Origin of the sequence: Kitasatospora sp. NPDC052868 (genome assembly GCF_044547105.1) — a bacterium.
Taxonomy (GTDB): domain Bacteria; phylum Actinomycetota; class Actinomycetes; order Streptomycetales; family Streptomycetaceae; genus Kitasatospora.
The window spans coordinates 1-42,297 of sequence record NZ_JBITZW010000042.1 but is presented as its reverse complement, the minus strand read 5'-3'; the positions used below and the strand labels follow the sequence as shown (position 1 = coordinate 42,297).

The 42,297-nt window shown below is 71.2% G+C and carries 42 protein-coding genes; 24 read left to right on the top strand and 18 right to left on the bottom strand.

Annotation, left to right across the window (positions count from 1 at the left end):
* The first annotated feature begins 589 nt into the window (after nucleotides 1-589).
* Both mobF and ACIGZJ_RS36180 read left to right on the top strand, forming a co-directional pair.
* Nucleotides 590-5,659: a MobF family relaxase gene (gene mobF / locus ACIGZJ_RS36185; RefSeq protein WP_396461276.1), complete on the top strand. Its 5,070-nt coding sequence runs from the start codon at nucleotides 590-592 to the stop codon at nucleotides 5,657-5,659.
* Between the two features lie 33 nt (nucleotides 5,660-5,692).
* Nucleotides 5,693-6,178: a hypothetical protein gene (locus ACIGZJ_RS36180; protein ID WP_396461275.1), complete on the top strand. Its 486-nt coding sequence runs from the start codon at nucleotides 5,693-5,695 to the stop codon at nucleotides 6,176-6,178.
* 57 nt (nucleotides 6,179-6,235) lie between these two features.
* Here ACIGZJ_RS36180 and ACIGZJ_RS36175 read toward each other — a convergent pair whose 3' ends face one another.
* The 5 genes from ACIGZJ_RS36175 to ACIGZJ_RS36155 form a co-directional block, all read right to left on the bottom strand.
* Complete coding sequence (locus ACIGZJ_RS36175) at nucleotides 6,236-6,916, bottom strand: hypothetical protein (protein WP_396461274.1); 681 nt, start codon at nucleotides 6,914-6,916, stop codon at nucleotides 6,236-6,238.
* Nucleotides 6,913-9,045 carry a type IV secretory system conjugative DNA transfer family protein gene (locus ACIGZJ_RS36170; protein WP_396461273.1) on the bottom strand — a complete coding sequence of 711 codons (2,133 nt, stop codon included), beginning with the start codon at nucleotides 9,043-9,045 and terminating at the stop codon, nucleotides 6,913-6,915. The genes ACIGZJ_RS36175 and ACIGZJ_RS36170 overlap by 4 nt, the downstream gene beginning before the upstream one ends.
* A gap of 213 nt (nucleotides 9,046-9,258) precedes the next feature.
* Entirely contained in the window at nucleotides 9,259-11,340 is a 2,082-nt protein-coding gene (locus ACIGZJ_RS36165) for a hypothetical protein (RefSeq protein ID WP_396461272.1), read from the bottom strand.
* A gap of 141 nt (nucleotides 11,341-11,481) precedes the next feature.
* Nucleotides 11,482-11,901 carry a hypothetical protein gene (locus tag ACIGZJ_RS36160; RefSeq protein WP_396461271.1) on the bottom strand — a complete coding sequence of 140 codons (420 nt, stop codon included), beginning with the start codon at nucleotides 11,899-11,901 and terminating at the stop codon, nucleotides 11,482-11,484.
* Complete coding sequence (locus tag ACIGZJ_RS36155) at nucleotides 11,901-12,602, bottom strand: ParA family protein (protein ID WP_396461270.1); 702 nt, start codon at nucleotides 12,600-12,602, stop codon at nucleotides 11,901-11,903. The genes ACIGZJ_RS36160 and ACIGZJ_RS36155 overlap by 1 nt, the downstream gene beginning before the upstream one ends.
* A 325-nt stretch (nucleotides 12,603-12,927) precedes the next feature.
* Between ACIGZJ_RS36155 and ACIGZJ_RS36150 the strand changes: the two genes are divergently transcribed.
* The 10 genes from ACIGZJ_RS36150 (at nucleotide 12,928) to ACIGZJ_RS36105 (ending at nucleotide 17,139) form a co-directional block, all read left to right on the top strand.
* Nucleotides 12,928-13,164, top strand: coding sequence for a hypothetical protein (locus ACIGZJ_RS36150; RefSeq protein ID WP_396461269.1), 237 nt, complete (start codon nucleotides 12,928-12,930; stop codon nucleotides 13,162-13,164).
* Nucleotides 13,161-13,349 carry a hypothetical protein gene (locus ACIGZJ_RS36145; RefSeq protein WP_396461268.1) on the top strand — a complete coding sequence of 63 codons (189 nt, stop codon included), beginning with the start codon at nucleotides 13,161-13,163 and terminating at the stop codon, nucleotides 13,347-13,349. Before ACIGZJ_RS36150 ends, ACIGZJ_RS36145 begins: the two co-directional genes overlap by 4 nt.
* A gap of 65 nt (nucleotides 13,350-13,414) precedes the next feature.
* Nucleotides 13,415-13,732: a hypothetical protein gene (locus ACIGZJ_RS36140; RefSeq protein WP_396461267.1), complete on the top strand. Its 318-nt coding sequence runs from the start codon at nucleotides 13,415-13,417 to the stop codon at nucleotides 13,730-13,732.
* Nucleotides 13,729-14,016: a hypothetical protein gene (locus ACIGZJ_RS36135; RefSeq protein WP_396461266.1), complete on the top strand. Its 288-nt coding sequence runs from the start codon at nucleotides 13,729-13,731 to the stop codon at nucleotides 14,014-14,016. Before ACIGZJ_RS36140 ends, ACIGZJ_RS36135 begins: the two co-directional genes overlap by 4 nt.
* Nucleotides 14,013-14,162, top strand: coding sequence for a hypothetical protein (locus ACIGZJ_RS36130; RefSeq protein WP_396461265.1), 150 nt, complete (start codon nucleotides 14,013-14,015; stop codon nucleotides 14,160-14,162). Before ACIGZJ_RS36135 ends, ACIGZJ_RS36130 begins: the two co-directional genes overlap by 4 nt.
* Nucleotides 14,159-14,674, top strand: a complete 516-nt coding sequence (locus ACIGZJ_RS36125) for a hypothetical protein (protein ID WP_396461264.1) — start codon at nucleotides 14,159-14,161, stop codon at nucleotides 14,672-14,674. The genes ACIGZJ_RS36130 and ACIGZJ_RS36125 overlap by 4 nt, the downstream gene beginning before the upstream one ends.
* Nucleotides 14,671-15,348, top strand: a complete 678-nt coding sequence (locus ACIGZJ_RS36120; protein WP_396461263.1) for a hypothetical protein — start codon at nucleotides 14,671-14,673, stop codon at nucleotides 15,346-15,348. Before ACIGZJ_RS36125 ends, ACIGZJ_RS36120 begins: the two co-directional genes overlap by 4 nt.
* A 20-nt stretch (nucleotides 15,349-15,368) precedes the next feature.
* Nucleotides 15,369-15,851, top strand: coding sequence for a hypothetical protein (locus tag ACIGZJ_RS36115; protein WP_396461262.1), 483 nt, complete (start codon nucleotides 15,369-15,371; stop codon nucleotides 15,849-15,851).
* Nucleotides 15,848-16,675: a hypothetical protein gene (locus ACIGZJ_RS36110; RefSeq protein ID WP_396461261.1), complete on the top strand. Its 828-nt coding sequence runs from the start codon at nucleotides 15,848-15,850 to the stop codon at nucleotides 16,673-16,675. The genes ACIGZJ_RS36115 and ACIGZJ_RS36110 overlap by 4 nt, the downstream gene beginning before the upstream one ends.
* 65 nt (nucleotides 16,676-16,740) lie before the next feature.
* A complete protein-coding gene (locus tag ACIGZJ_RS36105) occupies nucleotides 16,741-17,139 on the top strand; it encodes a hypothetical protein (protein ID WP_396461260.1) in 399 nt (132 codons plus the stop codon).
* Nucleotides 17,140-17,567: 428 nt separating this feature from the next.
* On the opposite strand, the gene ACIGZJ_RS36100 is transcribed toward ACIGZJ_RS36105, so the two are convergent.
* From ACIGZJ_RS36100 to ACIGZJ_RS36080, 5 genes are all read right to left on the bottom strand, one after another.
* Nucleotides 17,568-18,302 carry a nuclease-related domain-containing protein gene (locus tag ACIGZJ_RS36100; protein WP_396461259.1) on the bottom strand — a complete coding sequence of 245 codons (735 nt, stop codon included), beginning with the start codon at nucleotides 18,300-18,302 and terminating at the stop codon, nucleotides 17,568-17,570.
* Nucleotides 18,303-18,357: 55 nt separating this feature from the next.
* A complete protein-coding gene (locus ACIGZJ_RS36095; RefSeq protein ID WP_396461258.1) occupies nucleotides 18,358-18,804 on the bottom strand; it encodes a hypothetical protein in 447 nt (148 codons plus the stop codon).
* Nucleotides 18,805-18,821: 17 nt separating this feature from the next.
* A complete protein-coding gene (locus tag ACIGZJ_RS36090; RefSeq protein ID WP_396461257.1) occupies nucleotides 18,822-20,192 on the bottom strand; it encodes an exonuclease domain-containing protein in 1,371 nt (456 codons plus the stop codon).
* 170 nt (nucleotides 20,193-20,362) lie between these two features.
* Nucleotides 20,363-20,923 (bottom strand): hypothetical protein, encoded by a 561-nt coding sequence (locus ACIGZJ_RS36085; RefSeq protein ID WP_396461256.1) that lies wholly within the window; start codon nucleotides 20,921-20,923, stop codon nucleotides 20,363-20,365.
* Nucleotides 20,924-20,945: 22 nt separating this feature from the next.
* Entirely contained in the window at nucleotides 20,946-21,353 is a 408-nt protein-coding gene (locus ACIGZJ_RS36080) for a hypothetical protein (protein WP_396461255.1), read from the bottom strand.
* Between the two features lie 564 nt (nucleotides 21,354-21,917).
* On the opposite strand from ACIGZJ_RS36080, the gene ACIGZJ_RS36075 reads away from it, so the two are divergent.
* From ACIGZJ_RS36075 to ACIGZJ_RS36065, 3 genes are read left to right on the top strand one after another with little or no spacing between them, the layout of a single operon-like run.
* A complete protein-coding gene (locus ACIGZJ_RS36075) occupies nucleotides 21,918-23,087 on the top strand; it encodes a hypothetical protein (protein ID WP_396461254.1) in 1,170 nt (389 codons plus the stop codon).
* Complete coding sequence (locus ACIGZJ_RS36070; RefSeq protein WP_396461253.1) at nucleotides 23,087-23,713, top strand: hypothetical protein; 627 nt, start codon at nucleotides 23,087-23,089, stop codon at nucleotides 23,711-23,713. Before ACIGZJ_RS36075 ends, ACIGZJ_RS36070 begins: the two co-directional genes overlap by 1 nt.
* Complete coding sequence (locus tag ACIGZJ_RS36065; protein ID WP_396461252.1) at nucleotides 23,710-24,270, top strand: hypothetical protein; 561 nt, start codon at nucleotides 23,710-23,712, stop codon at nucleotides 24,268-24,270. The genes ACIGZJ_RS36070 and ACIGZJ_RS36065 overlap by 4 nt, the downstream gene beginning before the upstream one ends.
* Nucleotides 24,271-25,612: 1,342 nt before the next feature.
* Here ACIGZJ_RS36065 and ACIGZJ_RS36060 read toward each other — a convergent pair.
* From ACIGZJ_RS36060 to ACIGZJ_RS36035, 6 genes are read right to left on the bottom strand one after another with little or no spacing between them, the layout of a single operon-like run.
* Nucleotides 25,613-27,169, bottom strand: a complete 1,557-nt coding sequence (locus tag ACIGZJ_RS36060; RefSeq protein WP_396461251.1) for a type VI secretion protein — start codon at nucleotides 27,167-27,169, stop codon at nucleotides 25,613-25,615.
* A complete protein-coding gene (locus tag ACIGZJ_RS36055) occupies nucleotides 27,166-28,707 on the bottom strand; it encodes an SCO6880 family protein (protein ID WP_396461250.1) in 1,542 nt (513 codons plus the stop codon). The genes ACIGZJ_RS36060 and ACIGZJ_RS36055 overlap by 4 nt, the downstream gene beginning before the upstream one ends.
* Before the next feature lies 1 nt (nucleotide 28,708).
* Nucleotides 28,709-30,781: a hypothetical protein gene (locus tag ACIGZJ_RS36050; RefSeq protein ID WP_396461249.1), complete on the bottom strand. Its 2,073-nt coding sequence runs from the start codon at nucleotides 30,779-30,781 to the stop codon at nucleotides 28,709-28,711.
* The gene (locus ACIGZJ_RS36045) at nucleotides 30,771-31,535 is read right to left on the bottom strand and encodes a hypothetical protein (RefSeq protein WP_396461248.1); all 765 of its coding nucleotides are present in this window, start codon (nucleotides 31,533-31,535) and stop codon (nucleotides 30,771-30,773) included. Before ACIGZJ_RS36045 ends, ACIGZJ_RS36050 begins: the two co-directional genes overlap by 11 nt.
* Complete coding sequence (locus tag ACIGZJ_RS36040; RefSeq protein WP_396461247.1) at nucleotides 31,535-31,894, bottom strand: hypothetical protein; 360 nt, start codon at nucleotides 31,892-31,894, stop codon at nucleotides 31,535-31,537. Before ACIGZJ_RS36040 ends, ACIGZJ_RS36045 begins: the two co-directional genes overlap by 1 nt.
* A gap of 11 nt (nucleotides 31,895-31,905) precedes the next feature.
* On the bottom strand, nucleotides 31,906-32,733 hold the full coding sequence (locus ACIGZJ_RS36035; protein ID WP_396461246.1) for a hypothetical protein: 828 nt from the start codon (nucleotides 32,731-32,733) through the stop codon (nucleotides 31,906-31,908).
* A 387-nt stretch (nucleotides 32,734-33,120) separates the two neighbouring features.
* Here ACIGZJ_RS36035 and ACIGZJ_RS36030 point away from each other — a divergent pair, with 387 nt between their 5' ends.
* Together ACIGZJ_RS36030 and ACIGZJ_RS36025 are read left to right on the top strand one after the other, a co-directional pair.
* On the top strand, nucleotides 33,121-34,152 hold the full coding sequence (locus ACIGZJ_RS36030) for an NlpC/P60 family protein (protein ID WP_396461245.1): 1,032 nt from the start codon (nucleotides 33,121-33,123) through the stop codon (nucleotides 34,150-34,152).
* A gap of 15 nt (nucleotides 34,153-34,167) precedes the next feature.
* A complete protein-coding gene (locus ACIGZJ_RS36025) occupies nucleotides 34,168-34,719 on the top strand; it encodes a hypothetical protein (RefSeq protein ID WP_396461244.1) in 552 nt (183 codons plus the stop codon).
* On the opposite strand, the gene ACIGZJ_RS36020 is transcribed toward ACIGZJ_RS36025, so the two are convergent.
* Nucleotides 34,716-34,907, bottom strand: coding sequence for a hypothetical protein (locus ACIGZJ_RS36020; protein WP_396461243.1), 192 nt, complete (start codon nucleotides 34,905-34,907; stop codon nucleotides 34,716-34,718). The two genes, ACIGZJ_RS36025 and ACIGZJ_RS36020, sit on opposite strands and share 4 nt — an antisense overlap.
* 797 nt (nucleotides 34,908-35,704) lie before the next feature.
* Here ACIGZJ_RS36020 and ACIGZJ_RS36015 point away from each other — a divergent pair.
* On the top strand, nucleotides 35,705-37,033 hold the full coding sequence (locus ACIGZJ_RS36015) for a hypothetical protein (protein ID WP_396461242.1): 1,329 nt from the start codon (nucleotides 35,705-35,707) through the stop codon (nucleotides 37,031-37,033).
* Between the two features lie 49 nt (nucleotides 37,034-37,082).
* Here the strand turns inward: ACIGZJ_RS36015 and ACIGZJ_RS36010 are convergent, their stop codons facing one another.
* The gene (locus tag ACIGZJ_RS36010) at nucleotides 37,083-37,778 is read right to left on the bottom strand and encodes a hypothetical protein (RefSeq protein WP_396461241.1); all 696 of its coding nucleotides are present in this window, start codon (nucleotides 37,776-37,778) and stop codon (nucleotides 37,083-37,085) included.
* A 197-nt stretch (nucleotides 37,779-37,975) separates the two neighbouring features.
* Between ACIGZJ_RS36010 and ACIGZJ_RS36005 the strand changes: the two genes are divergently transcribed.
* The 6 genes from ACIGZJ_RS36005 to ACIGZJ_RS35980 all read left to right on the top strand — a co-directional run bounded on the left by ACIGZJ_RS36005 (nucleotide 37,976) and on the right by ACIGZJ_RS35980 (nucleotide 41,766).
* On the top strand, nucleotides 37,976-38,563 hold the full coding sequence (locus tag ACIGZJ_RS36005; protein WP_396461240.1) for a hypothetical protein: 588 nt from the start codon (nucleotides 37,976-37,978) through the stop codon (nucleotides 38,561-38,563).
* The gene (locus tag ACIGZJ_RS36000) at nucleotides 38,560-39,186 is read left to right on the top strand and encodes a hypothetical protein (RefSeq protein WP_396461239.1); all 627 of its coding nucleotides are present in this window, start codon (nucleotides 38,560-38,562) and stop codon (nucleotides 39,184-39,186) included. Before ACIGZJ_RS36005 ends, ACIGZJ_RS36000 begins: the two co-directional genes overlap by 4 nt.
* A gap of 58 nt (nucleotides 39,187-39,244) precedes the next feature.
* The gene (locus tag ACIGZJ_RS35995) at nucleotides 39,245-39,754 is read left to right on the top strand and encodes a Pycsar system effector family protein (RefSeq protein WP_396461238.1); all 510 of its coding nucleotides are present in this window, start codon (nucleotides 39,245-39,247) and stop codon (nucleotides 39,752-39,754) included.
* 2 nt (nucleotides 39,755-39,756) lie between these two features.
* Entirely contained in the window at nucleotides 39,757-40,281 is a 525-nt protein-coding gene (locus tag ACIGZJ_RS35990; protein WP_396461237.1) for a hypothetical protein, read from the top strand.
* Between the two features lie 41 nt (nucleotides 40,282-40,322).
* A complete protein-coding gene (locus ACIGZJ_RS35985) occupies nucleotides 40,323-40,853 on the top strand; it encodes an ATPase (protein WP_396461236.1) in 531 nt (176 codons plus the stop codon).
* Nucleotides 40,854-41,001: 148 nt separating this feature from the next.
* Nucleotides 41,002-41,766 (top strand): hypothetical protein, encoded by a 765-nt coding sequence (locus tag ACIGZJ_RS35980; RefSeq protein ID WP_396461235.1) that lies wholly within the window; start codon nucleotides 41,002-41,004, stop codon nucleotides 41,764-41,766.
* Nucleotides 41,767-42,297 lie beyond the last annotated feature (531 nt).

Here is a 42,297-nt window from a genome sequence, read left to right as displayed (position 1 = left end):
CCGGGCGGTGGGTTCTGGCGGTGGGTGGCCAGGGTCGGCGGGGGCGGGCGTTCATGGCGGGTGCACGCTAGACCAGGCCGGGCGCCGGCGCGGGTGGGTGGTGGCGGGGTGTCGCGGTGGGTGATCGCCGCCGCGCGGCGCGGCCGCGCTCGGCGGGGGTGGTCGAGGTCCGGGCGGTGGGTTCTGGCGGTGGGTGGCCAGGGTCGGCGGGGGCGGGCGTTCATGGCGGGTGCACGCTAGACCAGGCCGGGCGCCGGCGCGGGTGGGTGGTCACGTCAGGTAACAGTCGCGCGCTTCCCGTTCGGGTGGGTTCCGGTGTGCAGGTTGCTGTGGGGGTCCTGCCGGGCCGGGGTTCTGCCGATGAGGCCGTTTCTGTTCGTGGTCCGCCAGGCGTTGCTGATGTTCGGTCTGCTGTTCGTCTGTGGTCGTCGCTGCCACGGTTGCCTCTTCTGCTATGGCTTGCTACCGCTCTGACTCTGCCTCTCCTTACTCCACGTCTGCTGTGCTTCTGTTTTGCTGTGCTGTGCCCGTCCTTTTTTGACCCACACACCCTTGCCTCATGAGCCGATGGCCCCGTATCCTGCCGATCATGACTGCCACAGTGAGCCGAGGCGCGAGCCCGGACTACCTGCTGTCGGCGGTCGCGAGCGGCGGCGAAAACTACTACTTGAAGGCCATCGAGCAGGGCGGCGAACCGGCCGGGGTCTGGATGGGAAGCGCCTCCGCCGGCCTTGGTCTGGTGGGTGAAGTCGACCCCACCCTGATGCGAGAGATGTACACACATCTTTCAGACCCGCGCCGGATCGATGAGCTACACGACGTGATGAAGGCCCAGTGGGCTGCCTACCGGGGCAACCACCCCGAGCTGAAGGTGGGCACCGCCGCGTACCGAGCCGCCAAGGCGAAGGTGCACGCGGAGGCGCGGGCCGAGTACCGGGTGGGCCAGAAGCTGCGCGACTACTCGAAGTCACGAGAGAAGAAGATCGAGGAGGCCCAGGCGGCGCTCGGTCCGAACGCGACTCCCGAGCAACTGCGCGAGGCGGAGATGAAGGTCCGCCGCACCAGCGACCAGGCCCGGACCTACTACGACATCACCTTCTCCGCGCCGAAGAGCTGGAGCCTGCTCCACGCCGGTCTGCAGGTCCAGGCGATCAAGGCGAGGGAGGCCGGGAACGCCGAGCTGGCCGACCACTACACGTGGCAGGCCGACCAGGTGTGGGCCGCATGGATGGAGGGCGTGCAGGCCGGGCTTGACCACCTGCAGCAGCACGCCGGGTACGCGCGCGAGGGCCGCAACGCGGGCAAGAAGGGCGAGGAGTCGACCACCCGCCGGGTGGACGCGCACGAGTGGACCGCCGCCGCGTTCAGGCAGCACACCTCCCGCGACAACGACCCGCAGCTGCACGTCCACGTCGCCGTGTGGAACCGGGTGCAGTACACGAGCACCGACCCGGTGACCGGCAAGGAGCGCACCAAGTGGGGCGCCATCGACGCGAAGCTGCTGTACCGCGAGGCGAAGGCCGCCGGACACGTGTCCGAGCGAGTCGCCGAGGAGGCTGCGGTCCGTCGTCTCGGTATCCGCTTCCAGACCCGCCCGGACGGAGTCGCCCGCGAGGTGCTGGGGATCAGCGCCGCCCAGCGCGAGCAGTTCAGCAGCCGCCGGCGCACCGTCACCCGCGGTGTGGCCGAGCTGGCGAAGGCCTACGAGGAGCGGTACGGGCACCCGCCGAAGGCCCACGAGCTGGCGAAGATGGCCGACCACGTGGCCACCGATCCCAAGCTGCGGCCCCGCAAGGGCGAGGCGATCCCCCGGGAGGAGCTGCTGCAGCGCTGGGAGGACGCCGCCGTGGCGAGCACCCGGGAGGCACTGTCGGACGTGCCGGCCGCCGTCGCGGACGCCGCCGCCCGGTACGGCACCGAAGCCAAGGAGTTCGACCCGACCGCGCTGGTCAAGCGCGCGGTTGACGCGGTGCAGGCGGAGAAGAGCGCATTCACCCGGGCCGCCCTGGTGGTCGAAGTGTCCAGGCTGCTGCCGGACTGCCTCGGAGGGCTGGAGGCCCACCAGGTGCGCGCGGTGGTCGAGGAGCTGGCCGACGCCGCTCTGACCGGCCGGGACGTCGACGTGGTGATGCTGTCGGCGCCCGAGCTGATCCCCGTCCCGCCGAGCCTGCAGCTGGCGGACGGCACGTCGATCTACGGCACCCCCGGCGGTGAGCGCTACGGCACCCAGCGCCAGCTCGACCGCGAGGAGCGGCTGGTGACGTCGCTCGCCCTGGACGGCGCCCCGGTGTTCAGCGCGGGCGCGATCGAGGCCGCAGTGGAGGGCCGGGGGCTGAACGAGGGCCAGGAGCGCGCCCTGCGCGGGATCCTCGGGTCCGGCCGCCAGGCCGAGGTGCTGGTGGGCCCCGCAGGGTCCGGAAAGAGCCGGCTGAACGGCGCCCTGCACGACGCGTGGACGAAGTCCGGCCGCCGGGTGATCGGTCTGACCACGTCCGAGCGGGCCGCCCGCGTGCTGGCCGACGAAGGCGTGTCCGTCGTCGGCAACCTCGCGATGTTCATCAACGCGAACAAGGCACTGGCCGAAGGCCGGTCGACCCCGGAGCTGGAGCAGTACCGCCTGCACCGCGGGCAGCTGGTCATCGTGGACGAGGCCGGCATGTCGGAGACCGCCGCGCTGGACAAGGTCCGGCGTCTGGCGGCCGCGGCCGGTGCGAAGGTCGTGTACTCCGGCGACCACCACCAGCTGACCGCCGTCGGCGCCGGCGGCGCGTTCCAGGAGATGGTGACCACCGTCGGCGCGTACGAGCTGGAGGAGGTCGTCCGGTTCACCAACGAGTGGGAGCGCGAGGCGAGCTTGAGGCTGCGCGAGGGCGACGCCGCAGTGCTGGACCTCTACGAGGACCACGGGCGGCTGTTCGGCGGTACCCGCGAGGAGATGATGGCCGCGGCCTACCAGGGGTGGCTCGCCGACACGCTCGCCGGATACGACTCCCTGCTGATCACCGCGACCCAGGAGCAGGCCGACCAGCTGGCCGCCATGGCGCGCGCCGACCTTGTCCGTCTCGGGCAGGTCGAGGCCGGGGGCGTCCAGCTGACCGGACGGGGCATCACCATCGGCGTGGGCGACCGTGTCCAGCTGCGCGAGATCGACCGCCGGGTCCGCTCGGAGGACGGCGAGCGCCACGCGGTGAACCGCGACGTGGTCGATGTCGTCGCCCGTGACCAGGAGACCGGCGAGCTGACCGTGCGCTACGACGACGGCACCCTGATGACCCTGCCGTCCGACTACGTGCAGAAGCACGTCGATCTGGCCTACGCCGGGACCGTGTACTCCGCGCAGGGCCGCACGGTGGAGCGGTGCCGCTCGGTGCGTGACGGCGCCGGCACCCGCGAGAGCCTGTACGTGGAGATGACCCGCGGCCGCGGCGCGAACTACGTCTACCAGGTCACCGAGCTGGACCGCCGAGAGCAGACCGCCGACGTCGAGACTCCCGATCACATCGCGCTGCTGACCGAGACGCTGGAGACGGTCGGCGCGGAGAAGGCTGCAACCGCCGTCATTCGGGAGTCGCAGGCCTACGCCGAGAGCCTGACCAGGTGGTCGTTCATCGTGGATGACCTGCAGCGCGAGCAGGCCGAAGCGGACTTCGGGCGGGTGATCCGGGACGCACTCGGCGAAGAGGTCTACGAGGGACTGAGCGAGACCGACTCCTACGGCCCGCTGATCAGGCTTGCGCGGCATGCCCGCGCGGAGGGCTTCGACGCCGAGGCCCTGCTGGCCAGCGCGCTGGAACGCGACTTCGACGGGGTCCGGGACGTGTGCAGCGTCGTGCACTGGCGGCTCGGCATCCGGATCGACATGGCGGAGCGCGAGCGCGTCCGGGCGGACGAGGCCGACGTGCGGGTGCACGTCGAGGTCCAGCGGGCCGTCGCGCCGGCGGTCGCCGCCGAGGCCCAGGCCGTGCCGACCAGCGTTCCCGCGCGGCCCGAGCTGATGATGGCCTACGACGAGAGCACCGGCGGGTGGCGCCCGCTCCCGAGCGTGTCCGCCGAGGAGACCGCCCCGGCCGAGGAGCCGGCGGCCGCCGAGGAGCCGCAGCCGTCCCAGGTGGTGGTCTGGGACGACACCGCCGAGGCGTGGGTGCCCCAGCAGACCGCGGACGACGTGGAGCCGGAGGCGTGGGTGATCGCCCCGCCCGCGCCGCACGCCGCCGCCGAGCAGCCGGAGCCCAGCCCGTTCGGGCAGAGCTACAGCATGACCACGTGGGACTCCGCCCAGGGGTGGGTCGACGTCGAGGTGACGTCGACCGGCCCGGCCGGGTGGGACGCGGCGGAGGCTGCGTGGATGGACCAGGTCCTGCAGACCAACCTTGCGGTGGACGTCCTGCACTCCGGCCAGGAGGAACAGCGCCGGAGCGAGCTGGCCGAGCAGCGTGCCGCCGAGGCCGAGGAGCGTGCCCGGTGGCAGACCCGGGTGGCCGACATCGAGGGCGAGAAGGGCGAGTACGCCCGGGCCGCCGCCGAGTTCATGGAGGAACGGCGCCTGCAGCTGGGCCAGGAGCTGGCCGAGGCCGAGGAACTGCCGCAGTGGGCCGTCAGCTTGGGCGAGGCCCCCGGAGCCGACCGGCCCGAGCAGCGTGCCGCGTGGGTCGAGCGCGCCGGCACCGTGGCCGCGTTCCGGGAGGCGCACGGCTACGACGCCGAGGTCGACCCGATCGGTCCGAGGCCGCGCCGCGGTGCCGTCGACTTCCGGCTGGACTGGGACCGGGCGTTCCGTGCGCTCGGCCAGCCCGAGGACCGGATGGACCTGGTCGGCGCGAGCGACGCCCAGCTGGAGGAGCTGGTCCAGCGTTACCAGCGGGAGGAGGCGTGGGCGCCCGCTCACGTCGCCGAGCAGATGCGGGAGACCTACGAGCGCATTGACCAGCTGCACCGGGAGACCGGCCAGCGGCAGGTCGAGCTGGCGAGCGCCGACGAGGCGACCCGTCAGCGGCTGGAGGAGGCCCAGGCCGCCGCGGACGCGGAGACCGCGCTGCTGAGCGAGCAGGCGGCGAAGCTCGAAGTGGTCCACGCCGTGCGCCAGGACTGGCACGAGCACACCGCGGAGACGAGGGAACGCGCCCAGGAGGCCGCCCGCCAGCTCGAACTGCGCAGGCCGGCCGAGGAAGCAGAGGCCGCCCCGGACTTCCCGCCGGTCGTCCACGCGGAGCCCTCCGACGATCTCGACTGGGGCATGGAGGAGCCGGAGCCCGAGTGGGAGCTGGCCGAGCCGGAGCCGGAGTGGGACATCCCCGCCCCGCAGCCCGAGGTCTTCGTGCCGGAGCAGGCCCCCGCGCCCGTCACCGAGCAGGCCCTGGTCGCCGAGCCGGTCGCCGGCCGTCAGGTCGAGGCCAAGGCGGAGGCCGTCGAGGACGACGCCGCCGCCCCGGGCAAGCGCCGTCGTCAGCCGAAGTTGGAGGGCGAAGGGCTCGACCAGGCGGTGGACGCCGCCCGCTCGGCCCGGGACGTGCTCGACTCCCGCGCGACGAAGGTGGACGATCGGGTGGCCCAGGCCCGCGTCGAGATAAGGGAGATCGAGGAGGCCCGCTCCGCGGCCGCCGACGCGCGCAACGCGCAGGTGGTGGACCAGCTGGAGCGGGGAACCGGTATCAGCATGTGATCAGCACGCGATCCGACCTAGGGAGAGTTGCCCGTGAACGTGCCGACACCGCCGCCGCGGCCGGCCTACACCCTGCCCCCCGGTGCACCGCCGCCGCCCGCTGTTCCGCCCGCCGTGCCCGCGCCCGCCGTCGGCGTGCCTGAGAGCGTGATCCACAGCCGTGAGGAGCTGCAGCAGCTGCAGGGCGACGCCGAGCAGCTGCTGGGGGCTGAGGGGCCGCACTTCGAACTGGCGTGGTGCGACCCCCGGCACGCGGGGGCCTGCCTGCAGGGCATTGTCGACACCGTCCGGTGGCTGCTGGGGGAGCGCCCGATCTCGCCGATCAGCGAGGAGCCCCGGGAGGAGCCGGCGTTGCCGACCGTCCGGGAGGTGGGCCGGGAGACCATCCGGGCCGAGGACGCGGTGAACGGGCTTGCGTGGCGCCACCTGCCGGAGTGGTACTCCGCAGGGGTCCTGAGGACGCTGGAGTGGGCCACCAAGCGCCGGCCGCCCCGCCCCCGCCCGGTCGCGGCGCTCTGACGGCCCGCCAGCACGACGAAGCGGCCCCCGGCTATCCGGGGGCCGCTTCGCGTCGTTTCAGGCCGTCTGCTGGGCTGCTGCGGCCCTTTGCGCGTCACGCTGCTGGAGCTGCTGCAGCCGGGTGCTGAGGTAGGCGCTCAGCTCGGCGTCGTACTTGGTCGGGTGGTCGACGTACTGCCAGGGGTCCCGGTGGTTGTCCTGCGTGCAGTTGTGCATCGAGCAGGCCTCCGAGTCGATCCGGCCCACCAGCGAGGGGCGCCAGCGGTCCAGCCATTCCGAGACCCGGGTGGGGGTGCCGTCTTCGTCTTCGTAGGCCCAGCGCCAGGACAGGTACAGGCCGCTCAGCAGCTCGACCACGTCGTGGTGCTGGAACCAGCACGGTTTGAGGGCCTTGCTGTAGTCGGCCGGCCATCGGACGTAGAGGACGTTCCGCAGCCAGGCGACCAGCAGGGACCAGGCGGCGCCCTCTTCTTCGGCGCTCATCGCGGACCAGTTCCAGACCGGCACCTCCGCCTTGTCCCGGCGGACCAGGCCGTCGAGGATGCCGGACATCTCCACGATGCGCTCGGCCAGCCGCAGGTTCTCGATCGCGTCGACCCGCTCGACCTGCCGCTTGAGCTGGTGCCCGAGTTCGCCGAAGTTGGTTCGCAGGCCCGCAATCTGGGACGTGAACTTCGTGTCCAGGGCCTTCAGCTGCTGCAGGCCCACCGGGATGTCGAACGGCTTGGGGGAGGTCATGCGCTTGCCTCTCGGGTGGTGTCGTGCTCAGTCTGCCCCGGCACCTGCCACGGCGCGGCGCTCGGGTCGTGGACCCACGGCACCGCGTTCGGGTCAGCGGCCGGGACATGCGCGGAGGGCTTGGCCGAGGGCATCGGCGGAGCCTGCACCGGCATGTCGTTGACCAGCACAAACCCCTTCTTCGCCCACTTCGCGGCCGCCTTGGCCTTCTTCTCCCGGGCCTTCGCCAGCTCCTTGACGTCGTCGCGCTCCCAGACCGGGGTGAAGGCGACCATGACCGCGGTGGTCGCGCGGTGGAAGAAGATGAACGTGCCCGGGTCAAGGGTGCGGACCTTGTCCGCGGAGATGATCCGTTCGCGCTGCATCGAGGTGTGCCGACCGGTCTTCCCGTCGCTCTCGCTGGTCGAGGCCACCTCCACCTCCCGGTCGCCGACCATGGCGGAGACCATTTCCTGGTCCTCCAGGATGCTCAGGCCGGGCAGGACGGCCTTGTTGAGGTTCTGCCAGAGCTCTTGCCCGCCCCAGTGCCCCCACCGCTTGAAGAGCTGTGCACGGCTCTGGACGCTCATCAGCATCTGAATGCCGAACCCGCCGGCGTCGGACGACCAGCGGTCCAGCGGCAGCGGGCAGATCACCGCCGCTTCGTCCAGCACCATCCGGAAGAACGGGTCGAGGCGGCCGCCGGGGCTGGTCTTGGCCAGGGCACGGGCCACGGTGAAGATCTCGCCGGTCAGGCAGCTGAACAGCGGCGCGACCGACCCATAGGCCTTGTCCTCACCCAGCATGTAGAGGGTGTGCTGGCCGCGCAGGAACGTCTCCGGGTCGAACGGCCGGTCCCCGGGCCGGGGCTGGACGATGTCGGCGACCTGCGGCAGCGACAGGAACTCGAAGGTGGTCGCGAGGGTGAGGTAGATCGAATCGCGGGTGCGGTCCGGCGCGTTGACCGCCTGCTGCAGGTCTCCGGCCCACCCGGCCGGCACCCGGTCGGCCTTCGCCCGCAGGATCTGCAGCGGCTGCGGGTCGGTGGGGTTGGAGACCCAACGGCGCACGTCCAGCAGCGTCAGGCCGTCCAGGGCCGCCGCCATCATGTAGGTGCGCAAGACCTTGAAGCTGTTCGAGACCCAGAAGGACCCGTTCTCCATGTCGCTGCCGGTCGCGCTGGCGGACAGCAGGTAACCGGCCCGGCGCACGGCCACGTTGGGATCATCACACCCCGTCACCGGGGACCACCTCAGGGTGTTGGGAATCCCGCTCACGTCGCCGTTGAACACCCACACGTCGCCGTTGCGGGCGCGCAGTTCGGCCGTGGTGTCGTAGAGGTCCCCGCGGGTGGTGGTCGCGATCACCGCGCCGGGGGCGTCGATCACCGCGTTGCCAAGCAGCGCAGTTTTGCCCGCACGTGGCGGAGCAAAGATCAACACGCCGTCTTCGCACGCGATGTAGAGGCCCAGCTGGTGGATCAGGTCCCTGCCCAGCCGCAGACCGACGCTGTCCGGGACGATGCGCCGGCGCGGGGTGTCCGCGAGGGAGGGCTGGAGCGTCGAGGCCCGGCGGACCAGCGCCTTGCGGGACAGGTTCTTCGCCAGATCCCTCTCCGTCGCCCACCCCTTGGCGTTCAGCTTCGCCGTCTTCACCACCCCGTTGGCCGGCTTGGCGACCTTGAGGTACAGGACCCAGGCGCCGAAACCGGCCGCGGTCAGGCCGAGGCCTCCGAGGTGCCCGCCGGGCAGCGCGCCGAGCACGCCCCAGACCAGGCCGCCGGCGGAGCTGAAGACCTCCCCGACGGCCGGGCCGGCGGCGCCGTGCTGCTGAGCGTCGGCGGCAAGCGGCAGGCCCGGCACAGCCGCGGCGGCGAACGGCGACAACTTCGCCGGCGCCGACGTCAGACCAATGCGCTTGGTCCGGCAGCAGTCCTCCGGGGAGGTGTGGTCGGTCTCGATAGGGTGCTGTTCACGGGACATCATGGAGGGCTTCTCTCCTAGTCTCGGGCCCCGGTCCGGCGAGGCCACGCCGGACCGGGGGCGTGTGCACAGGCACCAGTGACCGGATCGATCACCGTACGCCCCTGCAGTGACAACGGGCAGCGGTTTTGCCCACCCAAGCCTAACTCTCGGAGTCTTGAACTTCAAGACTCCGAGAGTTTTGTGCTCGGCGAGTTCCAGAGGTGCGCTCGGCCGGTTGCCTCCGGCGCTCGGCATGCAGCAGGGGCGGGGCGTCCGGCGCTCGGCGGGTCGCCTCCGGCGCTCGGCCGGGCCGAGGGGGCGCACTCCGCCCGCTCGGCACACGACGGGGGCCCGGCACCCGGCGCTCGGCCGGGCACCGGGCCCCCGTCGAAAGGACCGTCAGCGCGCGGTCTGGTGGGCCGCGAACACCCCCGGGTCGACCAGCGGCGCGGGCGCCGGAATCGCGGCCGCTCGGCTGCCCTCAGCCCCGCGCTCGGCATCCTCAGCCCCGCGCTCGGCACCGTCCGGCGTGCGCTCGGCAGCCTCTGCAGCGATCATCCGGAGACGACGACTCCGGAAGTGCACTCGCCACTCACGGGCCCTACCGACAGTGACGGAGTACCGCTCGGAGAGCGCCTTGGCGTCGAGGGTAGGCAGTCCGTTGGTGACCTGAGACAAGTACTCCTCCCACGCCTCTTGCTTCGCCGCGCTGCCCGGGAACGCGATCCCGTCGAGGTCCAGGCCCTCCAGTTCCTCCTCCGGCAGTTCGGCCCGGATGGTCTGCCGCAGATCGTCCAGGGCCAGCTCCGCCTCCCGCACCTGGAGGGCCAGCACCTCCGCCCGCGCGGCCGCGTTCTTCGCCGCCCGGTCCGCCTCCGCCGTCGCAGCAGCCTGCAGCTCAGCGGTCGCCCGCTCGTTCTCCGACCGCTCCTGCAGTTCCTTCAGCTCCCCCTCCAGCCGCTCGGCAGCGTCGCCGGCCTCCCGGGCCTTCCGCGCGGCTTCCCCGTGCTGCTCGGTCAGCGCCGCCACCGCGCGCTGCAGCTTCTCCAGCTGCTCGGCCGCAGTCTGGATCTCCCCGTCCAGCTTCTCCTTCTGCCCGGCCGCGGTCAGGCCGGCGGACTCCATCTCCTTCCGCTTCTGCGCGGCCTTGGCCACCAGGTCCGAGGCGTCGGACACCTGCTGACGGAGCGTGTCCAACTTCGTGGACAAGTCGGCCATTTCGGACTCGGCGTCCTGCCGAGCGCGGTCGGCGTTCTGCCGAGCGGTCTTGGCGTCCTCCCGAGCACGGTTGACGTCGACGCCCAGCGCCCGCAATTCCTCCGCTTTCTTCTCGGCCAGCTCCACCGCCTTGGCCGCCTCGGTCTTCGCCCGCTCCAGATCCTTTTTCGCCTGCTCGGCTTCCTGCCGAGCGCGCTCGGCGTCCTGCCGAGCGGACTCGGCCGCGGCCGCGTGCCCGGCAGCTTCGATCTTGCGGGCGGAGGGCATGATGGCTACCTCCTCCATCAGCGTCTCCACCTTCTCCGCGTCCCCGGTGTCGACCATCGCGATGTCGTCCTGCCGCGTCCAGCCGGCGAGCCCCCGGAGCACTTCGAGCGCCTGCTGGGAGTCCGGACCGAAACGGGCCCGCTCCAGGGCCACCCGGGTCTCCTCCCGCTGTGCCTGCAGCTGCTCCAGCGCCTTCAGAGCCGTGCGGCGCTGAGCGCGTCCCTGCTCGACCTTCCCGGTCATGGCCGCGGCGGACTGGGTCAGCATCTCGCGCAGGACGAACAGCTGGCGGGCCGCGTTGCGTGCGGCAGCCACCTTCACGAGGTGGTCGGAGTCACGGTTGGTGGGGTCGACGCCGAGCCGGGCGTAGGTCTCCGCCCAGCGCCGCCGCCACAGGGCCGCAACCAGCTTGAAGGGGCCCGTGCTGGACTCCTCCACGGCGTCCTTGCCGCCCATCCGGTCCCGCAGCTCCAGCTCCACCACCCAAGCCGCGCCCGCCGGCATCAGGGCCATGAACGGGGCGGAGGCCAGGTTGGGGGCGTGCACGACGTTCGCCCAGGCCGAGAAGACGACCAGACCCCACGCGGTGTAGTGCATGGTCCGCATGCCCCGGGTCCACTTGGGCTTCTCCCCTTCTTCGCCGTCCGGCCCGAGCACGGGCCGGCTCCGCTTGTAGAGCATCCCGAACAGCGATAGCTCCACGATGTCGAACATCGTCACGAAGCCCACCCGGATGGGCACCGGGAGCTGGGCCGTCTCCCGGCCGAACCCCCACAGGCCGTAGAGGGAGACGACGACGCCGGTCAGCGCGATCTTGCCCTGCGGACCCATCTCGTTCAGGAAGGAGAGCAGGCCGTTCGCCCGGCCCTTCGTGCCGAAGAGCGCCCGGCGAGCCGCCCACAGGAAGGCGACGCCGAACACCGCGATGCCGACCCACGCCGCCCAGGTGGGCGCCCCTTCCAGCTTGTGCTGCAGGGTGGACAGCAGGCTGTCCATCTGGCTGGATCCCGCTGCTGACCAGCGGATATCACTGGCCGTACTCTGGTCGTGGTGACGCACGTTGGTTCTCCGAATCTCTGCGTCCGGGCCTCGGCGGTGACCTTCGAAACCCCCGCCGAGGTCCCTTGCTGTCTGGGGCTACTTGCCCTTAGTGGTCTTGGAGTCTTGATCTTCGAGGCTCCGAGCCTCTTCGAGTTCCTGAACCCGGGACTCCAGGCCTTCCAGATGCTCGAGGTACGAGATCACGCTGGCCTTCAGCTGTTCCTCGGTGTTCCCGACGAGGACGCTGCGGCGGGCCAGGATCACGTCGACCGCGACCCGGATCACGGTGTTCGCCGTGATCCGCTCGGCCTTCGACGTCCGGGCGGCCTGCAGTTCACGGGTCAGGGCGTCCAGTTCGATCAGCTGGTCCCCCCTCAACTGCGTGAACTTCGGGGTGGTGGTCTTCTTCGCCGCGCTGACGGCTTGACTCAGCGTCGTGGACCGCTTGCGGGTGTTGCCGGCCGTGTTGTCCCCCATCGAGTCGTTGATGATCTCGCCGAGATCCTTCTTCGCCATCAGTTCTTCGCCTTCTTCTTCGTCGGTCGGGACTTGGGCCGGGGCTTGGGACGGGGGACCCGATCCTGCAGGCCCAGGTCTTCCAGCAGCTCATCCACGAGGTTGCGAGCGTCCTCCGCAGCGGGCTTCCAGGTGAGAAGCGTCCCCTCCGTTACCGGGATGCCGAGCTGGCCGGCGTCCTGGTGGGCCACCAGGGCCCGCATGTGGGTGCGGAAGACCGGGATGCGGACCAGGTCCAGGCTCTGGCTGGTGCGCTGGGCCTTCGCCTTTCGCACCGCCGGCACCTTGTTGATGACGACCCGGTACTTGCACCCCGACGGGATCACGATCTCCCGCAGGCTCGACATGATGGCTCGCGCCTCCAGGTAGTCGAGCGTCAGCGGGACGATCGTGATGTCCCCGTTGCGGCAGCCCTGCTCCAGCCGCTTGCGGTCCCGGTGGGGGCCGTTGTCCACGACCACGAACCGGTAGCCGCGAACCTCCCGGAGCTGGGCCAGCTTCTCCGCGTCGTCCTCCGTCGCGAGGTCCATGACAGGGTCGACGGTCAGCTGGTTGTAGAGCTCACTGCTGCTGCCGTCCTCCTGCCGGGCGTCCGCGTCGATCAGCAGGGTCCGACCGATGTGCCCGAGCAACCAGGCGATCAGGAAGGACAGCGTGCTCTTCCCGATCCCTCCCTTCCCGGCGAAGATCCACACGATCACCGGCGGACCTTCCCAGGGGGGATGCACCACCTTCGGCATTCTCAGCTCCCTTGTCTCTTGTACGTGCAGGCCCCACGAGCTTAGGACTCTGCAGGTCAGCGACTCCCGGACTCGCGAAGGCGAGACCATTTCGAGCTGGTGACTACCGGTCTCTCGGGCTCAGAAACAATCATACCCTTGGAGTCTTGAACTTCAAGACTCCAAGGGTCTACAGTTGTGACCACGACGAGAGGGCCGGGGGTTCCCGCCCCCGGCCCTCTCAGCCTGCAGCCGAGCGTGTCACCGCTCCGCAGGCGTGGACCGATCCCCCGTGGAGGGAACCGTCATGTCCCAGTCTCTCAGGAGCCCCCAGCACCGCCTCACGGTGCTCAACCCCAGGCCGCACCAGGACGGCCGCGGCGTGCTCGTCGTGGGCCGCATCCGGCCCGCCGGCACCTGCCCGAACTGCAACGGCTTCGGCAGGGTCGTGGTCCGCCGCAACGGCGCGCTGGTCAGCGTGGCCTGCCCGGTGTGCAGCCTGTCCGCCGTCGACTCCCCCGAGGCCCAGGTGATGGCCCGATGAGCGAGCAGACCACCACCCTGCAGCAGCAGTGCCTGCAGGACTACCAGCGGCACCAGGCCAGCCAGGCGGACAACCAGAGCCAGGGCGCCGTCAACGGCCAGCTCGGCAACGCGGTGGCCCACGGCAACGCGCAGGCGGGCGCGATGGGCAGCTCCCTCGCCCCCGGCGTCGGCAACCGGTACTGATCCCGTCCGTCACCCAGCCCGCCGGGCGGTGCGGACCGCCCGGCGGGCAGCCTGAGGAGGCTGCAATGCCGCAGACCGAGACCAACCTGATCCCCCTGGACGAGCTGGGGCTGACCGGGGACGCGTTCCGCAGCTGGGCCGCCGCCGCCCTGTTCAGCTCCGACATGACGACGGCCCAGATCAAGGACGAGCCCCGCATGCTGATCCGCCCGCTGGTGCGGGCGATCGTGCGCAGCATCAGCGAGGAGGCCCGGCAGGGCCGGGTGGCGAGCGAGTTCGGCGAGTACCCCGCGGAGGCCTCCGCCCGGATGGCCGCGTGCGCGGCCGCCGTCGCGGACGCCCCGAGCTGGCCCCTGCTGGCGGACTGGCAGGTGGCGAAGTGAGGACGAGCTACGCGGCCCAGGAGCCGCGCGTCCAGGTCACCGCGATGGCCGCGATGCTCGCCGCCGCGCTGGCCCTGGTCGCCGTTCTCACCCACACCGGCCTGCCCGCCGCCGACGCGGGACGGATGGCCGGCACCGCCTACGCGGGGGTGGTCGCCGTCGCCGTGCTGGTCTGGCGCCTGCCCCTGCTCGCCGTTCTGCTGTCTACCCTCCGTATCGCGGCCGCCCTGGTGGCCGCCGCCGCCCGGGCGCCCCGCACGTGGCGGGCGAGGAGGCACTGGTGAGCCGCCGTCGGGTGGAGCCGTTCCGCGGTGACCAGCTGGCGCTGTTCGGCGCCGACGACGTCGAGCAGCCCGAGCCCGTCGACCCGGCGGAGCCCTCCGTCCGTCCCCCGGACGTCCCGCCGGCGCCCCCGGACTCCGAGGCGTGACCCGCCGGGCCGCCCCGGAGACCGGCGGGGCGGAGTGGGTGGAGCCGCGGCTGGTCATCGAGCGCGCCGGTCACCAGGTCGTGGTCGACGGCCAGGGGCTGGCGATCGACGGAGAGCGCGTCTGCCGTACCCCCCTCACCCCCGCCCAGGCGGTGCGGCCCGGCCAACACCCCTCCCAGAACCGCGCCTTTCAAGTCCTGCTGGACGGCGGGGTCGTGTACCGGGGGCGGCTGGTCGCCGAGATCGGCCGGCCCCCGCCGGGCACGGCCAATCCGGGCCCGGTCACCGTTTACGGGCCCCACGGCCCCGAGTGGCACCCGCCCGCCCCCGGAGAGCGGCAGCGCAGCAAGCCCGGCCGGCCTCTGCCGGACCAGCAGCTGCAGGCCGCCGTCGACACCCTGCAGACCTTCGCCGAGCAGCGCGAGCGGCGCCGGCGCGAAGAAGACGAGATCCACGCCCGGGGCCGTGCCCCGGATCCGACTCCCGATCACAGCTTGGAGATCAGCAGATGACCGCCCACCAGCAGCTTCCCGCGTGGCTCAGTCCCACCCCGGCGCCGACTGTTACCCCGCTGGTGCCCGCGCAGCCGCCGCAGATCATGAGTCTGGGCGCCTACGCCGCCAGCCGGTACGGCGGACGGCTCTTCCCCGCGCTCACCACGACGACCGCGCTGATCCTCGCCCGGGTGTGGAACGCGCAGGGTGCCGCCGGGAGCTGGGGCGACGCCGCTCTGATGATCGCTCTGGCTAGCGGTGCCACCCTGTACGGGATCGTCTCGGCGTCGAAGACCCACGGCGACCCGATCCTGACCGCCGCCGCGTTCGGCGCCGGCGGATCGTTCGCCCTGCTCGGCGTCGCTGCCTACACCGAGAGCCCGGCACTCGCGCTGATCATGTGGCTGGTGGCCACCGCGATGGTGTACGCGCTCAGCGCCCGGCACTGGCGGGCCGCCGCCGAGCGCGCCGAACAGCGGTACCACGAGCTGCAGATGGCCCAGGTCCACCGCTTCGCCGACGTTCAGGTGGCCCAGATCCAGGGCAACGCGCAGGCCCAGGCACTCGCGTACGGGCTGATGCTCGCCCAGGCGATCGAGGACCGCCGGGCCGTCGACCCCGCCACCTTCCAGGCCTCCCTGCTGATCGGGGCCGGACTTCCCCAACTTGCCGCCGCCGAGCGCGACCAGTGACGAGGATGGGACGCAGAGCGATGCAGTACGGATGGATCGCCGCCGCCGTCACCGTGGTGGTGGCCATGACCCTGCAGCAGCTGCGGGTCCAGCGGCGCGAGCACCGCGTGGAGGAGGGCACCGTGCACCGGGACGTCTCCGCCGTCGACCCCTACGCCGGCGCGCCCGCGATCGGCGACGAGCTGGCCGAGCTTCTGCAACAGCAGGCCGCCGGCCGTCCGTTCCAGGGCCCCCAGCACCGCGAGCACCTGCTGAGGTGGGCCGCGCTGTGCGACCGGATCGCCCTTGAGGAAGAGCACCACCAGGACCCGGAGCACGACAGCGCCGGCAGTCCCGCGATCCAGGCCGCGAACGCCCTGCAGGCCCACGACCACGTGTGGGACGAGGCTGCCGGCCCACTCGGGCCCCATGCCCCCGAGTGGGCCGAGGCCGGGGGCTGCAGGGCGTATGTCCGATACCAGTACGCCGCGTGGCGTGCCGCTACCAGGAAGGCAACCCAGTGATCACCGATCGGAAAATCGACCAGCCCTATCTCGAAGGCCTCCACCACGGTCGGTTCAGCGAGAACACCACGCTCGCCGAGGCGATCAACGCCGTTGCCCCAGTCTATGAGCTGCCGTACCGCGGTGAGTTGATCCAGGTTGCGCAGACCACGGCCGGATCGTTCGGGCGGACGAGCGTTCTTGGAACCTTCCCGGACGACTGGTTGGTGGAGCAGGAGATCCGGACCTACGGAGTCCTCCGAGAGACCTGGTTCGGCGATCAGGCCAGCCGGTGGGTCGAGTTCCCGAACCCCGCCACCGCCGCGGCGTGGGCCCGAACCACCGTCGTGCACTGGCTGGAGGATCACAGCGGGGACCGGGTCGACCAGCACTTCGCGGTTTGGCGTGGGCAGGGTTGGACCGTCGAGATCGACCGGTACCGCCAGCGGTACACCGTCGCCGTCGGCATGGCCCCGGGTGTGTCGGTCGACGTCTTCGACGCCGCCGCGGACGCCCTGCCTGGCGAACGCCAGGAGGTGACCACAGCACGCGCGTGGGACCGGCTTCTCTCCCTGATGCCTGTCGGCCCCACGGACTGGCCCTGGAGCATGGCTGACGAATACCGGTGGGCCCAGGCCGCCGCCGCCCGTCTGGTCGACCAACGCGAGCGTGAGTTCACCACCGCCGAACTGGCCGACGAGATGGAGCGCGCCGCCGTCGCCGCCGAGCTGGCCGAGGCGAGCGCCGCCCCGGCGCCGGCCGCCGTCGAGCCGAGCACCGCCGGGTGGTGGCCGCGGTTCATCACGTGGCTGACCGCGCTGCTGCGAAACGGCAGCCGGCCGTGAAGCCGCCGCGTACCCTGACCAGTTCGGCACCGCCGGACACCACCACAGACCTAGAGGAGACCGGGATGCCGTACGCCGACGACCAGGAGCAGCAGGACCACGAGGAGTGGTGCACCGACGCGCAGTGCCCGATCTGTCCGCCGGAGCCGACCTACGAGGAATGGGTGTCGCAGCAGATCGGCCCCCGGAAGGTCGGCGGCCGGTACAAGACCAGGAACGGCTACGAGTACGACGTGATCGAGATCGACCGGGGCCCGCGGCCGAGCACCCAGTGGCCGGTCTGGCAGATCACCATCATCGGCACGGAGGACGGCGCCAAGAGGAGCCACTGCACCGCGTGGGACGAGCGCGACCAGATCGTGCAGGAGCCCGGCGAGGTCGTGCTGGAGTGGCCCGCCGCGGCCGCGCGCGCCGCCGGGCTGGCAGCCGCCGAGGCACTGGAGCCCGGCGGCAGGGCCCGCTGAAGCAGCCCAGGCAAGACGGAGGGGCCCCGGGTGACCGGGGCCCCTCCGCCGTTTCCCCTCCGCCGAGCCGCTTCGGTCGGTTCGGGGAGCACCCTGTCAGGTGGCCTCTGACGCAGGTCAGGGCCCGCAGCCGCGCCGACCGCCCGTGCCGAGGGCGTCGCCGCCGTAAGAGAACTACTCGGCGGGGCAAGCGCGGGGGTGAACCGCCGTGACGTAAAGGGGGAGGTGTGGCTGGTCGAGCAGCGGGGGCCGCCGTCCGGCGCAGGGCGCCGGTCGGCTCGGTGCTCTCCGGCACCGGGTGCCGAACGCGCCGGCCGAGGGGGTGACCGTGCGAAGGCTGATGTCAACAAGTCGGCATATCGGATCTATCCCAGGTGGAAACGACGAAGGGCCCCGGCGCCGGCCGGGGCCCTTCCTGCTGACCAGGGTCAGCCGCCGTGCGGAGGAAGGCCCCGCTCGGCGAGCGCGACCAGCTGCTGCACCCGGTAGGGGTCGAATCCCGGCATCGGGGCGAAGTTGCGGACGATGTGCGGCACCCGCTTGGCCGGCACCACGGTGACCCCTTCCAGCATCAGGACGCCGCCCGGCACCGTCGCCCCGTGCACGGCGACGATGGCCCGCACCGGGACGCCGAGCACCCGTGCTGCCTGTTGGGCCTCCCACGCGGCCGTCTGCAGCGTCCTGGTCTGGTCGTACCGGCCGTAGAAGAGCCGGCCCCCGTCGAGCCGCAGCCGGGACTTCGAGCTGGTCCAGAACTTCGAGTCCACCATCACCGCCCCGGCCGGCCCGATCAGCAAGTGGTCGACGTTCGCCTTGCTGCCGGGCACCGCCCGGTCGTGCAGGGCACTCCACCCGTCGCGCTGCAAGGGGATCAGCATCTGCGCGGTGCGTCGCTCGCCCTCCGCTCCCTTCGTCCAGGAGTTACCCGCCGGCCGGTACACCCGGCGGGCAGCCACCGCGACGAGCAGCACCACCAGGACCAGGGCGAGCCAGCCCGACGCACCGACGAGCACCGCGACGACCAGGCCGACGACCGCGGCCGCCGGCAGAGCCCAGCGGGCCCGCGCGTGCTGGCGAGCCCGCACGGCGTCGCGCTGCTGTCGGCCCATCCTCTCCGCCGAGGCCCCCGCCCCGCCGCCGCGCTGCTGCGGAATCCCTACCACGTGTTCCCCTCCCGATAGTTGGCCCGGCGGGGACGCTCCCCGCCGGGCGGTTCGCTTACACCCGTTCCAGGTCGTGCGCGGCCACGTTCAACTCCAGGCCGCCCCGGACGTCGAGAGCCACCCGGTAGGGCAGCGGGGTGACGTACTGGCGGACGAGGACGATCTGGCCGGTCGTGCCGCGCGGCACGTCGTACGGGATCCGGCAGTCCTCCCCTTCGTCCTCCAGCCCCTCATCCACGGACGTCCCGTGCTGGCCGACCGCGAGCCGCACCCGGTCGCCCTCCCGGAAGACCAGCGAGCCCACGTGCCGCTCCCTCCGCAGCCGCAGGGCCGTCGCCAGCTGCTCGTCCCCGGTGGCCGGCCGCAGGTCGAGCACCGCGCGGAAGCCCCCGCTTCGGTGGTTGAGCCGGGTCGGTTCGCCCGCCACCAGCGTCACCGCGTCTTCCAGCACCGGCAGCAGCAGCTCCAGGACCTGCTCGCCGAGCGCTCTGTCATCCGTCATCAGGCGAAGCTGCACCATCAGGCCACCAACTCCCGCCCGGGGCCGGCCGGGGCCGGGACCACCGGGACGTCGCCGTGGCCCCGGGCCATTTCGCAGAGGACATCGAGCACCGCGCGGCAGTCGCCGAGCGCCCGGTGTCCTCCGCCGAGCGGCTGCCACCGGTAGTTGCCGTGGTAGTCCGACCAGTCCCCAACGAACGCGCTGTACGGCATCATCACGTCGGCGAACGTCATGCTGTCCAGCCAGGCCGCCGCACTGGCCTCCGGATCGGCATGCCCCTCCATCCGGTAGTGCAGGGTCAGCGCCCACCGCAGCCGGCCGACGTCGTACGAGGCGTTGTAGATCAGCACCCGACGACCCATCAGTGCCCCGGTGAGCTTCACCAGGATGTCGCTGAAGAGCGGTTGGCCCTCCACCATCTCGTTGGTGATGCCGTGCACGCGGGTCGCGCCGACCGGGATCGGCACCCCAGGGTGGAGCAGGGTGTCCAGCAGCACCTCCCCGTCCGTCGTGATGACCGCGATCTCCACCAGCAGGGAGTCCGAGTCCAGCCCGGTCGTCTCGGTATCCAGGACCACCACGGTCGGGTCAGCCAGCGCTGCCGCCGCCCACGCCTGCAGGCGCGCCACCTCCTCCAGCCGGGCCCGGCGCTCGGCCTCCCGCTCCCGCCGCTCGGCCTCCAGCCGCTCGGCCCGCCGACGGGCCATCTCCTCCGTGCAGGCCGGGCACACCCGCGGCTGCCACCAGCCGGTCGGATTCGCCTTCCGCCACCGCCGGTACTCCGCCTTGCTCGCCACCCGCGCCGAGCACTCGGAGAGCCCCCCGCAGGTCACGGCCTGCAGCAGCAGCCGGGCCTCCCGCTCCCGGCGCTCGGCCGCCACCGCGAGCCGGCACGGCGGACACATCCGGGCCGGGAGGTAGGCCTGCCGACGCACCACCGGGTACGGGCGAGGGCGGGTCGCCCCGCACTTCCCGCAGGTCCGGGCGTGCACCCGCCGTTGCGCGGCCGCCGCCTTGCCCCGGCAGTCCGTGCACTCCCCCCGCACGATGTACGGCCGCAGCACCGAGCACTTCGGACAGGTCCGTCGGGCCTCCATCCGGAGCTTGACCCGCCCCGGCAGCGGCCTCATCCGTTCCGCCCCCGCCGGGTCGTAGAGCGCACGCTGCCCGTACGTCGCACCGGCCCCCGGGATGAAGAACAGCGTGACCACGTACGCCAGCGGCAACTGCCCCTTCCTCACCTTCAACCGTTGCTGCCGCAGCTGCGTCGCCGTGCGCAGGTAGGCCGGCGCTTCACCGGAGCTGAACACCGGGACGCCGTCTTCCAGCCGCAGCGGCTCACCCCGCGCGGCCCGGCCGGGATCGGTCGGAGTTTCGATATCAGTCACGGGGCATCTCCTTTCCTCGGGGACATTCGGAGCGTATCAAGAAATACGCCGAACCGTGCCGGAATGCAAGCATCCGAGAAAACCCGAACCGATATTCGGGGCCGACACTTGAACTCATTACCGAAATGAATTCCAACAATGAAGATCCGTTGTTCTCCCCAACGATCGCATCACTCGTTCGGCTCAACGATGCTGTACCGGTCGAGCGCTTGGCGGACGATGCGGCCGGGGGAGTGCACGAGGTCCGCGAGGCGTTCGCGTTCGGCCTGCAGGTTCCCCGGCAGGTGGCTGACCCGGACCAGGCCGCCGTCGCCGAGGAGCGCGAGGGGTTCGGCGCTCACCCTCCATGAGGCTGTACGAAGGCGCCTCACCAGGTCGGTTGGCACCAGGTAGTTGCGCTGGCACAGCCTGGCCGGCAGCGCGGGACCGGGCCAGCGCCCCGAGAGCGCCATCCCCAGTTCTTCCTCCTCCGTGAGCTCTGGCCACGGGCCGGCCAGGTCCGGCTCGGCCAGGCGCAGGTCGAGAGCCGCGGCCACCACCTCCTCCAGCGGAGGCCACCACTCGGCACGGACCCGTGCCATTTCCAGCCGGGCTTCCCGCTGTGTCAACCCCTCTTTTCTCAGCTCTTCCAGATATTCACTCTGCTCTTTTCTGTACCGCTTCGAGCGGAGCGCCAGACGGCCCGCCTGCTGAACAGTGATGCTGGCCGTGAGTTTCGTTTTGTCGGTCATTTCAGATTACGGAGATCCGTTCTTACTCGGGGTCTTTCATAGCGTGTGCACGCTGAGACAGCCGGTCCATGAGGTCGACCACCTCCGCGTCGACCAGGGCAGGCGGAGTGCAGTCGGAGCGGTGTACCGCGTGCCAGCGGCCCGCGTCGGCGACGTCGACCAGGTCGAGGCCGGAGCGGCCGCAGCGCCGACACGTGACCGTTCCGGTCTCCGCGTTCCAGGCGTACGGCCGGGTGAGCGCGGCGGCCGCCGGGCCGGTGCCAGGCACGGCCAGCGGACGGCGCCCGGCGAGGGGGACCGGGGCACTCGCCGCCGGGACGGACGTCCCTTCCCACGGGTTGGTGCGCGGCCGCCGACCGGCGGGGGGCACCGGTTGCTGGGCCGGTCCGTTGCCGAGGGGACGCCGGGGGTTCTGCTGATCATTCGTCACCCGCACAGTCTGCCCCGCCGCCGAACGGTGCCGTGCCCGCAGGAGCGGCCCCGCCTGCAGGTCACGACGGCCTCCGGCGGGCCACCCAACCAAGAGGACCCGGGCCGATCCGTGCCGGGACTGACCCGCCGTTGGCAGTGGGGTGGGTGCGGGGGCCCGGTGCGGTCCCCTCGGAGGACGGCCCTCCGCACCATGGCACACCCCGGCGGAGACCTAGGGCAACCCGGTCAGGACTTTCCGCCGGCCGCCGCCCGAGGGGCGACGACCACCAGAAACTCCCGCCCGGGCCGGGCGCCCGGCGGCGCCCGGTCCCTAGGCCCCCACCAGGGCGCGCCCCCACCGTGATTGCCGCCCTCCGAGGGGACCACCCCGAGCCGGGGGAGGACTGGCGGCCGCCAGCGGAGAGCTGGGCAGCAGACAGCCGGCCCTTCCCCGGCAATACATTTCATTACATATCAAGCAATGCATTACTTGCAACGCAATGCGATGCAATGCTATGCTATGGGTTAGGCAGGGAGGGCGGACCGGCCGCCCGAGGCCCGCGCGAGCGAGGAAGGCATGCCAGTGAGCGAGCAGGCAGCGAGCGAGACCCCGACCCCGGAGGACAGCGCACCCCGGTGTGCGTTCCCGGGCTGCACCAACCCGCCGGCGCCCAAGACGCCCGGGAAGACCGGCGGCGCGCTGAAGTACTGCAGCGACCCCGACCACAACCCGTTGTCCGCCTTCCGGGAGAAGAAGCGTCTGCTCAAGGCGGAGGCCGCCGGCACCGGTACGACGGCGGAGGCACAGGCCTCCGACCGTCCGGTGCAGGCCGCCGTCGCCCGTCTTGCCGTGCTGAAGGACGACGTGCTGGCCGGGATCAACAAGCTGCTGTCGGAGCTGCCCCAGTACAAGGACTTGCTGGAGACGGCCACCGACCCCGAGGCCGCCGCCGCCGAGATCCAGACCGTGGACGAGGCCGCGAACGTCCGCACCGCCGAGGCCGCGAAGAAGCTCGCCGACGAGCACCAGCGGCGCATCACCGCGGAGAAGGCCGCCGACGCCGCCAAGGACGCCCAGGAGGCCGCCGAGGAGGCCGCCGCCCAGGCCGTCGCCGAGCTGGACGAGGCCACCACCCGGTTCAAGGCCGAGGCCGAGCGGCTGAAGACCGAGCAGCAGCAGGCCATCACCGCCGCCCAGGAGGCCGCCGAGGAGCGCGTGCGCGAGCACCAGGCCGCCGCCGACGCCAAGGTCGAGCAGGCCAAGGCCGACGCGGCCGCCGAGGTCGCTGCCGTCCGCGCGGAGACGGAGCGCTTCAAGGCGGACGTGGCCGAGGCGCGGAAGCAGGAGAAGGCCGCCGCCGAGCAGGTGCTGAAGGACCAGCAGCAGCGGGTCGACGCCGCACAGAAGGAGGCCGCGGAGGCCAAGGCCGCCGCCGAGGAGGCGAAGACCGAGGCCCGCGCCGCCGAGGAACAGACCAAGCTGGTCGCCGAGCGGTGTGCCGCCGAGGTCACCGAGGTCAAGGAACGGGCCGCCGTCGCCACGGCCACGGCGAAGGCCAAGGACGAGACCATCTCCACCTTGAAGACCGCCGCCGAGACCGCCGAGGCCGGCCGCCGGGACGCCGCCGACGCCGCCCGCCGCCAGGAGGACCGGGCCGCGAAACTGCAGGAAGAGGTCGAGAAGCAGGCCGCCCGGATCACCGAGCTGCAGCGCCAGCTGGACGAGGCCCAGAAGCCCGGCAAGGCCGTCTGATGACGAGCTGGAAGGCCGTCACCCGGTACGTGCCGCAGTGCTCCCTCTGCCTGAAGCCGTTCCGCGACGAGCACGGCCAGGAACTGCACCTTCCCGAGGAACGGTTACCGCAGGGCGTCCGGGAGCGGTTCACCGCCGCCGGGTGGCAGGTGACCGACTACACCCACACCGCCCGCCAGAGGCTGGAGTGCGCGGCCTGCAGCACGGCCCAGGCCGCGCGGGTCGAGCGCTACCAGGCCCAGCTCAACCAGCCGCTGGTCAAGACCGTGGACATGTCCGACAAGCTGGGCCCGGGCTGGACGCTCGGCCAGCGCGAGGGCGACGAGGTCACGCAGACGTGGGTGGTTGTCCACGACGGCCAGGTCCGCGGCATGGTCCGCCGCTACAAGCGCAAGGCGAGCGAGGGCTGGTCGCGCGGGTGGGAGGCGTTCTACCTCGGACGTGACGGGGCCGGGATGCTCCGCCAAGAGGCCATCACCGCCGCCAGCTGGTCTGACCGGTCGAACTCCCTCTGGCGAAGCCGGGATCTGGCAGCGTGGGGCGTGGTGACCCAGCCGGTCGGATACTCCGGCACCGTCCCCGGGTGGGCAACCCGGACGACCAAGACGAAGGAGAAGGCCAAGTGAGCGACGACGACCAGCCCTTCAAGTGGCAGCCCTGGGACGACATCGAACTGCCGCCCGTAGCTCCGGCCACCGAGCAGGACCTGGACGACACCGGGCGCCTGTCCCGCGAGTACGACCCCGGTCTGGCTGACGAGGGGTTGAGCTATGAGGACGTCACCCCGCCCGAGGAGATCGAGCGGCGGGAACGGCTGGAACACGAGCAGGCGTACCAAGACCTGGACTGGGGGTACGAGGAAGGGCTGTTCACCGAGGAGGAGTACCGCGCCGAGCTGGAGAAGCTGGACGCGTGGGGCGCCGAGCACGGGTACGACAGCCCCCAGGAGTCCCCGCCGGCCATCGACAGCCCGGCCGCCGAGCCGGAGTCGTGGGACGTCGCCCCGCCCGCCCCGGAGGCGGCCGCGGTGCCCACCGGCATGACGGCCGACCAGCTCGACGTCGCGATGGGCGCTGCCAGGGACGCGGCCGCCACCCTGCAACCGCCGGCCGCCGAGATCGCGGCGCCCCTGCCCGCCATCGAGGGGCCGACGCTCGGACTAGGCATCGAGCCGCCGTTCTGACAAACCCGCAGCACCACATACCCCTTGAGTCTTGAAGTTCAAGACTCAAGGGGTATGATCGTTCTTGAGATCGTGGTGAGGCACCAGGCCGGTTCCGGTGTAGGTGCGTCAGGTGGTGGTGGGTCAACCCCGGTGCGACATATCGGGATGATCTACACACATTCCGAGTGAGTGCGTGTCATCACCAGCGCGGACCGTCCGGGTTGTGAAATGCTGCCCGGTGGCTTAAACCCATCGATCTCGGAGTCGCCTAGACAGGCCCCAGACAGCAGAAAGCGCCCCGCCCGGGACTGCAATCCCGATCCGAGGCGCACGCCACGTCCAACTTCATACCGCTTCAGTTCTCCTTCAGCCCCACCGAGGTCGCCAAACTTCCCGGGGCCGGAGGCCAGGACGACACACCCTTCAGCATGCTCATCCGGGAGACGACTATAGCCGTCCGTCGCTCGGTCTGCACAGCACTGCCCAAAGACACGCCGGGTACGTCACAGACCGCTACCGACCGCCTCCGCCTAGGCGTTGAGGCCCATCACCCGTCACGGGGTCCGCCGGTTCCGCCTGCCCACGTCGCAGAGCGAGACGCGGCACCACCATGGCGGGTGGACGTCGTGAACATGCCCAGGGGAGACCGGACCCCGGAAACCGGCCCGTGGCCCCGTCCTGACGACGGCGGGGAGTCCGGACAGAGTCCCCGGTAGGAGAACGGACCGGGTTACCAAAGAACCGACCCCGGTAGCCCCCGGGAGGTAGAGAAGGCACAGCAGAGGCGGCTCACCCCAACCCCCTGAGCGGAGGGAGAGCGCTGCTGGAGCAACAGGCAAATGGAGCTGACAGCCGTTCGGCCTTGCCTCCGTGGGAAACCCGGGGGCGAACAAGGTGGACCCCAGCCGAGGCCCGGGCAGACCGGGCGGAGACGCGACCTCCCGAGCTGCCAGCACATCCCGGTCCCAGGGCGCGAGTAATCCCCGCAGCCCGGTTGAAGCAATGCGAACCGTGAAAGGGCGTACCGAAGGTGCAACCCCCAACCCGCAGTGCCAAGACCCCCTCTAGTGAGCAGGCAGAGCCCTTGGGACATCTGTCTGTTCACTAGGGGGGTCTCGCTTGCACCCGGCTCTGGGCACCCGAAGGAGGCGGAAACCCTCTCCCCACTACGGAACAGAGCCGGGTGCAAGCTTCAAGAGAACAGCCCCGCAGGGTCCTTATCCGCACTTCGGGGCCCGATCCGGCTATCTCTCGTGGACAAGCTCGGCTTGTTCTCGGGGCCGGATCGGGCCCCGAAGTTTGTGACAGCCCCCGGCGAAGCCGGGGACGATTAGCCCCGAACGAACGTTCAGCTTGCTCTTTAGCTGGCCATCCTCTCGTCCGTCTCGAAGATTTGCCGCTCCAACTGGCTCAGGATCAGTTGCACCGCGTAGGACCCCGACCTGCCGACCTTCCAGAGCGCACGGCCACGCTGGCCGGCGCCCCACGACCCGATCAGGTCCGCCTCCGAGTCCGTCAGCCCGATCGCCTCCCTGGTCATCCGGAGAGGCCGGGTGTCCTGAGCCAGCTGGATCCGCGTCTCGCAGCTGGCGATCAGGTCCCGGGCGATCGCCGAGGCCTCCGAACCCTCAGCCCCCACCGACTCGAAGTCCGACAGCCTGTGAGTCGCGAGGATCTGAATCGTGCCCGTCGCCCGGGACAACCGAAGGTCTTCGTCCACCTTGCGCACCATGGCGGCGCCACCGCTCCGCATCTGCCGCCACAGCTCATCCCGTACGACGATCCAGGGCCGGGAGCCCGGCCGGTCGATGGCCGACTGGGCCCAGGACGAGACGCAGGTCAGCACCATGGCCACCACTTCGTCGCCGGACCCGCTCAGCGCGGAGATGTCGACCACCTGCATGGGAGCGTCCCAGTCGAGCGCGATGCTGGTGGGCTGGTCGAAGAGGCCGCCCAGGTGCCCGTCGACCAGGGCCGCGAGCGCCCCGCGCAGAGGTGCCACGTTCTCCCGGGTGGTCTGCACGTCGCCGTCGCGGACCCGCAGTTCGCGGGCCATGCGCTCGGTCGGGTCGCGCAGGACGTGGTAGATCATGGGCAGGGTCGGTTCCGCCAGCCGTGTCTCGCTGGCGCCGGCCAGTTCCCCGGTGACCTCCCGGAGGGCGACGCTCAGCGCCTCCCCTTCCTGCGGCAGCAGCGGCCGACGCAGCTGCAGCTCCAAGAGGGCCGTCACCAGGGTGAGGCGGCGCCGGTGGATCTCCACCAGCCGGGCCTTCAGCTCCAGCGGATCCTTCAGCAACGCCAGGTCTTGGCCGAGCGGTCCGGCGTCCAGCGGGTTCAGCCGGCCGACCTGCCCAAGGCCGATCCGCACCGGTTCGACGCCGAGGTGCCGCGCGAGCGCGCTGTACTCCCCCTTCACGTCGCCCGCGATCAAGCTGCGGTGCCCGAAGGCGGCGAGCCGCAGGCACAAGGCCTTGATGTGCGCCGATTTCCCGGCGCCCGGGATCCCGGTCACCATCACGTTGGGGTTGGTGACCAGGCCCGCGCGCACCCACTCCGCCGGGTGCGCGGAGAACGTCTCCGACGTCAGGGTGTTCCACCCGATGTAGGCGCCGACCGGCGGTGCCGGCGCGGCGTAGAGGAAGGGGTAGAGCCCGCTCGCCCTCCCGGTGTCGGCGCGGAAGACCTCCGGCCGGACCCGCGCGGCGGATCGGCCGGCGAACGGGCCGCCCCAGCCGAGTCCGGGCGCTACCCGCATCGCGTCCTCCGGGTCCTCCAGCAGCTGGGCCCGCCGCAGTTCGCGGGCGGAGGGCTGACGCTGTGCGGGCAGGTCGACGTCGCCCTGCTGCCGGAGGATGTCGGAGAGCGCGGAGGCCGCCAGCGTCGTGTCGCCGCCGCCGCGGCGCCACCGGCCGATCACAGCGGCATCCTCAGGTTCGGCAGGCCCCGGCCGAGCGGCAGCGCGCCGGCCGCGAACGCGTCGTCCTGCGTTCCCCACGAGCGCTTGATGTCCAGGCCCGCCTCCGAGGCGTCCGCCTGCAGGTCTGCGCAGGCGGATTCGAGCTGGTCCAGGTCGGTGACCGTGACGCTGATCAGCGCGATCGTGCGGACGACGCCTTGCCCCTGGGCCCGGGCGACGTCCTGGGCGTGCGCCGTCTGCGCTTCCAGCAGCTGGTCCTCCGACTCGTCCCGGCCGGCCTTCCGCCGCAGTGTCCGCGTGGCCTGCCGACGGGTCTTCTCCCGGGCCAGTTCGCGGCGGGCCCGGGCCGGGGCGATCGGCTCGTAGACCAGGCTGAGGCTGCGGCGCGCGTTGGTCCGCGGCCGCAGCAGCGGCTGAAGGAACGTGGCGTACACCTCCGACTTGGGCAGACCGTGCACCTTGTAGGTGACGGTCCACGCCCCGTCGTGCCGGTAGCGGGTCCACGACGTCTCCGCCGCCGAGGGCCCGGCCAGGGCGGGGTCGACCCCGGCGGGGGTGCCCTTCCACCCGGGCCTGCTGGCGGCCGCCGCGCGGGCCGCGAGCATCAGCTGGGCGTCCGGGTCGTACGCGGTGCGGATGACCCCGGCGAGCGTGCGCGGGGTGAGCAGTTCGGTCACCTGTAGCCCGGCCGATGCGATCGAGGAGCCCATGGCGTGCCATTCCCGCATCAGCACCGCGGCCGCACCGACCTGCCCTCCGCCGGCGGACCGGATCGCCATCCGGGCCCGGGAGGAGGAGAGGGTGATGGACAGGTAGGTCTCCCGCACCGTCGCGGCCGGCCCGGCGACCGACATCAGGTCCGCGAGTGTCTGCACCGCCGCGGCCGGGGCGTCCGGGGAGATGTGCCGCTCGGTCCACTCCCGCAGCGCGGCCCCGTCGTCGGGCAGGCTGCGCTGGTGGATCTGCAGGCGGATGATCGAGCTGTCCTCTTTGCAGTGGCTGCGGAGGAAGGCGCCCCAGGCCCGCACCCGGTTGTTGGCGCGTTCGGTGTCGACCAGGCCGAGGCCGCTGTAGCTGATCCTCGCGACCAGGGTGTACGTCCCGTCCACGGGGTCATGGGCGATGCCCACCTGCCCGCCCAGGCCGTCGGGGGCGTCGAGAATTCGAAGCCGGGCGAGCGTGCCGGGCAGGTCCATCGGCTGACGGCCGTCGGCGGTCGAAGGCGCGAACGCGCCGGAGATGAAGGTGTTCCTCTTCGTTGCCACGGCGATCTGATGCCTTACTGCTAGGACGATCCATTCCTGAGCGCTGAGCCCCATCACCCGGCCGTAGGCGAGCAGGAGCAGGAGAGCCGCCACCGGCAGCGCCACCACGGCGGCCGACCAGCTGTGCCGGGTGATGGGGACGAGCGAGACGACGCAGGCCAGCGCGACGAGCACGAAGCCGGCGCCGGACAGATTCCCGATGAACCCGGCCCTTTCGGACTGCCACCCGGTGAACGTGTCAGGTTCGGCCGGGGGCATCACCACTGTTGTCATGTCAGCTCCCGGAGTTGGTCGGAGGTGCTGGCCGCGGGCGGACCGGCCCGGTCTGCGGCATCGGCTGTGTCGGGGCCGGCATCGGCTGTGTCGGGGTGTCGTGCGTCGGGGTGGGCATCAGCCGTGTCGGGGCCGGCATCGACTGCGTCGGTGTCGACTCGCGCTCCGTCGTCGCGGGCTGAGCGGGAGGTGTTGTTTCCCGCGGCGCGGTCGCCCCGCCGTCGGGCCCGCCGGACGAGTTGGGGCCTCCGGAGCCGGAACCGCCGTCCGTGCCGGAGTTCTTGTCTGCGGCAGACGGCTTGTTCGGCTGCGAGGAGTTTCCGGCACGGCGGGGGCCGACGACAGCGCCGCCGCTGTGCTGGGCGGGGCCGAGTCCGGCGTGCGCGGCCGCGTTGGCGGTCGCACCCTCCAGCGCGCCCAGGCCGGCGGAGGCAGCCTGCAGGCCCAGGCCGACGGCGGTTCCGGCGCCTCCGACCACCTTCCCGGCGCTCTTCCAGAAGCCCCCGCGGCCACCTCCGGCCGACGACGAGGTGGTGGCAGCGGTGTCCGATTCGACGGCCCGGGCGAACCCGGGGCCGGCACCGACGGCGCCCGCCCCGGAGACCGAGCCCGCATAGCCGCCGATGGCCGCGCCGGCGCTGGAGCCGAGGAGACCGAGCAGGCCTCCGGCCGCCCCGTTACCTCCGCCGGCGCTGGTGAAGGTGAGGAACCGCGCGAGGACGGGCCAGGCGAAGCAGGCGAGGATGAACATCAGCAGACCCGCGAGGACATTCATGATTCCGTCTCCCCGGGCCAATGCGGAGAATCCGATGGCGAAACACGTCACAATCGCCAACTTCATGAGGATCAGCGAGATCAGCGCGTTTCTGGCCTTGGTCCACCATTCGCGAGTGCCGTCGGAGAGCTGCCCGGCGAGGCTGATTGGCATGGTGGCGACCAGGATCATGATTCCGGCCTGCCGGACCAGGGTCTCCAGCCACAATGCGCCGACGGCGATAATGCACAGGATACCGACGACGATCACGACACCAACAGCCTGAGAAAGGACACCGCCTTCCGCGACCAGCGCGGCACCTCCGGTCGCGCCGCTTCCGCCCCCGGCGACCAGGGCGGAAAAGAGCGTGCCGAGCTGAGTCTTCATGGCTTTCGTTGCGTCGTCCGCCCCGGAACCGCCCCCGGCGAATGTGTAATTGACGATCCAGATACTGACCTGGTCCACCCACATCAGCGCTGCCTGAGTGGCCAGACCGTAGACACACAGGCCGAGCACCCATTTTCCGAGACCGGCCACGGCGACCCCGATCGGCCCGCCCTGCTGGCTGATGCCGGCCTTCCCCATCTGCAGGAACAGTAGGAAGAGAGCGACGATGACGGACAGCACCGTCATGATTCCGGCGATCTGTCCGATCCCCGCCTTGCTCAGATCGATTGTGCTGGCCTTGTTGAATTCTTCGGCGAACTGTTTCAGGAGCCAGACGACGCCGTCGCCGATTGTTGCAGCCGCTTCTTTGAGTGCGTCCGAGGCTAGTTTGCTGACTTTTCCGGCGAGCCATTGCAGCGGTCCGTTGGTTGGCGGGACCATCAATTGGGCGCTCAGCTGCTGGCAGTCATGGAAATTCTGGCCACCTTCGATGCACTTTCGGATGGCCGCGTCAGCCTCTTTGTAGCCGTACGCGTTATGGTCTGTCGCGTTCTCCCAGTCCGCCAGGTTGGCGAGTTCCCGCTGTTTGCGTTCTTCCGTGAGTTTCGGGTCATCGCATTTGCGGTTGTATTCTTCGCATTCGTCGTGAATTTCGGGCTTTTTGTAGAGGGTGCAGTTATTGGCCTCCGGCAGCATGCACCAGTGCTTATCGGGGTCGATACCCAGGGCGTCTGGGCTGCGGTCGTTCCACTGTGAGAACCACGTAGGGTCGGGCTTATTCGGAGGGCCGTTGGGGGCGTGGTACTTCGCGTCCGGGTCGTCCGTCACCGCCGTTGGGGCGGCTATCGCCGTAGGAACGGTCACCGTTCCCACGGACATCAGCACGGCGAGCAGGAGGGTCAGCAGGTGGAGGAGTCTGCGGCTACTCGGCATGGACCACCATCTGCCATCCGTCCTTCCAGGACGCCGTCGAGTCAGGTTTGTAGGGCAGCGGGGTGGTCTTCTTCGCGACGTACTGCGGCTCGGTCGTGATCTTCCAGTCACCGTCTTCCCACTTCACGATCACGTCGGCCATCTGGTTCTTCAGCGGGCTGTCGTCGGGGCCCCCCTTGGGCAGGGTCGCGGTACGGCTGTAGTGCATCGACACCTGCACCACGGATCCGTCGTCCGTCAGCGCCCAGGCCTGTGCCGCGTCCACGTTGGTGGTGATCGTCAGCCCGGCCGGCGTGCCGCCGGAGGGGGGCAGGCCGAGCTGTTCGCGCAGCTTGCGGACGTCGCTCACGGCCGTGTCGATGCTGTCTTCGCTGCCCTTTGCGGTGATGGCCGTTAGCTGGCGCCGCACCATGCTGTCGTCCAGCATGCTCAGCTCCTCCAGGTGGTAGACCGCCGCGGAGAGCGGGCCGTATCCGTTGCGGGGGAACCCGATGCTGGCGCCGTCGCGTTGGCCGGTGGGCTTGTTCAGCTTCACCGGTTTCCCCTTCTCCGGGGTCATGGTCGACGGGGGCTTGCTCGGCGTGGGCCCGGTGCTGGGCAGGGTCGCGGTTGCGGTCGGTGCCGGCGGCGCCGCCGGGTGGTCGTCGGAGAAGCCGTGCATCAGGAACACGGTCCCCCCGGCCACCGCGGCCGCCGTCACCAGGCCGACGGCGGCGAGCCGGAGTTGGGCCCGACGGGCCTTGGTCGGCTCCATCAGGACGCCATCGAGTAGAAGGCGAAGACGAGGCTGCCGCCGACGCCGAAGCCGACCGCCGCGATCAGGGACCAGATCACCGCTTGCTTGCCGCGGGCCGCCAGCCGGGCGTTCTCCGTGTTGTGCCCCACTCCGATCGCTCCCCACCCGCCGAGGTGGCCGAGGACGCACAGCGCCAGGCCGACGCCGGCCACCCAGCCGAGCACCGTCGCCGTGGGAGTCTTCACCGCGTCCGGGACGGATGGCTTGTAGGTGGGGATCGGGTTGTCGATCGGCCCCTTGGGCGTCGGGTCCTCCGCGAGGATGTGGTGGTGGCCGTCGGTCAGTGCGGTGTGGAGGAAGTCCAGGAGCTGGCTCACGGAATCGCCTTTCAGGAGCGGGCCGCCGGAACGGCAGCAGGGAGTGGAGCAGGAACGAGGGCGGCCGGCAGCGGTTCCCCCCATTCCTTGTGTGCGCAGGCGAGGACGGCCCGGCCGAGCGCGGCCGCGGAGTCCAGGGAGCGGGAGGAGAAGGCGCCGGACAGCCCGGTCGCCCGGACCTCCGGGTCGTAGCCGACACGGACGAGCGCGCCCACCCGCGGTTCGAGCATGGTCGCGCCGGCCCGCACCGCTGCAGGCGTCCGGCCGTCGCCGGTCGAGACCAGGGCGACCACCGTCCGGCCCAGCGGCAGACCGGCGGAGTCGAGCACCTGCAGCGTGGTCTGCAGGGCCCGCATCCCGGTCGCGGTCGTCGCAGCGGCGAGCACGGGCACGGTGTACGGCAGGCCGTACCACGCCGAGGTCAGCGAGGCGCCGCCCCTGCTCCGGGTCAGCACCACGTCGTGGGCCACCGGGTGGGTGGTGTCCGGGATGACCACCTGCCAGCCGCCGGCCGCCGCCAGTTGGTGCCAGGCACCGGGGGCGTCCGGGACAGGCAACGGCGCCGCGTCCCACGGCTGGTGGTCGGTCAGCACGTTCCAGTGCGCGCCGCCGGTCGTCATCGAGGAGGCGGCCGCGCGGACCTGCCGAGGGGTGAGTGGCTGCGTCGGGGGCAAGGCGACCAGGCCCTGCCCGGGGTCGGCCACCGATGGCCAGGGCGAGGCGAGGCGGTGGGCGAGGTCAAGCACCACGCACGAGCCCGCCGTGCTCAGACCCGCCGCGATCAGGGCCGCCACGGTGGAGCGGCCGCTGCCACCCACCGAGCCCAGGACCGGGACCATCAGCCTGGCTCCAGCGGGCAGTTCGGCCAGGTGGTCAGATGGTCGTTTTGGCACAGTTCGCCCCCCGATGTGCTGGGCAAGCTCCCCCTTACCCGGTGCGGCAGTCTAATCACGCCTCGCACACATGTCCCAGGGGTTACATTGCTGAGGGGCCGTCAAGCAGCGGTTTCGCCGGGGGGCTGCAGGAATGGTTCATCCCGATTAACGATCACTTCGGGGGATCGGCACGGCCGCTCGGCCTACCTGCGGAGTCCGCGGTTCCACCGCTGTCGTACTTCGTGGTGAGAATGGTCGACCTGCCCCGGCCTCCGGGGAGTCGACGTTTGCGAGTCCGGGGGGATTGTGGAAGTCAAAAAGGCTGCGGCGCTGGTCATTTCCGGCATTGCCATGACACCTCTCGCTGCGGGCATCGGTGTCGTGCTGCTGGTGGCGGCGACCGACAAGGACGAGCCGAAGGCCGGCGGTGTGGTGCCGGTCAGCTCCACCGTGCTGCGGATCGGACCCGGCGCCGTCCCGTCCCAGTTCGCCCAACTCATCCAGACTGCCGCCGCCAGCTGCGACGAAGGACTGAGCGCCGGCGTACTGGCCGCGCAGCTCAACGCCGAGAGCGGGTTCGATCCCCGCGCCAACTCCGGCCAGGCCCAGGGCATCGCACAGTTCACCCCGGACACGTGGAAGAGCTGGGGCAACGGCGGGGACGTCTGGAACCCCGCCGACGCGATCCCCGCGCAGGCGAGGTTCATGTGCTCCCTGCTCAAGGAGGCGAAGAAGCACCCGACCTACAACGGGTCGCCCACCGAGTTGGCGTTGGCCGGCTACAACGCGGGGTGGGGAAGGGTCGATGAGTACCGCGGCGTGCCGCCCCGGAGCTTCGCCGCAGGTCAGACGTACGACTACGTGCAGAAGATCATGGCGACCGTCGAGCAGTTCACCGCACCGCCGGAGGACAGCGGCCCTGTGCAGCTGCCCGCGGACTGGACTCTGCCCGAAGGGACCCCGCAGCAGGTGCGGACGGCCGTCGCGTGGGCACTCGCGGCCCGCGGCGGGTGGTATCAGTGGGGCGGGGACTGCGCGGCCCCGCTCGGCGACAACACCGAGCACCGCTGTGACTGCTCCAGCCTGATGCAACAGGCCTACCAGGCGGCCGGAATCTCGCTGCCCCGTACGACGTTCGAGCAGGTCAACATCGGACAGCGAGTGTCGATGGACGACCCGCACCCGGGGGACCTGGTCTTCAACGCCGGCAGCGACGGCAGCGAGACCCGCCCCGGCCACGTCGGCATGTACGTGGGCAACGGGCTGATCGTGGAGGCGCCCCGCACGGGGGTTCAGACCAGGCTGGTCACCTATGCGAGTTGGAGGCAGTCAACCAAGCCGATCACGAGGATCACCCACGTTGTCCGCGTCGTCCCGTCCTAGCAGGAGGAGAAGAGCATGCTGCACGAGGACCAGCTGGTGAGGCCGTGGGGCACGGTGAGCATGGACTTCTGGGCACCGCCCGCCGAGGCACCAGCCACGGAGCCTCCGACCCCGGGCGATGCGGAACCTGAGGCGTACCGGGAGCGGTTGACCGCGCTGAGCGCCAGGCTCACCGCGTCGCCGCAGACGTTCGTCTCCCTGCAGCTGGCCGCCGTCGAGGCCCGCGAGCTGGCCAGCGAGGCCGGGGCCGCGCTCGGCACAACCCACCCGTACACCATCGGCGCCCACGATCTGCAGGGGTGGATCGCCCACGTCCAGGGCCGCCACGGCGACGCCGCCCGGTGGCACCTGCACACCGCCGGCCTTCACGCGACCGCCTCCGGGGTGACCCACCAGAGCACCGTCGACACCGCGCGACGGGCGTACGGGATGTGGCAGTTGATCACCGACCCGGCCGAGCAGGCCGCCGTCGGCCAGGCCCTCATGCCGATGCTGACCGCCGTGCTGGGCGCGAAGAGCGCCGAGGCGGCCGCCGTCGCGGCGAGCACCGCGCGCCGCGGCGCCTAGGACGCCCGGCCGTTCAGCGGGTTCTTCCGTCGGTGGCGGGAGTCTGGGCTGCAGCCCAGCGCGTCGCATACGATGTCGCGCTGCAGGTCGGACAGCACCGAGGCGTTGTCGATGTCCTCCAGCGGGGGCACCAGAGCGAGGTCCCCGAGCAGGGCCGCCGTCCGGTCCTCCCTCTCCTCCGCCGACACAACGAGTTGCCCAGCCCTCGGGATGCTCCGTGTCCTAACTCCCTCATTTCTGGTCGAGAAAGTGAAACCGCCCCTGACCCGGTGCAGGTCAGGGGCGGTTTCGGAGTAGTCAGGATGACGTCCCTAGATCCAGGTCACTGCGATCTGCGGGGCGGTGCCGCGGGCACCGGCACTCGGGCCAGGGGGCGTTCGCGTGGTAGGCCAGCACGTCCGGCGTCGAGTCCACAATGACCCATCCGGTGTCGTTGGACCGGGTGCCGTCGGGTGCGACCTGGAATGTCCTGATGAACAGACCTCGTCGACGCTCGGCGGGGGGCACGAAGTCCGCAGAGGTCATCGGGCGTCTCCGTACCGCGCGTTCCTGACCAGCGCGCAGGGCCACCGCTCCTCACACCGGTCACACCGTCCGTAGTTGCTGCGGTGTTCGTCCAGCAGGATCCGGCTTCTGGTCCCCGCGGCATTCTCCGCCGACACCGTCGCCGGCGGCCGCTGCACGACGACCGGATTGGGGTCTACCAGGGCAACAGGCCCATTGAGGTTCCAGGGGTGCACGCTTCGACCGGTCGTCATCCGGGAGGCTCCAGGGGGATTCGGGGGGCGCGGAGTCACGGCGCCCCCGGATCGACGGGGTTCGATCCAGGGGCGCCGGCCGACCGGGCACGGTTCCACGGGTGCCGAGGGGGATCGGGTTCCTCGCGCCCGGTCGGCTGACTTTCAGTCAACGCGGTTCCACCGCCAGTGAGAACCGGTCAAGCTGGACTAGGAGTTGAACCGGTTGAACGACGTCTGGAGCCCCGATGGGACGACGGAACAGCACACCGAACACCGCGCTTGCCGCCCTGATGCGTGAGGCGGATTGGGGGAACGATCAGCTGGCGCGGGCGGTCTGCCGAACCGGCGCGGAGGCCGGGCTGGATCTGACCTATGACAAGACCAGCATCTCCAAGTGGCTGAGCGGGTCGCGGCCGCGTGCCGAAGTCGTCACGGTGGTCTGCGAAGCCTTCGCCCGTAGGCTCGGGCGCCCGGTGACGTCCGAGGAGACCGGACTGGGCACCGGCACCGAGGCCGACTCAGTGGCCGATCTGGTGGCGCTCGGAAGGGCCGACATGGACCCGACGCGCCGCAGCATCCTCGCCGCCGGCCTCTACTCGGCAGCACTGGCCGTGCCAGTCTTCGGCGACGGACCCGAACGGATCGAGCGAACCGCCGCCGGCCGAACGGTGAGGATCGGCGAAGGCGAGGTGTCCACCGTCACCGCGATGACCAACCGCCTTGCCGACATCCTGGACGAGCTGGGCGCCGCGCACGCCCGCCCGATGATGGCCGCCTTCCTGGTCAACTCCGTGGGGCCGTGGATGAAGGCGTCCGGCACGGAGGAGACGAAGAAGAGCCTGCTGGCCGCCGCCGCAGATCTGACCTATCTGACCGGGTGGGCAGCGATGTACGAGACCGCGCACGGGCTCGGCCAGCAGTACTACGTCCAAGCGCTGAAACTGGCCCGGAACGCCGAGGACCACGTCACCTACTGCCGCACCCTTCGCGGGATGGCCCTGCAGGCGTCGAACCTTGGCCACGGGAACCGGTCGCTGGAGTTCGCGGACTCCGCCGCCGAGGCGGCGCCGGCCGCAGGTCCCCGACTGCTCGCCTTCCTCCGTGGGCAGCAGGCCCACGGTGCCGCCATGGTGAAGGACAGGAGGCAGGCGTTCACCCGCCTACAGGAGACGGAGGCAGCACTGTCGCGCGCGGAGGGGCGCAACGACGCAGTCGGTGGCTACGACCGGGCAGCGTACGAGTTCCACGTGTCCCACGTGCTCTACGAACTGGGGGACCTGCCCGGTTCGATCGGCGCCCTTCAGCGGTCGAACAGGGCACGGCCGTCGAACGAACGCCAAGGCCGGGTCCACGGGCTCGGCCTGCTCGCCCGACGGCAGATGGAGTACGGGCACGTCGAGGCCGCGTGCTCCACGTGGGAGGCGTTCCTGGACGACTACGTGGCGATCAGCAGCGTTCGCGGTGACGAGCACTTCGCGGAGCTGCAGTCCGGCATCAGGCCGCATCGTGGCCTTCGCATCGCTGCCCAGCTCGACCAACGCGCGCACGAGGTGGCCGCGCTCAAGGCCGCGTGAGGCCGAGGTCCGACAGCGGCTGACCCGGGGGACGAGGTGTTCCGCCGGGTCAGCCGGTGATGCTGAGGAGTTGGTGGACCCGCTCCCCCGTTGCCCAGCGGCGGACCAGGTCTCCGGACACCAGGTGCAGGCCTCCCTGCCGGGACGCCCACAGCACATCGCCGCGGCTGTACGTGCCCAGCGAGACGATCAGGCGAACCACCCCGCCATAGCCCGTCGTGCCGACGGCCCGCAGCGGAGCCGGCGCCGGCCCCGGGCTCAGGGTGTCCTCCTCCCAGTCCGAGGGGCGGAAGACCACGTCGATCCCGCGTCCGGACCGGCGGTCGGTGCCCACGATCCGGGGCTTGCCCTGGTAAGGGGCCGACATGACCCGCCAGCCGTCCCGGCGCAACAGGCTGAGCACGACCGCCGGCAGCTGGCCGTCAGTCAGCGAGGCAGCCTCAGCATCGGTGTAGTGGCCCCGGCGCCGCCGGACGACGGCCCCACGCCAGCGCACCAGCCGGACGACGAGGAGCGCGTAGGCCGAGCCTCCGAGCAACAGGCCCAGGCCGTCGAGCAGCTGCCAGCACCACAGCAGCCACCAGGCCCCGGCGACCAGAGCGAGGACCAGCGCGACGACGGCCGGCGCCAGTTCCCGCAGCGTGGGAGGTGCCTGTCCCAGCGCCTGCAGCTGCAGCCGACGCTGGAGGCGTTCGCGCTGCCGCCATGCTCTGCGGCTGCCCGGGGTGGGGTAGCGCCACGACACCCCGCGTCACCTCCATCTTCTCCACCAGCCCAGTTGACGCCCCTACTGATACCCGGTCAGGTACGGCGCCCGCCAGCAGGTCAGCGACGATCCGGCCAGCGCACGGGCGTTCCCGTGCGCCCCCTCTCCCCAAGTTCCCGCCGCCAATTTCGCCGAATCGACAACCTAGATTGTCGAAGACAACTAGCATTGTCGTCATGGAGAACGCGGAGGGGTTTTGGGCCCCCATCAACCCGGCATACCAGGAACCGACGGACGGCCAGCTGCAGCAGCTGCTGGCCGACTTGGACGACGTCGCGTGGCGCACGGCGGAGCGGATCTCCGTCCGCCTCGGTCGGACCTCCGGCGAGGTGCCGGAGCGGACGCGCGAGTCGATGCGGACCATGCCGGACCTGCAGCTGTCGCGTCTACGGGTTCTGCGCGAGATCGGCCCGGCCGTTGAGGAGCTGGCGAACCGGGCCGCCTGCCACGCCGGCGCAGTCGGGGCGACCTACCCGCAGCTGGGGGACGCGTGGGGCATCAGCCGACAGGCCGCCCGCAAGCGGTGGCCCGGTGTGGTCGGCATCCCCGCCCCGCTAGAGGCGAGCGAGTTCGAGATGGCCGGCGGAAGCGCCCGGGTCAGCTGGCACAGCGAACTGGGCGGGTGGTGGTGGATGGCCAACGCCGAGAACGGCGAGTACGAGGAGAGCCCGGACGACGTGACGTACGAGACCAAGGAGGAAGCCGGCGCGTACGCGGGGGCGTTCCTGGTCTCCAACCAGCTGGAGAAGGGGGAAGCGAAGTGACGACGGCGAAGAGCACAGAGGCGGCCGCGGAGGTGCTGGCCACCGCGGTCCGGGAGCTGGCCGAGGAGTTCCCGATGGCTGGCGGGCCGGTCCTGCTGACCGTCCGGACCGGTACGGGGCCCGCAGTCGAGATGGAGCTGACCTCCGAGCTGGCCGAGGCCATTGCGCGGGCGGTCGGGCGGGAGGGCGCGAACTGGCGCGAGCAGCACGGCGACCAGTCCGGGACGTGCGCGCACTGCCACGGAGGCGGCCGCGCCGACCAGCGGAGCAAGTGCCCCTCCTGCTGGGAGCCGGCCCTGGTCTGGCGCACCCACCGGCCCACCGACCCCCCGGAGTTCGGGTGGTGGCAGTGCGAACAGTGCGAGTTCATCGTGTTGGGCTCCTACTTCCCCGCCAACCTGATGCCGGTCGCCGATCTGGTCGTGGACGAGGCGATGGCCGAGGACCCCGAGCACCCCGAGGTGTGGGTGGACGCGTTCCGTGAGTTCCCGTTCAACGGCCCGTTCAACGGGCCGCCCCTCACCGACGACCAGGTCCGCGCCGCTCTGCGGGACGCGCTCGACCGCCGGGGGCTGGCCGAGGTCCCGGTGCTCGACAGCCCGGAGCCGACCGAGTCCTACTGACGGACCCCAGGGCGGCCGCAACGGCCGCGGCCGCCCTCCATCTGAGAAGGAGGAACACGTGATCAACGCACAGCAGACCGCCGTCGTCAGCGAGGAGACACCGACGGCCAGCGACGCCCAGTGGGCCGCCGCGCTTACCTCCGTGACGGAGCAGATCAGGGCCACGGACGGGAAGTCGGGCACGCTGCTGACCGGGCTGGGCCTGCCGCTCGCCGTGCTGACCGCCGCCGTCCAGGGACGCGAACTGACCACCGTTGCCACCGTCCTGGTGGGACTCGGCGGCGCCGCCCTGGTCGTCGCCTTGCTGCTGGTCCTGCTCGCCGTCCGCCCCTTCCTCGCTCCCCCCGACACCGCCCGCGGATCGTTCCTGTACTGGTCGAAGTGCGAGGAGCTGGGGGAGCTGGTCGCCGACGTCGCCGCCGAGACGACCTCCGAGCACCGGGCGGAGCGGATCAGGGATCTGGCCCGACTCGCCCACCGCAAGCACGCCTTGATCCGCCACGCGATCCACACCACGATCGGCGCCCTGGTCCTACTCGGCGGCGCCCTGCTCGCCGGTCTGGTCTGAGCATGGCCCAACGGCGCAGCCGCAGCGACCTGCCGTGGGCCGAGCTGGTCGCGGACCAGGGCCTCCGCCTCCGGTACGAGGCCAAGGTGCACCGACGCGGGACCGACGCCTGCCACTTCTGGATCGGCGCGATCTCCAGCTCCGGGCACGGCAAGCTCAAGACGTCCAAGGTCGAGGGCCGCCCCACGCTCACGATCACCGCGCACGTGCTGGGCTGGGCGATCGAGTACGGGGCCGAGTCCGTCGCCACCGTCGAGGTGATCCGGCACAGCTGTGACAGCCCGAGCTGCAACAACCCCCGGCACTGGTTGGCCGGCACCCGCCGGGACAACGTGTTGGACTACGCGTCCCGCAGCCGGATCGCCGGGCACGCGCTTGACGACGAGCGCGGCGCCGCCGGCCGGGCGAGCGCGATCCGGGCCGCGATCCTCGCGGCGCAGGCCTCCGGCGAGGACGTGGACGCCGCGATCGAGCGGGCCATCATCGCTGGCCAGCCCGGCGGCGCGTGGCAAGACCCCCTCTTTTAGCACCAACGACAGCGGCCGCGGCCGCAGAGGAGAAGAACTCCATGAAGGTGCAGATCGTCAGCTTCGGTTTCCTGAACGGGCCCGTCCCGGAGGCGCACGTGGTGCTCGACCTCCGCCACCACTTCAAGGACCCCCACGTCAGCCCCGAGCTGCGGAACATGACGGCGCGCGACCAGGCCGTGCGGGACACGGTCCTGGGGACCCCCGGCATCCTGCAGGTTGTCGCGGCCGCCGTCACCATGGCCCAGTCCTACGCGATGGGTCCGCAGGCGGAGACCATCGTGCTGCGGGTCGCCGTCGGCTGTGCCGGCGGCCGCCACCGGGCCGCAACCGTGGCCGAGGTGCTGGCGCAGCAGCTGCTGCTGGCCCAGTTCGACGTCCAGCTGACGCACCGCGATCTCGACAAGCCGGTGGTCAAGGACGGGCGGGGGGCGGGCAGGGCCGACTCCTACGCCGACGCCATCGAGCCCGTGCTGACCAAGTTGCTGGACCAGGCCGAGGACCTGGACGACGTTGACGCCCAGGTGCTGGCCGAGAACGCGGCCGGAGCCTTGGTCAAGGCCGGGTACTGACCCCTCAGCAGGTCAGCCCCAGGTAACAGTCGACCCCCCGGCAAGGGCACTGCCGGGGGGTCGACCCGTCCCGGAGCCTACCGCCGAGGACGCGGGCGGGGCGCAGCAATCGGGGCACAACTTAGCAGGTGCACGCTAGGCTGGAGCCATGGTGACAGAGACGAAGGGCCGTGAGGGGACGCGGATCATCACCGCGCTGGAGCGGGTGTGGGCGCAGATCCAGCGGCACCACCCAGAGGTCCCGGACTGTGTGATGATCACTGGCAGCGGGCTGACGGGCCGCAAGGGCCGGGGCGGGCAGCCTGCCGGGATGAAGCGCGGGCACCACTCGGCGGACAAGTGGGTGGAGCCCGGCGGTCGGGCGCCGGAGATCTTCGTGGCGGGGGAGTTGTTGGCGCTCGGTGGGCGCGAGGTGCTGCAGACCCTGTTGCACGAGGCCGCCCACGCCGTCGGCGCCCGGCGGGGGATCAAGACCACGTCGTCCCAGGGCAACCGGTGGCACAACCGGCGGTTTGCCGAGCTGGCCAAGGAGCTGGGGCTGGAGCCCCCGAAGCGGGCGCAGCCGGTGCTGGGGTTCAGCTTCTGCGTGGTGACGGACGCGACGTTGGCGCGGTACGCGCGCGCGGTGCAGGGGTTCGACGGGGCGCAGCTGCCGTTCCTGGAAGCGGGTGCCGGCGGGGCGGCCGGGGGAGTCGACGCGCCGAAGGAGAAGAAGCCGCCGGCCGAGAAGACCGGGGGCAAGCGGGTCAAGGTGCTGTGCGGGTGCGAGCCGCCCCGTACGCTCCAGCTGACGCCGAAGTCCCTGTCGGACGGGGCCGTTCTGTGCGGGTTGTGCCATGAGGCGTTCGCGCCCGATCCGGCCGACGGGCCCGTGCCGGGCGAGGGGGCGGAGGGCGACCCGGCCGGGGGGTGAGCGTGCTCGGCGAGGAGGGGCCCGTGGACCGGGTGACGGTCTGCGGGCCCTGCCGTTTGTAGGCCTCCGTGTCCTTGGCGGCGCGGCGATCACGGGTCGCCCACAACATCACACCTACGCTTGGGCAACATGCACACAGCACCCAGCGCCACTGAATTGGCCTCTGGTTGCAGCGGTGGCCGCGTTGCCCTCCTTGTGGTCGGCTTGCTCCTGATTGTCTTGGGCTTGATCGGCGGCTTGGGTAATGCTCGGGACGAGTACAACCAAGCTGACAACTGGTCATGTTGCCTTTGGTGCTGTGCTGCCTATGTGTTCGCACTGGCTGGCGTGGCCATGGCCGGGCCGATGTTGCTGAGGCTGGTGCAGGGGCACGGGTTGTGCGGTAGTTAGCCGCAGGTGGGTGCCTCGGGTTGTGCCTCGGGTTGGCCCGATGCCGCCGGGCGGTGGGTTCTGGCGGTGGGTGGCCAGGGTCGGCGGGGGCGGGCGTTCATGGCGGGTGCACGCTAGACCAGGCCGGGCGCCGGCGCGGGT

Bases quoted from the DNA above. Each gene is read 5' to 3' on its own strand.
- ACIGZJ_RS36105 (WP_396461260.1), top strand. From the start codon at position 16,741: ATGCCGTACGCCGACGACCAGGAGCAGCAGGACCACGAGGAGTGGTGC.
- ACIGZJ_RS36140 (WP_396461267.1), top strand. From the start codon at position 13,415: ATGCCGCAGACCGAGACCAACCTGATCCCCCTGGACGAGCTGGGGCTG.
- ACIGZJ_RS35980 (WP_396461235.1), top strand. From the start codon at position 41,002: ATGGTGACAGAGACGAAGGGCCGTGAGGGGACGCGGATCATCACCGCG.
- ACIGZJ_RS35990 (WP_396461237.1), top strand. From the start codon at position 39,757: ATGGCCCAACGGCGCAGCCGCAGCGACCTGCCGTGGGCCGAGCTGGTC.
- ACIGZJ_RS36070 (WP_396461253.1), top strand. From the start codon at position 23,087: ATGACGAGCTGGAAGGCCGTCACCCGGTACGTGCCGCAGTGCTCCCTC.
- mobF (WP_396461276.1), top strand. From the start codon at position 590: ATGACTGCCACAGTGAGCCGAGGCGCGAGCCCGGACTACCTGCTGTCG.
- ACIGZJ_RS36085 (WP_396461256.1), bottom strand. From the start codon at position 20,923: ATGACCGACAAAACGAAACTCACGGCCAGCATCACTGTTCAGCAGGCG.
- ACIGZJ_RS36025 (WP_396461244.1), top strand. From the start codon at position 34,168: ATGCTGCACGAGGACCAGCTGGTGAGGCCGTGGGGCACGGTGAGCATG.
- ACIGZJ_RS36145 (WP_396461268.1), top strand. From the start codon at position 13,161: ATGAGCGAGCAGACCACCACCCTGCAGCAGCAGTGCCTGCAGGACTAC.
- ACIGZJ_RS36175 (WP_396461274.1), bottom strand. From the start codon at position 6,916: ATGACCTCCCCCAAGCCGTTCGACATCCCGGTGGGCCTGCAGCAGCTG.
- ACIGZJ_RS36015 (WP_396461242.1), top strand. From the start codon at position 35,705: ATGGGACGACGGAACAGCACACCGAACACCGCGCTTGCCGCCCTGATG.
- ACIGZJ_RS36115 (WP_396461262.1), top strand. From the start codon at position 15,369: ATGCAGTACGGATGGATCGCCGCCGCCGTCACCGTGGTGGTGGCCATG.
- ACIGZJ_RS36035 (WP_396461246.1), bottom strand. From the start codon at position 32,733: ATGGTCCCGGTCCTGGGCTCGGTGGGTGGCAGCGGCCGCTCCACCGTG.
- ACIGZJ_RS36165 (WP_396461272.1), bottom strand. From the start codon at position 11,340: ATGGACAGCCTGCTGTCCACCCTGCAGCACAAGCTGGAAGGGGCGCCC.
- ACIGZJ_RS36150 (WP_396461269.1), top strand. From the start codon at position 12,928: ATGTCCCAGTCTCTCAGGAGCCCCCAGCACCGCCTCACGGTGCTCAAC.
- ACIGZJ_RS36160 (WP_396461271.1), bottom strand. From the start codon at position 11,901: ATGGCGAAGAAGGATCTCGGCGAGATCATCAACGACTCGATGGGGGAC.
- ACIGZJ_RS35985 (WP_396461236.1), top strand. From the start codon at position 40,323: ATGAAGGTGCAGATCGTCAGCTTCGGTTTCCTGAACGGGCCCGTCCCG.
- ACIGZJ_RS36045 (WP_396461248.1), bottom strand. From the start codon at position 31,535: ATGGAGCCGACCAAGGCCCGTCGGGCCCAACTCCGGCTCGCCGCCGTC.
- ACIGZJ_RS36005 (WP_396461240.1), top strand. From the start codon at position 37,976: ATGGAGAACGCGGAGGGGTTTTGGGCCCCCATCAACCCGGCATACCAG.
- ACIGZJ_RS36055 (WP_396461250.1), bottom strand. From the start codon at position 28,707: ATGACAACAGTGGTGATGCCCCCGGCCGAACCTGACACGTTCACCGGG.
- ACIGZJ_RS36050 (WP_396461249.1), bottom strand. From the start codon at position 30,781: ATGCCGAGTAGCCGCAGACTCCTCCACCTGCTGACCCTCCTGCTCGCC.
- ACIGZJ_RS36120 (WP_396461263.1), top strand. From the start codon at position 14,671: ATGACCGCCCACCAGCAGCTTCCCGCGTGGCTCAGTCCCACCCCGGCG.
- ACIGZJ_RS36095 (WP_396461258.1), bottom strand. From the start codon at position 18,804: ATGACGGATGACAGAGCGCTCGGCGAGCAGGTCCTGGAGCTGCTGCTG.
- ACIGZJ_RS36030 (WP_396461245.1), top strand. From the start codon at position 33,121: ATGACACCTCTCGCTGCGGGCATCGGTGTCGTGCTGCTGGTGGCGGCG.